The organism is Caulobacter sp. BE264 (genome assembly GCF_031457805.1).
Classification (GTDB): Bacteria; Pseudomonadota; Alphaproteobacteria; order Caulobacterales; family Caulobacteraceae; genus Caulobacter.
In genome coordinates this window covers 388,239-443,243 of record NZ_JAVDXI010000004.1, presented here as the reverse complement: position 1 = coordinate 443,243, position 55,005 = coordinate 388,239, and the positions used below count along the sequence as shown (strand labels likewise).

Below are 55,005 nucleotides of genomic sequence, written 5' to 3'. Positions count from 1 at the left end.
CGCCGGCGCTCACCGGCCCGGCCCACGGGCCGCGCCCGGCCTCGTCCACGCCGCAGACCGGCCCCGGTCCGCAGGCCAGTTCCAGCATCATGTCGGGTCCGGGCGGCATGGCCGCTGTTTAGGCTGGTTCGGCGCGGATGGGAATGTGTCGGAGGGCGGGTGGAGCGGCTCGCCCGATGCCGTTAGGGTCGACCCATGTCACGTCCTCTCGCCGCCTTCGCCCTCTGCGCCGCCGTGCTGGCCGCCGCGCCCGCTCAGGCCCAGAATGACTGGACGCTGGTCTGGTCCGACGAGTTCAACGGAACCGCGCTGGACGCCGCCAAGTGGACGCCGGCGGCCGATTGCGGCGGCGGCGGCAATGACGAGCGGCAATGCTATGTCGTGAGTCCCGAGACCCTGTCGGTGAAGGACGGCGCGCTGCGGCTGACGGCCATCAAGCGCAAGACGCGGGGTCTAGCCAACCCGTGGGCCGGACCGACGGGGCCTATGAAGACCGGCGACTACGCCTCCGGCAAGATCGTCACCCAGGGCAAGTTCAGCTGGCGCTATGGCCGCATCGAGGCCCGGGCGCGGGTTCCGGGCGGGCAGGGCGTCTGGCCGGCGATCTGGATGATGCCCGAGCTTTCGATCTACGGCGGTTGGCCCAGGTCCGGCGAGATCGACATCCTCGAGACCGTGAATCTCGGCGCGCCGTGCCCGCCGGTGGGCGAGGCCTGCGCGGATAGCCGCGAGGACCGGGTGTTCGGCACGATCCACTTCGCCGGCGATGCCGCCGGCGCGCACAAGCAGGTCAGCGCCAGCACGCCCCTGCCGGCTGCGCCCGACGGCTTCCATGTCTATGGGGTGGAATGGTCGCCCGAGGCGATCGTCTGGTTCCTGGACGGCCGGGAGTACGCCCGCGCCACCCCGGGCGACTGGAAGCGCGACGACCAGCCGGCCGGCGCCGCGCCGTTCGACCAGCCGTTCCACCTGATCATCAACCTGGCGTTCGGCGGCCGCTGGCCCGAGAGCGTCAACGCCAAGGGCATCGACGAATCCGCCCTCCCGGCGACGCTGGAGGTGGACTGGGTGCGCGTCAGTCAACGGATCGGGGGCTAGCGGCAGGGCCTCAGCGGGTCCGCGCCGCCTTGACGACGTCCAGCACCGCCTCGATCACCGCCTGCGGCTTCTGCAGTTGGACGAGATGCCCCGCGCCCTCCGCCACCCGGCGCTCGCCCCGGCGAGACAGCTTGGCGAGGCCTTCATGGCTGTCGCTCCAGTCGGCGAACAAAGCCGCGTGCTCGTCCTTGGCGTCGGCGCTCCAGAGTCCCCCTTCCGCCGCAGCACCGGCGCTGACGACGATCAGCGGCAGGTCGCCCCAGTCGCGTTTCTCCCGCACAACACGCTCGCCGTTCGGCTCATACTCTTCGTAGAGCGAGGCTTGGGCGCGCAGTCGGGCAGGGTCGGCGTCGCGTTGCGCCAGCACCGCCTGAGCGGCGGCGGGGATCTCCGGATAGTACTGGAAACAGGGGGCGGCAGGCGCGCCGGTCTTGACTGTTCCAGCCTCGATCCCCGCCGCGCAATCGCGCAGGCGCCTGGCTTCGGAAGCGAAATAGGCGCGATCCATGGCGGCGGCCTTGGGGCCGGCCTTGGCCTCGCGCGCCATGTCATGCGGCCGGGTTGGATCGACGAGCACCACGCCGGCGGTCTGATCCCGGTGACGGTCGACGAAGGTCAGGGTTTCGAACGCGCCCGCCGAATGGCCGACCAGCACAAAGGGTCCGCGCTCGCCCGCCGCCGCCAGGGCCTTGGCCAGGTCCTGCGTCGTCTGGTCCGAGGTCTGGGCGTTGTGAGCGTCGCCGTCGCTGAGGCCAAAGCCCGCGCGGTCCCAGGCGCAGGCGCGGGTGGTCTTGGCGACCTCGGGCTGAACCAGCGCCCAACTGCCCGACCAGCCGCCAAGACCGGCAGTGAAGACGACGGTCGGTGAGCCCGATCCCAGGCAGTGAATGTGAACCCGGCGACCGGCCTCGACCTCGACCAGACCAGTTGGTTCGACGTAGGCGTTCATCGCTTCCACGACCGGAACGCCCTGGATGACCTGCGCCTGCGCGCCGCCGATCCCGCACGCGATCGCCGCCACCACGCCCAGGATGATCTTGCTCGCCATTTGACGCCCCGTAGCCCTTGTGCGGCGCAGCCTAGTTTCCCCGCGAGGGGGCGCCAACGCTGTTGTTCGGTGCGCTTTGACAGAGCGCGCGTTGCCTCCGGCGCAGCCCGCTGGCAGGGTCCCCGCCTGGCCCTGGAGACGCGCCTTGTGACCCCGTTCCATCACCTGCTGGTCAATAACCTGGTCGCGAACATCACCAACTTCACGATCTGGTTCGCCCTGACCTTCTACGTCTATCTGGAAACCAGGTCGGTCTTTGCGACGGGCATGATCGCTGGCGTCTATCTGGTGCTGACAGCGGCGTGCGGCATCTGGTTCGGCAGTCTCGTCGACCATCATCGCAAGACGGTGGCGATGGCCGGGTCGAGCGTGGCGTCGCTGCTGCTCTACGCCTTGGCGCTGGCCGTGCTGCTGCTGGCGCCCAAGGGCGCCATCGCCGATGTCGGGCGACCCTGGCTATGGGCCCTGATCGGGCTTTCGATGCTGGGCGTGATCGCCGGCAATATCCGCACCATCGCCCTGCCCACCCTGGTGACGCTGCTGATCCCGGAGGACCGCCGCGACAAGGCCAATGGCCTTGTGGGGATGGTGACCGGCGTCGGCTTCCTGACCACCTCAGTGATCAGCGGGTTCCTGGTGGCGTGGGGCGGCATGCTCGCCGCCTTGGTCTTCGCCCTGGGCTTCACGCTCGCCGCGCTGGTCCACCTGCTGAGCGTTCCCGTCCATGAGCCGCGCGTCGAGCCCGAGCACGGGGCGCCGGTTGAACCCAAGACGATCGACCTGGGCGGCACGATCAAGGTCGTGGCCGCTGTCCCGGGTCTCTTCGCCCTGATCCTGTTTGCGACCTTCAACAACTTCCTCGGCGGGATCTTCATGGCTCTGCTGGACGCCTATGGCCTGTCGATGGTGTCGGTGCAGGCCTGGGGCCTGCTGTTCGGCTTCCTGTCAGTGGCCTTCATCGTCAGCGGTCTGGCGATCCACAGGACGGGCCTGGGGTCCAATCCGCTGCGCACCCTGCTGCTGGTCAATCTGATCTCGTGGGCGGTCTGCTGCGTCTTCCCGCTGAAGTCGTCCATCGTGATGCTGGCGATGGGGTGCTTTGTCTGGATGCTGCTGGGGCCCTACGCCGAGGCCGCGGAGCAAACGACCCTGCAGAAGGTCGTGCCTTTCGAGCGCCAGGGCCGGGTCTTCGGCTTCGCCCAGTCGATGGAGCAGGCCGCTTCGCCGCTCACCGCGTTCCTGATCGGACCACTGACCCAGTTCATCGTCATTCCGTTCATGACCAGCGGCGCCGGCGCATCCGCCATCGGCGACTGGTTCGGCCGGGGCCCAGACCGGGGCATGGCGCTGGTGTTCACGGTGGCGGGCGTCGTCGGGGTGATCGTCACCCTGCTGGCCTTCGGCTCCAAGGCCTACCGGCGCCTGTCGGTGGTCTATGCCGAGGGCGAGCCCGCCGTCGCCGCTTAGAGCCTCACGCCGAAACCGGTTCCCACTTCCGGCGTCACGCTCAGTGACGGCGCCCCAGCGCCTTGCAGTCCTCGTGACGGAAGCAGGTGACCAGGTGGTCGTTGACCAGTCCCGTGGCCTGCATGAAGGCGTAGACGATCACGGGGCCGCAGAACTTGAAGCCCTTGGCTTTCAGCGCCTTGGACATCTCGACGGCCAGCGGCGTCTGCGCCGGGACCTGGCCTGCCTCCCACTGGTTCTGGATCGGCGCGCCGCCGACCATGTCCCACAGGAATTGGCCGAAGTCCTCGCCTCGTTCGCGCATGTCGAGATAGAGGCGCGCGCCCTGGATCGTCGCGTCGATCTTGCCGTTCGAGCGGATGATGCCGGCGTCGGCCATCAGTCGTGCCCGGTCGGCCTCGTCGAAGCGGGCGACGACTTCAGGATCGAAATTGGCGAAGGCGGCGCGGAAGGCCTCGCGCTTGCGCAGGATGGTGATCCAGGACAGGCCCGCCTGGAAACCGTCCAGCACGAGCTTCTCCCACAGCGCGCGGCTGTCCCACTCGGGCACGCCCCACTCGTGGTCGTGATAGGCTTCATAGAACGGGTCTCCGTTCATGCCTTTCCAGGTGCAGCGGGCGATGTCGTTCATGCGGCGAAGCTGGCAGAAACTTTGCTGGCTGCCTAGAACTTTTCGGGAACATGACGCGTCGGGCGACGGATTTCCGGATCTTGCGCGTTGGGCTTCGCGAGGGACCTAGACACACGAAAGGTGCGCCGATGAAGCGCCTGAAGACCTTCGCCATCCTGGCCTTGGCCACGACCGCCCTGGCCTCAACGCCAGCCCTGGCCCAGCACCGGGACCGCGATCACAATCCGCCAGGGCCGCGCGGCGGGCCGGGGACCAACTGGGAGAATCCGCCGGGCTGGCGGGGCGGCCCCGGGGCCTCGCCCGACCGCCGCTACTATCGCTGGAAGGGTCAGCGGGTCGAGTTCCGCTACCGCGACGGCTACTACTACAACCGCGCCTACGGCTACTATCACCCGCGCTTTGGCTGGTGGAACCAGACCGCCAAGTGCTGGTTCGACAACGACCGCAATCCGCCCGGTCCGCGCGGTGGTCCCGGCACGAACTGGGAGAACCCGCCGGGCTGGCGCGGCGGCCCGGGGGCGTCCCCGGACCGCTACGGTCGCTGCCGATAAGGCCGACGCCAGATCAGCCGGCCAGGAAGCTCTCGACCTCGGCCATGAACTTGGCCGGCTGATCGATCATGATGAAGTGGGCGGCGTCGTCGATGCGCACCACCTTGGCGCCCTTCAGCGGCCCATAGGCGGCCTGATACCAGCCGCCGAACGTCGCGGCCGGGACCGGCATATTGCTGTTCCAGGCGAAGACCACAGTTGTGGGGGCGGTGATCTTGGCCAGCTCGGGCGTCAGGTCGGTGGTCAGCAGCTCTTCCATGGCGCGACCGGAAACCTGCCGGTCGCTGTCCAGCGAGTGCTTGACGATGGCCGGCCGGGCGGATTCGGTCCGAACCATGCCGCCGATCACCTGCTCCTGCATCGCCTTGAAGGCGTCGGCGGGCGCATCGGCGATCTGGGCGCGGAAGCCCGCAGCGCGCTGGGCGACCGACTCCGGCGACTGGCCGGGCCCGAAATAGGCGACCGCCAGGTTCGGGAACATGTCGACGACCATCAGCTTGCCCACCAGGGTTGGGCTGCGCGCCGCCAGCATCATACCGATCGTGCCGCCCATCGAGTGGCCCATCACCGCCGGCGATTTCAGGCCCTGGGCCTGGATGTAGCCTGCGAGACCTTCGGCCACGCCCGCGGCGACCTTGCCCTCGGCGTTGCCGGCGGTCGGCGCGCCCGCGAAGCCGGCGACGTGAACGAGGTGAACGCGATAGCGGCTTTCCAGCGCCCGGGCGGTGGACTCCCAGATCTCCGGCGAGGAGGACAGGCCCGGGATCAGGATCACATCAGGACCCTTGCCGCGCACCTTGACCGAGAAACGATCGGCGCCGGCGGCCAGGACCGGGCCCGCCATGGCGGTCATGGCCAGCAGCGCGCCCGCGCCGAGAACTTTGCGACGATTCATGTTGTCAGCACCCCATTGGCCTTTGAGGTCGCCGGTTTGGGCGACCGTTGGTTCGCGTTCTGTGCCTTGAAACGGGAGCGCTCGCAATCTGAAGCTTCAGGCCAGCCACTCCGGTCGCTCGACCTGAACCGGGCGCCCCTCGACGCTGAGTGCGGCGCCCTCGATCCGGTCCAGGCGCAGCAGCGCCATCGCCCGGCCGTCCCGGCCGCTCAAGACCTCGCCGGCGCGCAGCTCGCCCGCCAGAACCTCGGCGCCGAAGGGGGGCGGCGGCCCCTCGAAGGTGATCGGCAGCATGCGGTTCTTGATCGTGCCGCGCCGCTTCATGCGGCTGGTGGTCTCCTGGCCGACAAAGCAGCCTTTCTTGAAGTCGATCCCCGCCAGCAGGTCGAAATTGGCCTCGATCGGATAGGTCGTCTCGCTGCCCCAGTCGGCGGGACCGGGCGCGCCCAGCGCCAAGCGATACGCCTCATAGGCGTCCTCGTCCGCATCGGTCGTCCGGTCGTCATAGGCGCGCGCGCCTAGGGCGGGCAGGCGGGGATCGGCGTAAAGCCCCCCGCCGGGCGCTTCGCCGCCGAACACGGCTATCACCGGGCGGTCGATGGCGGTCAGGTCCACCTTGGCCCGTAGGCGGTACATGGTCAGGCGTGTCAGGATCGCGTCGCGATGCGCCGCCGCCACGTCCAGCAGGGCGCCGTCTTCCGTTCCCGCCACGAACAGGTCGTAGAGCAGCTTGCCCTGCGGGGTCAGCAGGCCGGCGAAGCGCAGCTCGCCGGCGGCCAGGGTCTCGACGTCCTGGGTCAGCAGGCCCTGCAGAAAGCTTCGCCAGTCCGGGCCGGACACGGCGATGACGGCGCGGGAGGCGAGGCGGGCGAGGCGAGGTGCTGTCATGACGGCACATGTGGCGCCGTGTCGCGGGCGACGCCAGTCCTTGAGGTAACTCAAGTGTTAACGTGGGGTGCGCCGACTCACCGACCGGCCTATAGGTGGACCGATGACACAGAGGGCCTTCCCGATCCTTTTCATCACGGCGACGCGTATCGGTGACGCGGTGCTGTCGTCCGGCCTGATCAAGATGCTGGCCGACCAGATCCCCAACGCGCGCTTCACCATCGTCGCCGGCCCGCTCGCCGCGCCGCTTTTCGCCCATGTCCCCGGCCTCGACCGGGTGATCGTCATGGAGAAGGCCAAGGGCAAGGGCCATTGGTTCAAGCTCTGGAGCCAGGTTCGCCACAAGAAGTGGAGCCTGATCGTCGATCTACGCGGCTCGGCCACGGCCCTGTTCCTGCGGCGGGACAAGCGCGCGATCTGGAAGAAGATCCCCGGCGAGGTCATCCACAAGGTGGTCGACGCGGCCCGCACGCTGAAGCTCGAGGGCGATCCGCCGCCGCCCTACCTCTACATCACGCCCGAAGTGCAGGCGCTGGCGGACGAGCTGCTGGGTCTGCACGAGGGCGGCGAGACCGGTCCGATCCTGGCCGTGGGCCCGGCCGCCAACTGGATCGGCAAGGTCTGGCCGATCGAGCGCTTCACCCAGACCGCCGCCCAGCTGCTCGACAAGGACGGCCCGATGGCCGGCGGGCGGCTGCTGATCCTGGGCGGTCCGGAAGACACCCGCATGGTCGAGGAGCTGCGCATGGCCTCGGCGCGGGGGCGCACCATCGACCTGACCGGCAAGGTTGATTTGCTGACCGCCTATGCCTGCCTCAAGCGCGCCAGCCTGTTCATCGGCAACGATTCGGGCCTGATGCACATCGCCGCCGCCGCCGGCACGCCGACCATCGGACTGTTCGGTCCCTCGGACGAGCGCCGCTACGCGCCGTGGGGCGAGCACGCCGTGGCGGTGCGCGGTCCGCGCTCGTTTGACCAGTTCCTGGCCATCGATCCCGAGCTGTCCCAGGCCATCCGTCACATGAGCGACCTGCCGGTCGCCACCGTGTTCAGGGCGGCCAAGGATCTGCTGGCGAAGGTCGGCGGGCTCACCCCGCTGCCGGTCGCGACCCAGGAGGCCGAGGTCGTAGCCCCTGCGCCTGAACCTGGCGTGGACGCCGATATGGCGGCGGACGTGGTTGAAAACGCGCCCGCCGACTCGCCCGAAGAGCTTGTTCAGCCGGTCACGACGAAACAACGCGCGGCGCGACCGAGGAAAGCCTGATGAAGTCCCTTCTCGCGCTGAGCGCTCTGATCATGCTGGCGCCGGCTGTGGCCTTCGCCGGAGCGCCGGGCGAGCAGTTCTTCGAGCGCCTGAGCGCGCTGTGCGGCAAGACCTTCACCGGTCAGGTCGTGGAAGGCGACGCGGCCGACGAGGCGTTCCGCAAGGCCGAGCTGGTCATGACCGTGGCGCACTGCGACGCCCGGCAGATCCGCATTCCGTTCCGGGTCGGCGAAGACCGCTCGCGGACCTGGGTCATCACCCGGCTCGACGATGGCCGCCTGCGCCTCAAGCACGATCACCGCCACGCCGACGGCGTCGAGGATGAACTGTCGCGCTATGGCGGCGACACCCAGGACCCCGGAACCGCGCAAGCGCAGCGCTTCCCGGTCGACGAGGAGTCCAAGGCTCTGTTCACACGACTGAACCGGACGGTCTCGAACACGAATGTCTGGGCGCTGGGACTGACCGACAGCCAGTTCAGCTATGAGCTTTCGCGGCCAAACCGGCTGTTCCGGGTGGCCTTCGACCTAAGCAAGCCGGCGCCGTCAAAGCCCTGAGGTCGGGACCAAATGGTTGCCTGTTCCGGTCGATCGTCCTAGATCGCCGGAAACCCTCAGGAGCCGTCCCATGACCCAGACCTTCGACCTGATCGTGCGTGGCGGCGAGGTGGTGAACCATGCCGGCCGCGGCTTCATCGACATCGGCGTGCGCGGCGGCAAGATCGTCGCGATCGGCGACCTCTCGCAAGCCAGCGCCGGCGAGGTGTTCGACGCCACGGGCCTGACGGTCCTGCCGGGCGTCATCGACAGCCAGGTGCACTTCCGCGAGCCGGGCCTGGAGTGGAAGGAAGATCTCGAAAGCGGCTCGCGCGGCGCGGCCCTGGGCGGCGTCACGGCCGTCTTCGAGATGCCCAACACCGAGCCGACCACCACCGACCCGGACGCCTTGGCCGACAAGCTGGCGCGGGCCAAGAACCGGATGCACACCGACCACGCCTTCTACGTCGGCGGCACCCACGAGAACGCCACCTTCCTGGGCGAGCTGGAACGGCTTCCGGGCTGCTGCGGCATCAAGGTGTTCATGGGCGCATCGACCGGCTCGCTGCTGGTGCAGGACGACGAGGGCGTCGAGAACGTGCTGCGCCACGTCAACCGCCGCGCGGCCTTCCACTCCGAGGACGAGTACCGCTTGGCCGAGCGCCGCAGCCTGGTCCGCCCCGGCGACTGGACGAGCCACCCGGAGGTGCGCGACGCCCAGGCGGCCCTGCAGTCGACCCATCGACTCGTGCGCATCGCCAAGAGCCTGGGCAAGCGCATCCACGTGCTGCACGTGACGACCAAGGAAGAGATCGACTTCCTGGCCGAGAACAAGGACGTGGCCAGCGTCGAGGTCACGCCCCAGCACCTGACCCTGGTCGCGCCGGAGGCCTATGAGCGGCTGAAGGGCTTCGCCCAGATGAACCCGCCGATCCGTGACGCCTACCATGTGGCGGGCGTCTGGCGCGGGATCGACGCCGGCATCGCCGACGTGCTGGGTTCCGACCATGCGCCGCACACCCGCGAGGAAAAGGCGCGCCCCTATCCGGCCTCGCCGTCGGGCATGCCGGGCGTCCAGACCCTGGTGCCGATCATGCTGACCCACGTGGTCGACGGGCGGCTGACCCTCGAGCGCTTCGTCGACCTGACCAGCCATGGCGTGAACCGCATCTTCGGCCTGGCGGACAAGGGGCGCATCGCCGAGGGCTTCGACGCCGACTTCACCATCGTCGACATGAAGGCCCGCCGGGTCATCACCCACGACTGGATGGCCACCCGCTCGGGCTGGACGCCGTTCGACGGCTTCGAGGCCAAGGCCTGGCCGGTGGCGACCATCGTGCGCGGCATCGTGGTGATGCGCGACGACGAGATCATCGCCGAGGGCAAGGGCGAGCCGGTGCGGTTCCTGGAAACGCTGGCGCAATAACCTCCGACCTCCCCGGCGAATGCCGGGGCCCAGATCGTATGGCTTTGGGGCTGACGGGACGGAGCGCGCCGCCAGCTTGCGCAGGCTCAGGGTTCTCCATCTGGACCCCGGCATTCGCCGGGGAGGTCGGGTGTTTTGTGCGGATGGAGCATGTCCGCCCGCCGACGCATCAACCACACCCGCTCCGCGTCGCCCGGCGCCATGTCCAGCGCCCGGTTATAGGCTCCCAACGCCTCCTCAACGCGTCCCAGCCGCGCCAACAGGTCCGCCTTGACGGCATGATAGGGCTGGAAACCCTCCAGCCGCTCAGCGTCCAACGCCTCGATCTCGGCAAGGGCCGCCGCCGGTCCTGCGACCTCCGCCAGCACGACGGCGCGGTTGAGGCGCACGAACGGGTCTTCGCCCGTTTGCAGGAGCAGGTCGTACAGCGCCAACAGAGTCGCCCATGGCGGCGGCTCCGCCAGAGATCGGCGCAGCGCCCATGCGCCGTGCAACGCCGCGCGCAGTTGTCGGAGGCCTGGACGGTTGAGCCGCGCGGCGCGGCGTAGCAGAGCGTCTCCTTCTGCGATCAGCGCGCGGTTCCACCGCTTGGGATCCTGCTCCGCCAGGGGAACCATCGCGCCATCGGCGTCCACTCGCGCCGGCCGCCGCGCCTCGGCGAAACGCACCAGGGCGGCGAAGGCCAGCGCCTCGGGCTCGTCCGGCGTCAGGTCGGCCAGCACGGCGGTCAGGTCCAGCATCTCGCGGGCGTAGCCGGCGTGCGGACCCGAGCCTGCGGCGTCCTCGTGGGCGCGGGCGTAGGCGACTTCCAGGGTCGACAGCACCGCCGCCATCCGTTCGGGCCAGGCCTCGGGTCCGGGGACCTCGAACGACACGCCCGCCTGCGCGATCTTCTTCTTGGCGCGGGTCAGGCGCTGGAACATGGCCGGTTCGGCGACCAGGAAAGCGCGGGCGATCTCGGCGACCGAGAGGCCGCAGACGAGGCGCAGGGTCAGGGCGGCGCGCGACTCAGGAGCGACCGCCGGATGGCAGCAGACGAAGATCAGGCGCAGCCGCTCGTCCGGGATGAGGCGATCGTCGGCGGTGAGGACATCCTCAGCCGAGGGCGGCGGTTCGGGTAGTTCGGGCGCGCCTCGCCGGCGAACATTCCGCCTGCGGATCATATCGAGGGCGTAGCGTCGGGCGGTGGCGTAGAGCCAGGCCGCAGGATCCAGCGGCGGCGCGGCGGGCCACACCGCCGCCGCCCGCGCACAGGCCTCGGCGTAGGCCTCCTCGGCCAGATCGAGGTCGCGGAAAGCAGCGGCCAAGGCGGCGACGATCTTGCCGCCGTCCCGCCGCGCCGTCTGGTCGAGAAGGCTCAATCTTCGTCGATGATCGGGCGCACCTCGACCGCGCCGTCGCCGGCGAAGGGGATGCGCTTGGCGATGGCCAGGGCGGCGTCCAGGTCCGGAACCTCGATCACGTAGAAGCCGCCCAACTGCTCGCGGGCCTCGGCGTAGGGGCCGTCATGCAGGGTGTCGACGCCGCGCGCCTTGCGCAGGGTGGTGGCGGTGTCCGCCGACTTCAGCCCCTGGCCGCCGCGCAGCACGCCCTGTTCGGCGAGCTCGGCCGCCAGCGCCCCGTGTGCTGCGATGATCGCCTCCAGGCTCATGGCGCCCTCTTCGGCGTAGACCGCTTCGTTCTCGTACAGCAGCAGGGCGTATTGCATGGTCTTCTCCCGTCGGCGCGCGACCATCGCAGCGCCTCGACCCCAGAGACGCGCCGGGTCACAGGGATTCGACAGCGGACGCAAAAAAATGTCGAGAGGGGCGCGATTACGCCGGGCCGATTGAACAGCGGTATGTCCCGCGACATAACAGGTCATGGACGGATCGACCCTGAACACAGCCCCCTTCCGCGACGCTCGCTACGCGCCCCGCGCGCTGGAGGTCGAGCGACTCCAGGGCGAGGGGGGCGAGACGCTGATCCTGCGCAACCCCATGCCCTATTCGGATGCGGTGCAAACCACGACCGCGCCGCTGGCCCGCTGGGCCGCCGAGGCGCCCGACCGGGTCTGGCTGGCCGAACGCGACGGCGAGGGCTGGCGAGCGCTCACCTATGGGCAGGCCAAGGCGCAGGTCGAGGCGCTCGCGGGCGGGCTTGCGGCGCTGGGGCTCAGCCGGGGCCAGCCGCTGCTGATCCTGGCGCGCAACGGGATCGACCACGCCCTGATCGCCTACGCCGCCATGAGCCTGGGCGCTCCGGCCGCGCCGGTGTCGCCGCAATACGGCCTGAAGGGCGCGGACCTCACCCGGCTGCAGCATGCGGTCGAACGGCTGAAGCCCGCCGCCGTCTACGCCGACGACGCCGAAGCGTTCGGCGACGCCTTGGCTGCGCCGTTCCTGGCCGGGCTGCCGGTCGTGGTCAGCCGCCATGCGCGGCCGGGCGACATCGCCTTCGAAGCCTTGTTGAAGAGCTCGCCGGTGGCGCCCGTGGCCCAGCCGGACGACCTGGCCAAGCTGCTCTTGACCTCAGGCTCGACCGGCAAACCCAAGGCGGTGGTCTGCACGCACGCCAACATCGCGCTGAACGCGGCGCAGATCGAGGCCTGCTACGCCGACCCCGACCCGCCGGTGCTGGTCAATTCCGCGCCCTGGAGCCACAGCCTGGGCGCTAACGCCATCCTGCACATGGTGCTGCACCGGGGCGGGACGCTTTACATCGACGCCGGCCAGCCCGTGCCCGGGCGCTTTGGCGAGACCGTGCGCAACCTGTCGGAGGTGGCCACGACCTACCACAACATGGTCCCGGCCGGCTGGGCGATGTTCGTCGGCGAGCTGGAACGCGACGAGGCCCTGGCGGCCAGGTTCTTCGAGAAGGTGCGGGTGCTGCAGTACGGCGGGGCGTCCATGGCGCAGTCGATCCTCGACCGCGTTCAGGCCGTGGCGGTGCGCACGGTGGGCGAGCGGATCACCTTCGCCGCCGGCTATGGCGCGACCGAGACGGGGCCGACCGCCTGCAACATCCATTGGCTGAACGCGCGCTCAGGGATGGTCGGTCTGCCGACGCCCGGCACCGCCGTAAAGCTGGTTCCAGCCGGCGACGGCGGCAAGTTCGAGATCCGCGTGAAGGGGCCGCAGGTCTCGCCGGGCTATCTGGATCAGCCCGAAGCCACGGCCCAGGCCTTTGACGAGGACGGCTTCTACCGTCTGGGCGACGCGGCGAGGCTGGCCGATCCGGAGGATCCGGCGGCGGGGCTCGTGTTCGACGGGCGCCTGGTCGAGAACTTCAAGCTGGCCAGCGGCACCTTCGTCGCGGCTGGCGCCCTGCGGGTGGCGGCGGTGTCGGCGATCGGCGGCGTGGTCTCCGACGCGGTGGTCTGCGGTGAGGGACAGGAGGGCGTCGGCCTGATGCTGTTCGTCGACGCGAAGGCGGCCGAACGACTCGGCGACGCCGAGGCGGTGCGCGCGGCCATCGCCGAGGGACTGTCGCGGATGAACGCGGCGGCCAAGGGCGGCGGCGGCCGCATCGCCCGGGCCCTTATACTGGACGGCGCCCCCGATGCGGCGAGCGGCGAGCTGACCGACAAGGGCTACATCAACCAGGCCCTGGCGCGGGATCGGCGGCCCAAAGAGCTGGCGCGGCTGTTCGCTGAGGCGCCCGATGCCGGGGTGATGGTGTTCTAGGGGGCGTACTCAATACGCCGAGATCCTTTTTCCTCGTCATCCCGGCCGGAAGCCCGCTAGCGGGCTGTAGCGCCGGGACCCAGGGGCGACCGCACTGCGCTTGGCCCCTAGGTCCCGGATAGCCTCTGCGAGGCTTCCGGGATGACGATAGATTTGTCTTTGCGGTGTCGAGAGTTCTCATCTGCGCGAGAGACGTTAGGGGCTAGGCCGCCTCGGCGCGGTCCGCGTCCAAAGCCCCTGCGACCCCCACGCAGATCAGCAGCTGCCCAAAATAGTAGAGACCCCAGACACCAAGGCCCGTGGCCAGGTTGTCGGGCAGCGGCCCCAGGCGACCGAAGATCAGCAGGTCCGACACCACGAACATCAGCGCGCCCAGGCCCACGGTCTTCAACGGGAAGCGGCTTATCAGGGCCGTGGCGGCCATCACCGCCAGGAACAGGCTGTAGAGGGCGATTCCCGGCGCGCCGGCGCGGTCGCTGGGCAGCAGGAACGACACGGCGACGACGACTGGGATCAAAGCCAGCGGCGCCAGCGACCCAGGCTTGCGGTGGCGAAGATAGAGGCCGCTGGCCACCACATGTCCCAGCAGGAACGAGATCGCGCCGACCGTGAGACCGTGCGTTTCCAGCAGCACGTCACCGCCCGTCCCCAGCGCCATGACGGCCGCCAGCAGCCAACCGTCCAGCGACCGGGCCCGCAGCGCGGCGTGGATCGCCAGAAGCGCGACGCCCGCGCCCTTCCAGGCGGTCTCGACGCCGGGCGGAAGCGTCAGTCCCCAGCTGGCGACATAGCTGACCCCGGCGATCACGGACGCGATCAGCGTCCAGCGCGCGGCCGCGCTCATTCCTGGCATGGTCTCTTCCCCCCGATTTTCGCCCAAACTGCGCCGCGCCGCCCCCTGAGCGCAATCACCTTGAAGCGTCTGCGGGTTGGCGCGGCCGGCGAAATGTCGGAAGGAGGGGGCACAGGTACGGAGAAGACCATGAACGGCGCGGACGCCCTGATCACCACCCTGGCCGACAACGGCGTGACCGCCTGTTTCGCCAATCCCGGCACCAGCGAGATGCAGTTCGTCTCGGCCCTGGACCGCGAGCCGCGCATGCGCAGCGTGCTTTGCCTGTTCGAGGGCGTGGCCACCGGCGCAGCCGACGGCTATGGCCGCATGGCTGGCAAGCCCGCCTGCACCCTGCTGCACCTGGGACCCGGCTACGCCAACGGCGCGGCCAATCTGCACAACGCCCGCCGGGCGTTCACGCCGGTGGTCAATGTCATCGGCGACCACGCCACCTATCACCGCGACTTCGATGCGCCGCTCAACAGCGACATCGCCGCCCTGGCCGCGCCCAACTCCGTGTGGGTCAAGTCGGCCGAGACCGCCGACAGCGTCGGGCCGCTGGCCGCCGAAGCCATCGTCGCCAGCTATGGGACGCCGGGGGGTAACGCCTGTCTCGTCCTGCCGGCCGACGCGGCGTGGAACGAAGCGACCGTGAAGGGGCCGGTGGTGACGCCCCCCGCCTTCGCCGCGCCGGATGCGACAGCGGTCGCAGCTGTCGCCAAGGCGCTGAAGAGCGCGGCCAAGCCCGTCCTGCTCCTGGGGGCCGGCGCCTGCGGTGAGGCGGCGCTGACGGCGGCCGGGCGGTTGGCCGCCCACGGCGTACGCGTTCTCACCGACACCTTCACCGCCCGCCAGGCGCGGGGCGAGGGCCGTTTCCGACCCGACAAGCTGCCCTATTTCGGCGAGCAGGCCCTGAAGGACCTCGACGGCGTCGACCTGATGGTGCTGGTCGCCACCCAGACGCCCGTGGCCTTCTTCGCCTATCCCGACCGTCCCAGCGTCCTGGTTCCCGAGGGTTGCTCGGTCGAAACGCTGTGCGGCCGCGAGGTCGACGCCGCGGCGGCGCTCAACGCCCTGGCCGACGCGCTCGGCGCGCCCGCTGCGGGCCCGGTCGAGACCTACGCCGCGCCCGATGCGCCGGCCGGACGCCTGGACGCCTGGGCCATCGGCGCGGCGATCGCGCGGCACATGCCCACGAACACGATCATCTCCGACGACGCTGTGACGGCGGGCCTGCCGATCTTCACCCAGACCAAGGCCGCCCGGGCGCACGACTGGCTGTCTCTGACCGGCGGCGCCATCGGCCAGGGGATCCCGCTGGCGATCGGCGCAGCGGTGGCCTGTCCCGACCGCAAGGTCCTGGCCCTGACCGGCGACGGGGCGGGCATGTACACCGTCCAGGGCCTCTGGACGGTGGTGCGCGAGAAGCTGGACGTCACCGTCGTGGTGTTCGCCAACCACGCCTATCGCATCCTGGGCATCGAGCTGGGCCGGACGGGCGCGGGCAACCCTGGCCCCGCCGCCTCGAAGCTGCTGGACCTGGGCGATCCGCGCATCGACTGGGTGAAGCTCGCCGAGGGTATGGGCATGGCCGCCGAGCGCGTCGCGACGGCCGAGGCCTTCGATGAAGCGTTCTCGCGCGCGATGGCGACGCCGGGACCGCGCCTGATCGAAGCCGCGATGTAGGCCGGTCCAGCCTCTTTCAGCCCAAAGAAAAAGCCCGCCCGGATCGCTCCGGGCGGGCTCTTCTTTGTCAGGTCGTGACCTGGATCAGGCCTTCGGCTTGTTGGTCGGCAGCTTGCAGCCGCCGCCGATGCCCTTGGCCTGGGCGCAGGAGAGGAACTCCTTGGCCGCCGGCTTGGCGACGCCGATCGGATAGCCCAGCACCCAGCCCGGCAGACCGTCCGAGCAGGCGACTTCGACGAAGCCTTCGCTGTCGGTCGAACCGATGATGCGGGCGTCCGACACCTGGCACGAGGCCTTGTTGAAGCCGACGAGGTCCTTGGTCAGACGGGCGTACTGCGTGTCCTTCTTGGTGAACGAGCAGCGGAAGCCGTTCATCTCGGCGGTCAGGCAGTCATAGACCTTGCCGTCGGTGGCGGTGAACACGGCGATGCCGCCGACGTCGCTGCCCTTGCACTTCAGCTCGACGATTTCCTTCTTCGGATCGTTCGTCGGCAGCAGGCCGTACTTCTCGACGTCGCAGGTGAAACCAGCCTTGCCGGCCAGCTTGCTGTAGAAGCCGGCTTGTTCGGTCTGGGCGGCCACCGCGTCGGTCATGGTGCAGCCGCCGCCGACGAAGCCGGCCTGGGCGCACGGGATCGCGCGGTTGAAGGCGCCGGTGGCCGAGGTCTGCTGGTAGATGTAGCCCTTGCCGTCGTCGCAGGCGACTTCGAAGTAGTTGTCGGCCTTGGTGCTGAGGACGTAGCGCTTGTCCTTGATCGCGCACTTGGTGCCCGCGGCCGCGGCGGCCGTGTTCAGCGTGTCGACGACCTGGAGCTGGGTCTGGCGGTTGGTCAGCTTGCAGCTGACATTGCCGCCTTCTTCGTACAGCAGGCAGCTGTTGACCGCGACTTCGCCGGCGATGTTCATCGGCGCGGTGGTCTGGACGATATAGCCCGAGCCGCCCTTACAGGCGACTTCGAAGTACGAGTTCTTGGCGCCCGAACCGATGGCGCGGGTGTTCTCGATCTCGCAGTTGGCGCCGCCCTTCTTGACGTAGGCGTCGAGGCCCGCGCCGGGGTTGGCGTTGCCCGGCAGGATACAGGCCAGACCGCCGACCTTGCCGTCCGGACCCGGCTGGCTCGATTCGAGGCAGCTGTAGACCTGCGGCGCGGTGTCCTTCTTGGCGACGAGCGCGAAGCCCATCCCTTCGTTACACGCGACCTCGAAGTACTTGGCCCCCGCCTTCTTGTCCTCGCCGATATAGCGGGCGTCCGAAACGGTGCAGCTGGCGCCGCTGGCCTGCATGATCGCCGGCGCCTCCTTCATGCCTGCTTCACGCGCCTTGGCGTCGATGGCGGGCTTGCCCTTCTGTTCCTTCGGCGCCGAGATGACGGCGGCCGGAACGAGTACGGCGACCGCGAGGGCGGCCGTCAGGCCGATCGCGAAAGGCCTCATGGGATACATCTCCTGGGTGGATTCCTCGCGCGGACATAAGCGCGTGCTTGCATCAGGGGTCAAGATACCGTCCGACCTAGGCGTGATCGTGACAGCCCTCAGGGGCAAAAAATGGGTAAGATCCGGAACAAGCGTCGGTCCACTGGCGCGCGGGGAGAGTGAAATGCGCGACGGGTTCGAGGACGAGACGACGGAAGCGGCGTCGGAGCCGAAGAAGGCGGGGCGACTCGTCTATCCTTTCGAGACGGCGCCCGAACAGGGCTCGGGCCAGGCGGTCGAGGTCGCGCCAGGCGTCCTGTGGCTGCGCATGCCGCTGGGCGGTTCGCTGCAGTTCATCAATGTCTGGGCGATTCAGGACGGCGAGGGCTGGGCGGTGGTCGACACCGGGATCCAGACCCGCGAGACCAGTCAGGCCTGGCGCGCGGCCTTCGCCGAGGCGCTGGGCGGCAAGCCGATCACCCGCGTGATCGTCACCCACCTGCATCCGGACCACATCGGCCTGGCCGGCTGGATGACGCGCAAGTTCGACTGTCGGCTCTGGATGACCCGCCTGGAATACTTCCAGTGCCGCATGCTGGTGGCCGACACGGGGCGGGAGGCGCCGGAGGACGGGGTGCGATTCTTCCGCGCCGCCGGTTGGGACGAGGACGCGATCGAGAACTACAAGGCCCGCTTCGGCGGCTTCGGCAAGGCGATCTACGCCCTGCCCGACAGCTATCGCCGCCTGAGCGACGGCGAGGACTTCGACATCGGCGGCCGCACCTGGCGCGTCGTGACGGGCCAGGGCCATTCGCCGGACCACGCCTGCCTGTGGTGTCCGGAGCTCAAGCTCTTGATCTCGGGCGATCAGGTGTTGCCGCGCATCTCGTCCAACGTCTCGGTGTTTCCCACCGAGCCGGACGCCGACCCGTTGTCGGACTGGCTGCGCTCGCTGGCCAAGGTCAAGGCGACCGTACCCGACGACGTCATCGTGCTGCCGGCGCACAATGATCCCTTCGAGGGTCTGCACACCCGGATCGACGCCCTGATCTCGGGTCACGAGCGGGGCCTGGCGCGGCTGGAGAAGAAGCTCGTTGAGCGCAAGCGCGTGGTCGACACCTTCGGCGCCCTGTTCGCCCGCCCGATCGGCCCCGACCTCCTGGGCATGGCCACCGGCGAGGCCCTGGCGCATCTCAACTGCCTGATCGGCCGGGGCCGCGTTAGTCGCGAGGTGGATGGCGAGGGCGTCGCCTGGTACGCGGCGAATTCTAGCGAAGCTTAAAAACGACCGTTTGACATTTCGCATGTGAAATATACGGTTGGCGCATGTCCACGCCGCCCAACCATCGACTGGTCTTTCTGCTGAACGCCGGCCATCGGCGCGTGCAGCGCTGGATCGAAGGCAAGATGGCGGCCGAAGGCGGCCTGACGGCCGCCCAGTCGGGCGTGCTGTTCTTCCTCGGGGAGCGCGACGGCGCCTTGATCGGGGAAGCAGCCGACGCCCTCGATCTGGCTCCTTCGGCCATGACCGGCCTGATCGACCGCATGGCGCGGGCCGAGCTGGTCGAACGCCGCGCCGATCCAAAGGACGGGCGCGCCATGCGCCTGCACCTGACCGACAAGGGCCGCATCGCCCGCGACACGGCCAAGGCCGGCCTGCGCGGCGTCAATGCTCAACTCACCGAAGGCTTCACCGACGAGGAAATCAGCGTGGTCTCGCGCTGGCTGACCAGTCTGCAGACCAAGTTCCCGAAGGGAGAACCCCAATGACCGACCATGTGAAGGTGCAGATCGACGCCGGCGTGATGACAATCACCCTGGCGCGACCCGAGAAGAAGAACGCGCTGTCCAACGCCATGTACGGCGTGCTGGCCGACAGCCTGGAGGCGGCCGAGAAGGACCCGGCGATCCGCGTGGTGGTCTTCCAGGGCGACGGCGACAGCTTCACGGCCGGCAACGACCTGCAGGACTTCGCCGCCCAGGCCACCGGCGCTTTCAGCGGCGAGCGGCACGTGACCCGGTTCCTCAAGGCCCTGGCCAACGCCACGCGTCCGCTGGTCGCGGCTGTGCAGGGCCAAGCCGTCGGCGTGGGAACCACCATGCTGCTGCACTGCGACCTGGTGTTCGTCAGCCCCGACGCGCGCCTGACGACGCCGTTCGTCAATCTGGCCCTGGTGCCGGAGGCCGCGTCCAGCTGGCTGCTGCCGGCCCGGATCGGTCACGCCCGCGCCTACGCCATGTTCGCCCTCGGCGAGGCGGTCGACGGCGCCACGGCCGTGGCCTGGGGCCTGGCCAACGGTCTGGCCGACGGCGATGCGCTGCGGGCCCGCGCCCGAGCCGCCGCCGACCAGCTGGCCAAGCGTCCCCTGGGCGCCCTGACGGTGACCAAGCGCCTGATGCGCGACGCCGAGAAGATCGCCAACCTGATGGACACAGAGGGCGCGGAGTTCGCCGCGCGCCTGCAGACCGCCGAAGCCCGCGAAGCCTTCATGGCCTTCGCCGAGCGCCGTGCGCCTGACTTCAGCAAGGTCGGCTAGAGCGTGACGCCGAAAGTGGGACCCGGTTTCGGCGCAAGTCACGCTCTAAGTGTTTGATTTAGAGCCTCGTTATCGCGTCAAAACGATTCCGTTTTGACGCGCGAGGCTCTAGATCGCTCCAAGCTTAGCCCGCACGATGTCTTTGCGGATTGGCGCGGACCGGATGTAGCCTGACCGACATAACAATAGAGCGGGAGGAAACGGGCATGAGCGGACGGATCACATCGCCTTTTGGGGCCAAGTCGACGGCGCGCGAGGTTGTCGCCGGGCATGACCTTTCCGGTCGCGTGGCGATCGTCACCGGCGCGGCCACGGGGATCGGGGTGGAGACGGTGCGCGCGCTCGCCCTGGCTGGCGCGGAAGTGATCATCGCCGCCCGCAAGCCGGAGCTCGGCGAAGAGGTCGCCAACGCGATCAACGAAGAGGCCGGCTCCAAGCGGGTCAGCTTCGGCATGCTGGATCTGTCCAGCCTGGAGGCGATCCGCCACTTCGCGAACGTCTGGGGCGACCGGCGGATCGACATCCTGATCAACAACGCCGCCGTCATGGCCAGCCCGCTGATGCGCACCGCCGACGGCTTCGAGATGCAGTTCGGCACCAATCACCTGGGCCATTTCCTGCTGTCGGTGCTGCTGGCCCCGAACCTGATCGCCGGCGCCAAGGCCAGCGGCAAACCCTCGCGGCTGGTGTCGCTGTCGTCGATCGGCCACCGCCGGTCGGGAATCCATTTCGACGACCCGAACTACAACACCCGCCCCTACGAAAAGTGGGAGGCCTACGGCCAGGCCAAGACCGCCAACAGCCTGTTCGCGGTGGGTTTCGACAAGCGCTTCAAGGATCAGGGCGTCCACGCCAACGCCGTCATGCCGGGCGGCATCTTGACGCCGCTGCAGCGCCACCTGCCGATCGAAGAGCAGCGCGCCCTGGGCTGGCTGGACGAGAACGACCAGCCGCGCGAAGGCTTCAAGACGACCGAGCAGGGCGCGGCCACCAGCGTCTGGGCCGCTGTCGGCGCCGAGCTGGAGGGCGTCGGCGGGCTGTATCTGGAGGACTGCAACCAGGCTCTGCCCTGGAGCAAGGAGAAGCCCTGGACCGGCGTCATGCCGCACGCCCTGGACCCTGAGGCCGCCGATCGGCTCTGGGATCTGTCGGTTAAAACGGTCGGGGCCGGCGCCTGATGGAGCGCGCCTCGACGCTGCGCCTCGCGGGCGTGGCGGTGCTGTTGGGCGTGGCGATCGACATCGTCGCGCCCTTCCTGATCTATCCGCGCCTGGTCGGGCCCCAGCCGCATCTCGTCTACACGCTGATCGACCTGCTCTTGCTGATCGGCATGCTGGGCGCGCGGGTCCTGAGCGCCCGCGCGACGGGATTTGTGGGCCTTGCGGGCTTTGTCCTGGCGATCCTGGGCGTCCTCCTGGTGCGGACCTCGTCAGCCGAGGTGTTCGGAGAGGCGTCCTACGTGATTGCTTCGGCCGTCTGGTCGATCGGCATGGTCGTCTGGGCCGTGGACCTCTTGCGAGCCCGTGTGCTGCGACTGGCGGCGAGCTTCTGGATCGCGGCCCTGGTCGTCGGGCTGGCCGGCCTGGCGCTGAAGGATCACGGGCCCGTCGCGCACATGGCCAAGATGACCTTCCTGCTCGGCTTCGCCGCCGTCGGCGTCCAACTGTTCAAAACCCGTGGAGACCCCGCATGAGCCTCAAGAACAAGACCCTGTTCGTCACCGGCGCCTCGCGCGGCATCGGCCTGGCCATCGCGCTCCGCGCGGCCCGCGACGGGGCCAATGTGGTGATCGCGGCCAAGACCGCCGAGGCGCATCCCAAGCTGCCGGGCACCATCTACACCGCCGCCAAGGCCATCGAGGAGGCCGGCGGCAAGGCCCTGCCGCTGGTCGTCGACGTGCGCGAGGAGGCCAGCGTCCAGGACGCGGTCGACAAGGCCGTGGCCCAGTTCGGCGGCATCGACATCTGCGTCAACAACGCCTCGGCCATCTCGCTGACGCCGACCCTGATGACCGACATGAAGCGCTATGACCTGATGCACCAGATCAACACGCGCGGCACGTTCGTCACCTCCAAGGCCTGCATCCCGCACCTGAAAAAGGCCGAGAACCCGCACGTCCTGATGCTGTCGCCGCCGCTCGACATGTCGCCGCGCTGGTTCGGCTCGCACGTAGCCTACACCATGGCCAAGTTCGGCATGTCGATGTGCGTTCTGGGCATGGCCGAGGAGTTCAAGCCCGACGGGATCGCCTTCAACGCGCTCTGGCCGCGCACCGGCATCGCCACGGCCGCCATCCAGTTCGCCCTGACCGGCGAGGAGGGCCTGCGCCATTGCCGCACGCCCGAGATCATGGCCGACGCGGCCTATGCGATCTTCAACAAGCCCTCGCGGGCGTTCAGCGGCAACTTCCTGATCGACGACACCTTCCTGTACGGCGAAGGCGTGCGCGATTTCGATCATTACAAAGTCGACCCGACCGCCAGCCTGATGCCGGACTTCTTCGTGCCCGAGAGCAGCCAGCCGCCGCCGGGGGTGAAGATCGGGTGATCGAGACCCTCTCCCAGAGGGAGAGGAGGGACCCGCCGCGTAGCGGTGGGAGGTGAGGGGTTTCGTCGGCCGACGTCTTACTCCCTCTCCCACCCACGCTTTCAGCGCGGGCCCCGCCCTCTCCCCTTGGGAGAGGGTTTCTGTTTGCGCGCCGCCACGGCCAGGGACTTCCGCGCCCAGTCCAGCAGGAGGTCCTGGTCGTCCAGCGCTTCGGCGGGCGCGGTCCAGTAGGCCATGGTCTTGCCGTCCTCGAACGGCGCGAAGGCGTGGGAGCCGACCGCTTCGAACTCGGCTTTGAGGGTCTCGTCGCCCTTCAGATAGAGCACGTCATCGGCGATCAGGGCGAAGAACAAACCGTTCGCATAGACGCCGACTCCCCCGAACATGGGCCGCGCGCTGACCTGTCCCAGCGGGGCCAGCAGCTCCAGAACGAAGTCCCTGTAGTCGTCGGATACCGCCATGCCCGTCACCGTCCGTCCCGCCACCCCCGCCGACGCGGGCCTGATCCACCAGTTCATCCTCGATCTGGCCGAGTATGAGAAGCTGCTCGACACCGTACAGGCGACAGAGGCCGATACGGCGGCGGCCCTGTTCGGCGACACGGCCCGGGCCTTCGCCGACATCGCCGAGATCGACGGGCAGCCGGTCGGCTTTGCGCTATGGTTCTACAACTACTCCACCTTTGTCGGGCGACACGGGATCTACCTTGAGGACCTGTTTGTGCGGCCCTCGGCGCGGGGTTCGGGCGCGGGCAAGGCCCTGCTGGCCAACCTCGCCAGGCGCTGCATCGACGAGGGACTGGGGCGCCTGGAGTGGACGGTCCTCGACTGGAACGCGCCGTCGATCGCCTTCTATGACAGCCTGGGCGCGGCCGCGATGGACGAGTGGATCATCCGCCGCCTGACCGGCGAGCCGCTGCGCAAGCTGGCGGGCCTCTAGTTATTCCAACCGATCGGCCTTGCGCAGTTCGGGGAACAGGAAGGCCCAGATTCCCGTGACCGCCATGGCCCCGACGCCGCCGAACACCGCTGCGCCGATGGGGCCCAGCAGCCAGGCGGCCGCGCCGCTCTCGACCTCGCCCAGCTCGTTGGAGGCGCTGATGAACACGCCCGAGACGGCGGCGACGCGGCCGCGCATGGCGTCGGGGGTCACGATCTGCACCAGGGTCTGGCGGACATAGACGCTGAGCATGTCGGCCCCGCCAAGCACCGCCAGGGCCGCCACCGACAGCCACACGAGCTTGGAGAGGCCAAAGACCACGGTCGCAAGGCCGAACACGGCCACGCCCGCGAACATGATCTTGCCGGCGTGTCGGCGAATGGGATTGGCCGCCAGGTAGACGCCGACGAGACAGGCGCCGATCGCCGGCGCCGCGCGCAACAGGCCAAAGCCGCCCGGGCCGATGTGCAGCACGTCCTTGGCGAACACGGGCAGCAGCGCCGTCGCGCCGCCCAGGATCACGGCGAACAGGTCCAGCGAGATCGAGCCGAACACGATCTTGTTGTTCCAGACATAGGACAGCCCCTCCTTGATCAGCTCCATGCGCGAACCGGGCTGCTGCTCGGGCTTGGTGGGCTTGCGGATGGCCAGGGCCAGCAGGGCTGCGGTCAGGTAGAGGCCGAATGAGGCCCCGAACGCCAAGGCGGGAGAGTGGATCAGGAGCAAGCCGCCCAACGCCGGACCGCCGATGGATCCGGCCTGCCAGGACAGCGAGTTCCAGGCGATGGCCCTCGGCAGCAGAGGACGCGGCACCAGCATTGGCCCCATGGCGCTGCTGGCCGGCGAGAGGAAGGCGCGGCTGGCGCCGAACAGCACCGAGATTGCGAAGATCGGCCACAGCTGGTGCGAGCCCATCAGGGCCAGAACCAGCAGCACCCCGGCGCTGATGGCGTCCAGAGCCAGGGTGGCGGCCACGATCAGCTTGCGCGTCCGGCGGTCGGCGGTCTCGCCCGCCACCAGGGTCAGCAGGAACAGCGGCAGGAATTGCGCCAGGCCGATCATGCTGACCAGGAACGCCGACTCGCCGACCGAGCGCGTCAGGCGGGCGATAGCGTAGACCTGCCAGCCCAGCGCCACCGACTGGATCTGCACGCCCAGGGTCGAGACGAACCGCGCCGCCCAGAACAGCAGGAAGTCACGCTCCCGCAACAAGGCGCGGGTAGGGTTCTCGAGCGCGGGCTCGGGCGACGGGGCGGCGGTGTCGGACATCGCGCCGACCATACGGCCAAGTCGTCGCACTGCAACGGTGTTGACCTAGGAAAGGCTTGGCCCTACAGCGCGCGCATCTTCTGGAGGTTTCCGGGCATGCGACGCCTGCGACGAATGAAGCGCGAACGCGCCACGATCTGAAGCCCTCCCGCGCGCCTTCGTGTCGGGAGCCCCCGACGCCCTTTCGCATTTCCCGAAGGCCGATGACCTCCGTTCAAAAGTTTGCTTCTCCCGAGCCCTATCCGCCGCTGGTCCATGAGACCCCTGCGATGGAAGCGGCCGTCACCGCCCTGATCGACCGGGTCTTTGGCCCCGGCCGGTTCGCCAAATCGTCCGAGCGCCTGCGTGAGGGCAACACCCTGCTGGCCGACTGCTCGTTCGCGTCGCTGCGTGACGGCGCGCCCGTGGGCTGCGTGCGGATGTGGCCGGTGACGATCGGCGGCGAGCCTGTCGCGTTCCTGGGCCCTCTGGCCGTCGACCCCGACGAGCGCAGCGCGGGCCTGGGCCAGGCCCTGGTCGGGGCCGCCTGCGAGGCCGCCCGCGCCGCCGGCTGGCGCGCGGTGCTGCTGGTGGGCGATGGTCCCTATTTCGGGCGGGTGGGGTTCAGCAACGCGCACACGGCGGGCGTCGTGATGCCCGGTCCCGTGGATCAGCGCCGCGTGCTGCTGCTGCCGCTGCGCGAGGGCGGCGACCAAGGCCTTTCGGGCCTCGTCGCCGTTGACCCTCGCGCTTGAGCCGGAGCGTCGGACGGCCTAACTGAACGGGCATGACCGACACGCCCTTCAAGTCTGGCCTGGATGGCGTCGCTCAATCCGTGAAAGCGGCGGGCGAGCGCGGCCTGCCGCCCGTCCATCTCTGGAACCCGCCGCACTGCGGCGAGATCGACATCCGGATCCGCAAGGACGGCGTCTGGTTCCACGAGGGCACGCCGATCGGCCGCGAGGCGCTGGTGCGCCTTTTCTCGACCGTGCTGCGCCTCGACCCCGACGGCTACCACCTGGTGACGCCGGTCGAGAAGATGAAGATCACCGTCGAGGACGCGCCGTTCATCGCCGTGCGCGTGGACCGCGAGGGCGAGGATCTCGTCTTCCAGACCAATGTCGGCGACACGGTGAAAGCCAGCGCCGACAATCCGATCCGCGTCACGATCGACGAAGCGAGCGGCGAGCCTCGGCCCTATGTCCATGTCCGCCGGGGGCTGGAGGCGCTGATCGCGCGGGCGGTGTTCTATGAGCTGGCCGAGCTGGCGGTGGAGCAGGACGGCGTCTGGGGCGTGCGCTCGGGCGGGGCCTTCTTCCCGATCGCCGCGCCCGGCAAGGGCTTGGCATGACCCGCGAAGAGCGCCGCGCCTGGATCACCAGCCGCCTGCATCCGATTGCGGGTTATGATCCCAGCCTCGCCAATCCCCTGCGCTCGGACTTCGATCTCAATCCGGGCCTGAAGGCCGACAATCCGCACGCCCTGCGTCCGGCCGCCGTCCTGGTGGGTCTGGTCGAGCATGACGACGGCCCGACCGTGCTGCTGACCCGGCGCGCCGACACCCTGCGCAGCCACACCGGCCAGATCGCCTTTCCGGGCGGGCGCTGTGATCCCGGCGAAACGCCTTGGGGCACGGCGCTGCGCGAGGCGCAGGAAGAGGTCGGGCTGGATCCCGCCCTCGTGACGGTCGCCGGCCTGCTGCACGGCTACCAGACCGTGACCGGCTTTCACGTGACGCCCGTGGTGGGCTTCATCGATCCCAAGGCGACCTTCACGCCCAGTCCCGAAGAGGTCGCGGACGTCTTCGAGACGCCGTTCGACTTCCTGATGGACCCGGCCAATCACCAGCGCCAGCATCGCGAAGTTCCGGGTGGCCCTCGGCGTCACTTCTACGCCATGCCGTGGAACGATCGGTTCATCTGGGGCGCGACGGCGGGCATGCTGCGCTCGCTGTACGAGGCCCTCAACGACGAAACCGGACGGACCTCCTCCGAATAGGGTGTTTCTTGTCTGGCGAAGCCGGGGCTTCCTGGCCTAACAATGTCGCCCCTTCCTCGGAGGGGATCGCACGCGTGAGTGGGAGTCAGGCGTTGAGCAGTGAGACGATCGGCGACGCGCCCTGGATCGCGCTTCCGGAGACCAAGGCGGTCATCGCCGCGTTGGAGACGCGCGGCTACGCCGGCTGCGCGCGGTTCGTGGGCGGCTGCGTCCGCAACACGGTGATGGGCAAGCCGGTCGATGACATCGACATCGCCACGACCCTGACGCCCGATCTTGTCATCGACGCCCTGGAGCAGGCGGGGCTGCGCGCCATCCCGACCGGCGTCGACCACGGCACCATCACGGCGGTGTCCGGCGGTCGCCCCTACGAGATCACCACCCTGCGCAAGGACGTCTCGACCGACGGCCGCCGGGCGGTGGTGGCCTTCACCCAGGACTGGAACCAGGACGCCGAGCGGCGCGACTTCCGCTTCAACGCGCTCTACGCCGATCCGGAAGGGCGGATCTATGATCCGACCGGCGAGGGGATCCGCGACGCCCATGAGGGCCGGGTGGTGTTCGTCGGCGATCCGATGACCCGCATCCGCGAGGACTATCTGCGTATCCTGCGCTTCTTCCGCTTCCAGGCCTGGTACGGCCGGGGCGAGCCGGACCAGAAGGGCCTGGCGGCGTGCAAGGCGCTGAAGGGCATGGTTTCGGGACGCGCCGCCGAGCGCACCCAGAAGGAGCTGATGAAGATGCTGGCGGCGGACGATCCGCGTCCGGCCTTCCGCCTGATGGCGGCCACCAGCGTGCTCTCCTCGATCCTGCCGTCGGTGAAGTCGCTGGCCCGCTTCGAGGCCCTGGTCGGCATCGAGACCGAGCAACTGTTCGAGAACGATCCGGACCTGCGCCTGGCGGCGCTCATCCCCGACGATCCCAAGATCGCCGAGCAGCTGGCCGAGCGCCTGCGCCTGCCCAACAATGTGCGGGACCGTCTGGTCGAGGCCGTGGGCAAGAACCCGCGCGTGGTCTCGTGGATGAGCCCGCGCGAGGCGCGTCGGGCCGTCTATGGCCTGGGAACCCGCACCTTCTGTGATCGCGTCAAGCTCGCCTGGGCCGGCTCGGGGCGCGACTCGACCGCGCCGCAATGGCGGGCCCTGCTGGCCCTGGCCGAGACCTGGACCCCGCCGGCCTTCCCGCTGTCGGGCGAGGAGGTGATGAAGGCCGGCGTGCCCAAGGGGCCGATGGTCGGCGAGGTGATGCGCGAGATCGAGCTCTGGTGGATCGACCAGGACTTCATCGAGGACAAGTTCAGCGCCATCGAACGCCTCAAGGCCGTCGCCCAGGGCATGGTCTACTGACGGCCGTGACGACGCGCGTCTTGAAGATCGGCCTGCTGGAAACGGGCGAGCCTCCGGGCCCGTTAAAGGCGACCTATGGCGGCTATGGCGCGATGTTCGAGGCCTTGTTGGGCGATGGGCACGCCTACCGCGCCTACGACGTTCAGGGCGGGGAACTGCCGACGCATCCGGGCGAGAACGACGCCTATGTAATCACCGGCTCCTCGGCGGGGGTCTATGACCCGCTGCCCTGGATCGAGCCGCTCAAGGTGTTCCTGCGTGCGGCGCGGGGCGAGACGCCTCTGGTGGGGGTCTGTTTTGGCCATCAGGTCATGGCCGAGGCGTTTGGCGGCAAGGTCGAAAAATCGTCCAAGGGCTGGGGCGTCGGCCTTCAGGCCTATGCGGTCGCCGAGCGCGCCGCCTGGATGGATGACGCCGCGCAGGTGGCTGTGCCCGGGTCGCACCAGGACCAGGTCGTGGACCTGCCGCCGACGGCCCGAGTCCTCGCAGGCAGCGCGTTCACGCCTTACGGCATCCTCGCCTACGAGAACGAACGGGCGATCTCGATGCAGTTCCACCCGGAATTCACGCCCGACTACGCCAAGGCCTTGATCGAGGCGCGGCGTGGAACGCGCTACACCGATCCGCAGGCGGACGCGGCGATCGCCAGTCTGGATGGCTCCAACGATCGCGCGCGGATGGCCGACTGGATCCGCCGTTTCCTCGCGCAGGAAACCGCACGCTAAGCTGAGGCGTTCGCTCTCCGGCACTGCTGGAGGGAAACGCCATGCGTATCGCTATGATCGCCATTGTCGTCGGAGGTCTGACGGCCGCAGGCGCGGTCGTCGCCGCAGGTGTCGCTGCGCCGCAGGCCGCCCCCGAGAACGCGTCGGGCCTTCGCAGCGTCTCCAGCTTCCAATCGATCAAGGACCCCGCCGCGCGGTCGCTCGCCCTGTTCGAAGAGGCGGGCAAGGTGATCCAGAGCCCGCGCTGCCTGAACTGTCACCCGGTCGAGCGCGCCCCCACCCAGGGCGACGACCTGCGTCCGCACAATCCGCCGATGGTGGCGGGCGACAGCGGTCATGGCCCCGCGAGCCTGCCCTGCTTCTCTTGTCACACCGCCGCGAACGTCCCGGCCTGGGGTGATCGCATCAGGAGCATTCCAGGTGATCCGAAGTGGGCGTTGGCGCCGGCCGAAATGGCCTGGCAGGGCAAGTCGCTGGGAGCGATCTGCGCCCAGATCAAAAACCCGGCCGCCAACGGGGGGAAAACCCTGGCGCAGATCCATCACCATATGGCTGAGGATCATCTCGTGGGCTGGGGTTGGAACCCAGGCGCGGGCCGGACGCCGGCCCCGGGGACCCAGGCCCAGTTCGGAGCCTTGATCAAGGCGTGGATCGATACCGGCGCCAAGTGTCCGAAGGCCTGAGGTCGAGAGGCCGGCCCGCGCGCGGCGGAAAATCAGGTCGAGATGCGCGCTTCCAGCTCGTTGAGGCGGGCGCGGGTGGCCGCGAGGTCCGGGCCGAAGCGCGCCGGATCGGCGGCCGCCAAGCGCCCGGCGATGTCGTAGCTTTCGCGGTAGAGATCCAGCGCCCGCATGCGATGGCCGCGATCCTCGCGCAGGTCGGCGAGACGCTCCAGATTGACCGACAGGGCGCGCTGGGCGTTGGCGTCGCCGGCCTCGCGGCCACCGCGTGAGCGGCGCAGGGCGAGGGCTTCTTCGAAGGCCGACAGAGCGGCGTCGAGGCGTCCTTCGGCCTCGGCGACATCGCCAACGCCCGATAGCGCCCCGGCCAAAAGCTCGGTGCTGGCGTCGGTCGGCCGCGTCTGGCGCACCTGGCGCGCGTAGGCCACGGCCGTCTCATAGGCTTCGCTGGCCTCGTCCAGCTGGCCCTGGGCGCGGGCGAAGTCGCCGAGGTCGCGATGGACGATGGCCAGTTCCTCGTCGGTGTGGGCCGCGCGCTTCATCGCCGCCAGCAGGCGGGCGCACTCGCCCCAGGAGTCCTCCCGGCTCAGCGTCACCAGGCGCATGCGCATTTCGGCGAAGGTCTTGGGTTGAGGCGCGGGGGCCGGCGCGGCAGCGGCCGGCGGCGCGGCGTGGGCGAGCGGGGCTGCAATGGCTTGGGCGCCGAGCGCGGGCGCGACAGCCGGGCTGGCGATCGGCGGCGCCTCGTCTGCAAGCTCCAGACCCAGAGTCGCCGGCGCGGTCTTGCGCGGCTTGCGCTTGGGGCGGGGAAGCAGGGCGGCGACGATGAGCACCCCGCCCACGATCGCCGCCGCCACGCCGACAGAGGGTCGATGCGGTTCGAACGGACCAAGGTCGAGATTCGTGGCCCATGTCCCCAGCGAGCCCCAGCCCGCCACCACGTATCCCGCCGACGCCAGGATCAGCCCCAAGATGATCCCAACCAGTCGCGCCAACATCGCGTCCCCCAGACGTTCGCCCACCATGGGCGTCCCTCCGCCAGGCCGCACTAGTCATCCGGCGGCCCCGACCCCGTCGAGCCGTCTCAACCGGCAGGGGAATGGAGCCGCGCGAATGATCCGTGGACGGGCGCCGGGCGGAGAAGGCGCCTCTAAATCAACCAGCTACGCGGGCGCGGGTACGCCTCGCCGCGGGTGAGATAGTAGATTCCCATCACGCAGCGAACCACGAACCAGACGCCCACGGCGCCCATGATCGCGATACCGGCCATCAGCACCGGAATGCCCACCAGCAGCAGGCTCAGCGGCGCGCCGAAGATGGTCATCATCAGGCCGATCAGGAACCAGGCGATGGCCAGCCAGAAGGTCCGGATCGCGAAGGTGTAGTGGCTGGCGTTGATCGGGCCTGCGGCGTCGCGGTTCACATAGGCCAGGATCAGCCCGACAAAGAAGGTCAGGCCGTTGGTGAAGCCCAGCAGGTAGAGGCCGTAGACGACGGCGGGCAGGACCTTGTCTTCTTCAACGCGAGGCGTAATGGCGGCGTCGGTCATGGCTTAGAGCATCCAGTTCTTGGGTGTGGGATAGGGTTGGCCCTTCAGCAGATGCGAAAGGCCGACAACGGCGCGGACGATGACCCAGAGGCCGACCGCGACCAGCATCACGACGCCGATCCCGACGACGGTGAGCAGGCCGGAAATCAGGCTGAACAGCAGCGCCAGCCAGAAGGTGCGGATCTGGAACTCATAGTGGCTGGCCAGCCAGTCGGGCGCGCCCTTGCGGCTGATATAGGCCAGGATGGCGGCGATCAGGCAGGTGAAGCCGCCGGTCACCGCGCCCGCGATATGCAACGCATAGATCGCGATGGGCAGGGCCTTGTCGTCCGGCAGCGTGGGCGGAACGGCGGTGTCTGGAGTGGGGTCTGTCACGGTTGAGCCTGGAATAACTTCGTCATCCGGATCGTCGCGCTGATCGGACCGCGATGCAAATGAAGGTGGCGTCATGAAGGCGATGTCACGTTCAGCGGGTTTTTCGAACCTTACAAAAAAGTCATTCGCGGGGATTGATCCGGCGCCGCCCCGGGGCCGTAATCATGATCAGACCGCGCGCCGTCGACTTCTTCAGTTCCCCCAACCCGAAGACTTGATGGAAGGTTTCATAAGATGATGCGTTCGATGCAACGCCGGGCCGCCGTGCTGGCCCTGGCCGCCGCCGCCGTGGCCGGTCCCGCGCTCGCCGATCACCACGGCGCCAAGCCGAACATCGTCGGCGTGGCCGCCGGCAACGCCGACTTCTCGACTCTGGTCACCGCCGTGAAGGCCGCCGACCTGGTCGGCACGCTCTCGGGCGCTGGTCCGTTCACGGTCTTCGCCCCGACCAACGCCGCCTTCGGCAAGCTGCCGGCCGGTACGGTCCAGACCCTGGTGAAGCCGGAGAACAAGGCCACCCTGACCAAGATCCTGACCTGCCACGTCGTGGCCGGCAAGGTTGAGGCCAAGACCCTGCTGGGCGCCATCCAGGCGAACGGCGGCAGCTACACGATCAACACCGTGGGCGGCTGCGCCTTCAAGGCCGCCGTCGAAGGCGGCAAGGTCGTCATCACCGACGAGAAGGGCGGCAAGAGCACCGTCACCGCCACCGACGTCGGCGCCAGCAACGGCGTCATCCACGTCATCGACAGCGTGCTGATGCCGCGCTGATAGACCCGTTCAGGTCTCCCAGAAGGGGCGCTCCGGCCGAAAGGTCGGGGCGCTCTTTTCGTATGGCTGAACTTGCGTTGGATGTCGGCGCTGGCTCGGACGGAAATCCTCGTTCGCAGTTTATCCTCGGGCCGACCTCCGGTCGGTCCCGGGGGACACGCTCAGGATGAGGATTTTGTGCGGGCCGGGACGAGCACTAGCCCTCACCCTGAGCTTGTCGAAGGGCGAGGGCGGCGTCCACAACGCTGACAACGCGCGACCTCAAACGCGCCTGTCCTCTCAGGGCAAAAGGTCGGCGGGCGGATCGCGCGGGTCGAAGGCCGCCGGCCGCGCCAGCCAGGGCAGGGCGGCGAACAGCAGGATCAGGACGAACGCCATCCGCGAAGCCATGTCCACGCCGACGGCCGCCATGCCGGCGGTCAGCGAGAACAGCAGGGTCGCCGCCGCGCCGAAGGCCAAGAGGCCCATGACGAAGGTCAGGGCCGTGCGCGCCTCCAGCCGCGCGAGGCCAAAGCGGGCGCGCGGCGACAGGTCCGCGCCGACAGCGGCGATGGCGCGCGCCAGCACCGAGAAGGCCGCCAGCCGATCCTCGAACCGTCCAGGTCCGGCATAGCTCTGCGAGGGGATCAGCAGCCGGCGGCGGCCGAACACCAGCAACAGCACGCGGCGACGTCCGTCCGGCGCCAGCGATAGGCTGTAACGGGTCAGGCCGGACAGCGGAAAGCGGCGTTCGAGCTTGCCGCGTGTCTCGATCAGCGTCCCGGCCTCCAGGGTCCAGACCGTCTCGGGCTGGAACGGGGCGAGCCGGGCGCTGAAGGCGATCATGGTCACGCGCGGACGGCGGTGATCTCGACGCCGGCGGCGGCGGCGTGCGGGGCGAGCGCCAGGGGCTTTTCCACCCGCACCCGGGCGCGGGTGACGCGGGGATCGGCGAAACAGGCCTGGGCCAGGCGCTCGGCGAAGGTCTCGACGAGGTCGATATGGCCCTCGCCCACGATGGCGCGGGCGGCCTCGCCGATGGTCTCGTAGTTCACCGTGTCGCCCAGGCGCTCGCAGTGACTGGCGGCCACGTCCAGCTCGACATCGACCACCAGCGGCTGCAGGCGGCCATGCTCGTGGTCATAGACGCCGATCTGGGCGTCGACCTTGAGGCCGCGCACGAAGACCTTGGTCACGATGATGCGGGCGATGTCGGCGGCGGGCGCGGGGTCGGCGAGGGGCGAAGCGGCCAAGGCGCGGCCTTTCTTTCAACGGGTCGAGCCTGTTGTTCCAGGCAGGCTCTAGGGAGCAACGATATCGGGCGTCTTCCAGCCCAGGTGCTGGCCGCCGTCCACGGCGATCATCTGTCCCGTGACCGAGGACGCGTCAATCAGATAGCGCAGGGCGGCGGCGACCTCTTCGGGGCTGGCGCGCCGCTGCAACAGCACGCCCGCCGCTTCGGCCTCGAACTCGCCCGGCGCCTGGTGCACCGACGGCAGGGTCGGTCCGGGGCCGATGGCGTTGACGCGGATACGCGGCGCCAGGGCCTGGGCCAGGGTCTGGGTCGCCCACCACAGGCCCGCCTTGCTGAGCGTGTAGCTGAAGAACTGTGGATTGGGCCGCCAGACGCGCTGGTCGATCAGGTTGACCACCAGGCCCTGGCGATCCGCCGGCAGGGCCCCCGCCATCGCCTCGGCCAGCACGATCGGCGCGCGCAGATTGGTCTCGAGGTGGCGGTCCCAGGTGGCCCGCGACAGGCCGCCGACGCGGTCGTCCTCGAAGGCCGAGGCGTTGTTGATCAGGAGGGTGAGCGGACCCAGCGGGGCGGCCTGGGCCACAAGGCTGCGGGTCTCATTCTCGTCCGCCAGGTCGGCGCGGACCAGCAGGGCGCGGCGGCCCAGGTCCTGGACGGCGCGCGCGGTCTCTTCGGCCTCATCAGCCGAGGCGCGGTAGTGGATGGCGACGTCGTAGCCGGCGCGCGCGGCCTCCAGGGCCAGGACCTGGCCGATCCGGCGTCCCGCGCCGGTGACCAGGGCCGCGCCGCGTGAGGTCATCTTAGTCGATGCGACCGAACTCGGTCAGGTTCAGGCCCATGACGACGAGCAGGAAGAGAGCGATGACACCGATCGCGATCATGGCGCGGCTCCGAAAAGAGAAAATGGTCGTCTGGGCTTTAGCGGCGCGCGGGCCTGACCGCAAGCGGTGGAGCCGCCCGCGTTCTTCGACAAGCTCAGGATGAGGGTGAGTGTCGCCTGCGGTTGCTGGAAAACCTCATCCTGAGCCTGTCGAAGGACGAGGTTTTCGGCTCACCGACTGCTATCAAGCCCCCATGCTCTGGCGCCGACGCATCGAACCGTTCACCCGCCCGCTGGTCTATGCCTGGTTCCGCCTGGCGCGGGGGCTGACGCTGGGCGTGCGGGCCGTGGTCACCGACGACGACGGCAAGGTCCTTCTCATCCAGCACACCTACGTCAAGGGCTGGTACCTGCCCGGCGGCGGGGTCGAGCGCGGCGAGACGGCCGAGACCGCCGTGATCCGAGAACTGGCCGAGGAGGCCGGGGTCCGCGCCCTCTCGCGTCCGCGCCTGGTTTCCGCCCACAGCAACGAGGCCCTGCACCCCGGCGACCACGTGCTGCTCTACCGGGTCGAAGCCTGGGAGCCCTGCCCGTCGGACGCGGCGGGCGAGATCCACGCCGTCGGCTGGTTCGACCTCCACGACCTGCCGCACGAAACCACCCGCGCGACCCGCAAGCGCATCGCCGAGGCGCTGCACGGGGACGAGACCGATCCGATGTGGTGAGGCGCTTGTTCCCCCTTTCCACCTGAACGCCGATCACATTAAATGGCTGTTTGAAACCGTCCGCCGCGTCTCCCAACTAAGAGCGGACCCAGAGGGCAGGAGCGAAGGCATGCGCGAGTATACGAAGTTCTATATCGACGGCGCCTGGGTCGACCCGGCCCAGCCCAAGACGCTGGACGTCATCAACCCGGCCACCGAAGAGGTTTGCGGCGTCATCTCGATGGGCTCGGAAGCCGACGTCGACAAGGCCGTCCGCGCCGCCCGCAAGGCCTTCGCCAGCTTCAGCCAGACCAGCCGCGAAGAGCGCATCGACATCCTCGAGCGCATCGTCGCCGAGTACCAGAAGCGCTTCGAGGACATGGCCAAGGCCATCACCGAAGAGATGGGCGCCCCCGCGTGGCTGGCCCAGCGCGCCCAGGCCGCCATGGGCATCGGCCACGTTCAGACCGCCGCCGCCGTGCTCAAGAATTACAAGTTCGAGGAAGATCGCGGCACGACCCGGATCGTCAAGGAGCCGATCGGCGTCTGCGCGTTCATCACGCCGTGGAACTGGCCGGTGAACCAGATCGCCTGCAAGGTCGCCCCGGCCATCGCCACCGGCTGCACCATGGTGCTCAAGCCCTCGGAAATCGCGCCGTTCAGCGGCTATATCTGGACCGAGATCCTGCACGCCGCCGGCGTTCCGGCAGGCGTCTTCAACCTCGTCAACGGTGACGGCCCCACGGTCGGCGCGGCGATGTCCAGCCATCCGGAAGTCGACATGGTCTCGTTCACCGGCTCGACCCGCGCCGGCATCGAGGTGGCCAAGAACGCCGCCCCGACCGTCAAGCGCGTCCACCAGGAGCTGGGCGGCAAGAGCCCCAACATCATCCTCGACGACGCCGACTTCCAGCGCGCCGTCGCCGGCGGCGTCGCCTCGGTGATGATGAACTCGGGCCAGTCGTGCAACGCCCCGACGCGGATGCTGGTGCCCGGCCAGCGCATGGACGAGGTCATCGCCATCGCCAAGGCCGCGGCCGAGGCCCACACGGTCGGCGACCCGAACGGCAACCACAAGATGGGCCCGGTGGTCTCCGAGACCCAGTGGAACAAGATCCAGGGCCTGATCCAGAAGGGCATCGACGAGGGCGCCACCCTGGTCACCGGCGGCGTGGGCCGTCCCGAAGGCCTGGACAAGGGCTACTATGTGAAGCCCACCGTCTTCGCCAACGTCACCAACGAGATGACCATCGCCAAGGAAGAGATCTTCGGCCCCGTCGTCTCGATCCTGGGCTACGACACGGTCGAGGAAGCCGTCACCGTCGGCAACGACACCGAGTATGGCCTGGCGGCCTATGTCTCGGGCGGCGATCCTGAGGCGGTCCGCAAGGTGGCGTCGAAGCTGCGCGCCGGCCAGGTGAACCTGAATGGCGCAAGTCCTGACATGATGGCCCCGTTCGGCGGCTACAAGATGAGCGGCAACGGCCGCGAATGGGGCGACCACGCCTTCGGCGAGTTCCTGGAGACCAAGGCGATCCTCGGCTACTCGGCGAAGGTGGCGGCGGAGTAGGCTTGCTCTGTTGCTGATTTAGACGGAGAGGGCGGGGCCGGGAGGCTCCGCCTTTTTTGTTCAAGGCGTGTAGCTGTCGCTTTTGTCACGGTTGCAGTCGAAGCAGGTTAGGCGAATATTATGTTCTTCAGAGCTTCCGCCTTTTGATACTGGAATTATGTGATCGAATTCCACCTCGGTATCCTGAAGCTTCTTTTGGCAATGTTGGCATCGGTAATCGTCGCGGCGAACAATTCGCATCATTTTGGCGAAGCCCAGATGGCCGCGCCCGATCCTTCTTTGCTCTTCCGTTTCAGTCATTGCTTCTGCTGCAAAGAATACAGGGCATATATGGCCGAAAATATTACAGCTTCCGTCTGAAAATGCTTGCGGTATAGTCTCGGGGTATTCTGCTGATGAAAATTTATCTACCTGCTTTTGAAACCAAGCTCGACGTGCAGGCTCCAAAGGAGAGCGATCGTCCATATGCCCAGTTCTTAGGGCTTCTTCCATGTTGTTTCGTTGTTCTTCGGCAATTTTTAGAATTTCGCTCCATATTTCGGGAGGAAAGTCCGCCTCGTCCAATGCGCGATCTAGATCAAGGCTAAATGGTGCGCGGTAAATATGGACGGGAGTAATATCCGCGCCCAACCAAGCATGCATCTGCTCCTCTTCATCTTCTAAAGACCCTGCATGCTCAATTCGCTTCTTATTGCGAAGCGTGTTGAGAGCTTGGTGAAGAAGTAGCTCCTCGTCCTCCAGCCATTCTTGATACATCTCACGCCACTCGTCCGTGAGCGGCTTGCTCTCGCCAACGGTGTCGGTTTCGAGGCACTTCCTAAAGTATATTTGCTGCTCTTCCATTTCCGAGCGCAATGGTGGGAGGATCGGCAGTTGCTCTACAAGAGGGCCATATGGGCAATATTTAAGTTCCCAGCAGGGCTTGCAGACGCGGCTAGTCCTTTCCTTCCAGTCCTCATAAATCTCATCGTCAGTATCCGAGGTGCCATATCCCAGGCGCGATTTGATGCTGGGGTGGATAGGAGGGCCCCGTCGCCTTTTTCGTGTATTCATAACTCCTCCCTGCTGAATCATCTCGACCCTCCCAGGGTCGGACCCAACCTTACGTCTCTTGGAGGCAGCAGCGTGCCGGACTGACCAGGTCAGTCAAGGACCGCTCTCCGAGCGGCCGCTCCGCGGCGGCGAAGCCGTCCTTGAGTGACCTGGTCAGTCCGGCGATCGTCTCGCCGTGAGATGTAAGGATGGCTCCCTTCCCGGGGCGGGAAGGGGCCTCGCGCACACCCTCTCCCATGGGGAGAGGGCCGGGGAGAGGGGGTAAGCCGCTCGCCGGAGCGCCGGCAGGGTGTCGTAATCCCTCTCCCTCCCATCCCGACTTTCGTCGGGACGGGCCCCGCCCTCTCCCGCCGGGAGAGGGATCCGGGCCTTTTGGTCCCCCCGGCCAGGCCGTGGGGCGATCGGCTCAAAAATCCTCCCCCCAGCGGGGGAGGTGTCGGCTCGAAGAGACGACGGAGGGGGAAGAGGCGGGGTCAGCAGAACTTCCCCCTCCGTCCGCTGCGCGGACACCTCCCCCGCTGGGGGGAGGATTTTACGGGGATTGGCGGGCTTGAGCGCTCGGAATTGGCGGAACCGAAGCCAGCAAAATCAACCACTTCTAACTTTTACGCGCCAACTTATCCCCGGCGTCAAAACCCGCCCCATACTGAACTCATCCCTGTCGCGGGGGAGGGCGTATGGATCCGGCCCAATACGGCGGCGGGGCTAGGTTGAGCGGGGCCGCGTTCGGCGCCCGGGAGGTTTGGTCTGGTCGTGCGGCTTACTCTTTAGGAGCGCGCACGAGAGGCCGGGCCGCTTGGGATCACGTCGGAGGCGGAGCGACAGGGCGGTGATCGTACAAGCCGCCTATCGTGGATCGTCGGGCTGGACACGGAAGTCGCCGCTCCAGTTGATCCGCGCCCGTCCGGGGGCTCCTGGGGTCCCGAGCTGAAAGACGCTCACGCCCCCCATCCTCACGGGCAAGAACAACCTGGCGGAGCGGACTGTCGAGCCGAAACGCAAAACACACTCACGGTCTCCGGGTTCGCCCGGCCGCTCCGTCGCCTCCCCATGAGCCTTCAGCGGTCACGCCGCGTGAAGCGGCGGACGCACGCCCCAAATCCTCCCCCGCGAGGGGGAGGATTGTTCGTCCCGCCCCTTGCCGCCGCCGCCCGCCCGGCCCACCGTTCCGCAACGACTCGGGGGAGCACGCATGAACGAGGACTGGAGCGCCGGCTATGTAGTCGAGACCGGCTACACCTTTGGCTGCTATCCCGAGCTGAACCCGGTGCGGGCGGCGCTGCCGCTGCTGACCAAGGGGTTGCGGGCGCCCAAGATCGAGACGGCCTGCGAGCTGGGCTTCGGCCAGGGCTGTTCGGCGGCGGTGCATGCGGCCACCCAGCCCGACATCGAATGGTGGGGCTGCGACTTCGCCCCGGCCCAGGCGGTGTTCGCCCGCGACCTCGTTTCCGCCAGCGGCGCGCGGGCCAACTTCTTCGATGACGCCTTCGACGAGTTCGCCGAGCGGCCGGGCCTGCCGGAGTTCGACTTCGTGGCGCTGCACGGGGTGTGGAGCTGGGTCAACGACGCCGCCCGCGAGAAGATCGTCGCCTTCCTGCGCCGACGTCTGAAGCCCGGGGGTCTCGTCTACATCTCCTACAACACCCAGCCGGGCTGGGCCCTGGCCGGGCCACTGCGCCATCTGATGAAGCGCCACGCCGAGACCCTGGGCGCGCCGGGCCTTGGCCCTGCGGCCAATCTCGACGCGGCGCTGTCGACGATGAAGCGGTTCTTCGATCTCGACCCCGTCTATTCGCGGATCAATTCGGGGGTCACCGACCGGCTGGCGGCGGTGATGCGCCAGGACCGCGCCTATCTGGTCCACGAATACATGAACCGCGACTGGGTCCCGATGTGGTTCGCCGAGGTCGAGGCGCGGCTGTCCACGGCCAAGCTATCGTTCGCGGCCTCGGCCTATGCGTCCGACCATGTGGACGAGCTGAACCTGTCGCCCGACATGATCGGCTTCCTGCGCGAGCTGCCCGATCCGTCGCTGCGCGAGACCTTCCGCGACTTTGCGGTGCAGGCGCAGTTTCGCCGCGACTACTGGCTGCGCGGGGCCTCGACCCTGGCCGCCGCCGACCAACGGCGGGCGATCCGCGACCAGCGCGTAGCCCTGGCCCGTCCGGCGGCGGAATGGCCGGACAAGGCGCGCGGGACCTATGCCGAGATGGTCATGGGCGGGCCGGCCCACGAGGCGATCCGCGACCTGCTGGCCGACGGTCAGCCCCGGAGCATCGGCGATCTCGAGGCGGCGCTGCCCGAGGGCTCGACCCTGCCGCAGCTGACCACGGCCCTGATCCTGTTGATGAGCCAGGGCGCGGTGCAGCCGGCCCAGTCGGCCGACGCCACCGCTCGGGCGACAGGGACGGCCCGGGCCCTGAACCGCGAGCTGGCCCGCCGCGCGGCCGAGGCGACGGACCTGGGCTTCCTCGCCGCGCCGGCCACCGGCGGTTCCGTCGGCGCCTCGCGCTTCCACCAGATGTTCTGGCTGGCGATGCAGGATGGCGGCGGGGGGCCGCGCGCGTGGGCGAGCTTCGCCGCCGACCGCCTGGCTCAGCAGGGCCAGGCGCTGGTCGTCGACGGCGCGCCGCTGGGCGGCGAGGCGGCGATCGCGGCGCTGGAGGCCCAGGCGATCGCCTTCGCCGACGCCGTGCTGCCGTGCTGGCGGGGCCTGGGGATCGCGTGATCGGCGGGCCGCCCCTCGGACAAAGCGCCGCATGGCGCAGCCGGGGTGGCGACTGTCATCGTCCTCGTGGTCTCCTCTGAGTCGGGACCGAAAACGCGAGCGACCGACATGGCTGGTCTGGACGTGGGTGGCGTTGAACTGGGCTTCACCTGCCCGCACTGCGGCGGTCAGGCGCCGGCCCGGATCGCGGCCGTGCGGATGCTGCCCGTCATCGACTGCGACTGCGGCGAACGCTTCGGAGTCGACCTCGCGAGTTTCGCCGCCCAGGTCACCGCGGCTGAGACCGCCGCCCGCGCGGCGCGGCGACGACCGCGCGCCTGAAGGGCGGTTTTGCAACATCAACCTTGCCGCGCGGCGGGGTTCAGTTAACGTCACTCCCAACAGAACAATGATAATATAGGGAGTGAGACCATGACGCCGCCCGATGGCGCGTCGCCTCCGCGCGACGTCTCCGCCGCTCCGTTCAAGCCGCTGGCCATGAAAGGCCCCGAGGTGTCGGTCGACCGCCGACCGGACGGCTCGATCGTCATCACCTCCAACCATGCGCCCGGCGAGGGGCCGCGTTCGATCGCCCACCTGATCGCCGCCAAGGCCGCCGAACATCCCGAGCGGCCCTACCTGAAACAGCGCGAGCCAGGCCACGGCCCGTGGCGCGGCGTGACCTACGGCGAGGCGCTGCGGGCGGTCGAAGGGATCGCCCAATGGCTGATCGACCAGAAGCTTGGTCCCCATGACAGCGTCATGATCCTGTCGGGCAATTCGATCGAGCACGCCCTGATGACCCTGGGTGCCTACACCGCCGGCGTGCCGGCCGCGCCGATCAGTCCGGCCTACAGCCTGATCTCGACCGACCACGCCAAGCTCAAGCACTGCTTCGAAAAGGTCGCGCCCCGCGTCGTCTTCGCCCAGAGCGGCGCGATGTTCGCCGGGGCGCTGGCGACCTTGAAAGCGCTGGATCCGAGCCTTGCGGTGATCACCGCCGACGGCGCAGGAGAGGGGGCGATCGCCTTTTCCGAGGTCGCCGGGACTGTCCCGACGGCGGCGGTGGCCACGGCCCGCGAGACCGTCGGTCCCGAGACGGTGGCCAAGTATCTCTTCACCTCCGGGTCGACGGGCCTGCCCAAGGCCGTGCCCCAGACCCACGGCATGATGGCGGGCGTCATCGCCGGCCAGGAGGGTCTGCGCACCGACACGCCGACCGAAGACGTCCCCCAGAGCCTGGAATGGATGCCCTGGAGCCACATCTCGGCGGGCAATATCGGCTTCAACGCCGTGATCTGGGGCGGCGGCACGCTGCATATCGACGAGGGCAAGCCGCTGCCGGGCATGTTCGAGACGACGATCAAGAACCTCTACGAGGTCTCGCCGATCGTGTTCGGCTCGGCTCCGATCGCGTTCTCGATGCTGGCCGAGGCGATGGAGAACGACCCTGTGCTACGGCGCTCGTTCTTCAAGAACCTGCGCTATATGGGCTATGGCGGCGCGACCCTCAGCAACGACGTCTATGAACGCATCCAGGCGCTGGCGGTGGCCGAGACCGGGCATCGCATCCCGCTGACCACGATGTACGGCGCGACCGAGACCCAAGGCATCACCGTCACCCACTGGATCACCGAGCGGGTCGGGCTGGTCGGCCTGCCGCTGCCGGGCGTCCAGCTGAAACTGGCGCCCAGCGGCTCCAAGTACGAGGTCCGCGTGAAGGGCCCGACGGTGGCGGCCGGCTATCACAAGGACCCCGAACGCACCGCGGCGGCCTTCGACGAGGAGGGCTTCTACAAGCTGGGCGACGCGGCGCGGTTCGTCGACCCGGACGATCCGGCCAAGGGGCTGGTCTTTGACGGGCGGGTGACCGAGGACTTCAAGCTCGACAGCGGCACCTGGGTCAGCGTCGGGGTGCTGCGCCCCGACCTGGTGGCCGCCTGCAGTCCCTACATCCACGACGCGGTGATCACCGGCCAGGACAAGGCGTTCATCGGCGCGATGCTCTGGCCTTCGCCGGCGGGGCTCGCGACCCTGGTGGCCGATCCGGGTCCTGGGACGCCGCTGGAAAAGCTGGTGGCGATCCTCAAGGATCGGCTGGCGGCGTTCAACGCCGGCGCCGGCGGCTCCTCGCGCCGCGTGGCCCGCTTCACGATCCTGACCGAACCGCCGTCGATCGACGCCGGCGAGATCACCGACAAGGGCTACGTCAACCAGCGCTGCGTGCTTGAGCGCCGCGCCGATCGCGTGGAAGCGCTCTACGCCAAGGAACCGGTCGAGGGGGTCTTCACCGTCTAGAGGCTCACCAGGACAGGCCGGCGCGCACCAGAACGGCGGTCTTGTCCGACAGGCCAAAAGCCATCAGGTCGGCCGGCTTGGGCGGCGGGGCCTTGGCCAGGGCGGGCCAGCCGTCGTGATGCTCCAGCGCGGCGACCTCGACCTTGCCCGGGCCGGCGGTGGTGAAGCTCAGCGTGATCCCATTGGGATCCGGCGCGTGATAGGTCAGGCTCGACCACTCGCCGGCCTTGGTCGCCAGGGTGATCGGGCGGCCGTTGAGGCGCGGCTGGCTCAGGGCGGCGCTGGGCCGAACGCGCAGGCTCACCATCTCGGCGCCAGGCGCGGGGATCAGGCGGACGAGCAGGCGGTCCTCGGCCCGGTCGACCGTCAGTTGCGGACTGGCCACGGGTACGACCCGGGTCTCCGACATCCAGGCGGGGTTTTTCCAGAACGGGGCCAGGGCCTGCTGGCGCGGCTCGGATCCGCCGTCGTCGGGCAGCGTAGCGCGGGTCCAGGCGTCCAGCTTCGTCAGACCGGCCACGCGCCAGGCCTTGCCGGTGGAGAGGTCGGCGACATGCAGGGCCTGGGTGATCGCCGGACGGGAGGGCTCTCCGCCGAGGCGCGCGGCGTTGGCCGTGAGCGCCAGACCGACCAGCGCCATGATCCCGGCGGCGCGCCAGGCCCAACGGGTCGCGGCGAAATCGTGGGCCAGCGGCGACAGGGCCGGAGCCGCCAGCATGGCGAACAGCGCCAGGACGGCCGGCTCCATGAGGCCGACGCCGGCGAAGGTCCAGGCGCCCCAGGCGGCGAGCTGGGCGGTCGACAGGATCGCCAGAAGGCCGATGACGGCGGTCAGGGCCATGGCGACCCGCTTGTCTCGCGTGCCGCCGATGCCGATGACCAGCGCCGCGCCAATCGCGGCGACCAGCAGCGGCCAGGTCAGCATCACCGTCGCGCCGGGCGCCAGGACCTGGGCGGCGACCGCCAGCAGCAGCACGACGACCATGCCGCCGATCCACGCGCCCAGCACTTCGGTTCGAAAGCCCAGGGCGAGCGCCGCCAGAATGCAGGCCGACAGCCCAAGACCCAGGCCCACGGGATCGAAGCCCCCGACCAGACTGCATGCGCCGCCCAGGGCCAATGCGATCGCGCACGGGATGATCCGCCGGGCGCCCCGCGCCTGTGCCGTGGCGACCCCCAGTCCTGTCGCCGCGGCCAGCAGGCCTGCGCCCCACAGCAGAAAGTCAAAGCGCGTCAGCAGCCCGTAGTAGCGCTGCACGCCATCGATCATCAGCAGCCGTCCCAGCAGATGCAGCACAAGGCCGGCGCTGGCGGCGGTGAGCAGCAGGCCCGCCGCGCCCCTTGCGATCTCCCAGCCGGTAGCGCCGCGTCCGGCCAGGGCGCGCCAAGCCGAAAAGCCAACCAGGGCGGCGGCGAGCGCCAGCAGCGCCCAGCCCACCATCGGCGGATAGCGGACCATGAACAGGCCCAGCACGTCCGAATAGATCGCGTTCTCGGTCTTGGCCGGCAGCTCAGCCGCGTTCGCCAGCGCCCGCACAGTGGGCAGGACCTGGTCGCCCATGTGCTGCAGACTGCCGCGTTGCAGATGGTCAGGGCGGGACAGAGGCGTGTGATAGGCCAGCTGATTGTCGATGAAGGCTAGATTCAGCCCCGGCAGGCCCTTGTTCACCGCGTGGGTGAAATCGGTGTCGTTGGGCATTTTCTCGTAGACGGTCGAGGCCATCGAGTTGCCTGACGCGCCCTTGGCCTCGCGACCGAACACGCCGATCAGCGCGCCGTTGCCGGGGCCGGTCTGGAACATCGCCGCGCGACCGGCGTCGCCGCGCGCCTCCATGTTCACCACGAGGCCGACGCGCGAAAGGCTGGGGTCTCGGGAAAAGAAGGCGTCCGCGCCCAGGAGGCCGGCCTCCTCCGCGTCGGTGAACAGGAAGATCACATCCCGCAGGTGCGGCCCGCTGGCTTTCAGAGCGCGCGCGATCTCAAGGGCGGCGGCGGTTCCCGAGGCGTCGTCGGCCGCACCGGGCGAGTTATGCACCGAGTCATAGTGGCTCATGATCAGGATCGCCGGCAGCGTCCGATCTTGTCCTGGCAGCACGCCGACCAGGTTCTGGACCGCAGCGGCGCTCAGGGCGCGCCCTTCCTGACCATGCTGGGAGAATCCCTCGCCGGGGCGGACCGAGACCTCCAGGCGCAACGCGTTGATCCGAGACAGCAGGTGGTCGCGGACCTTGGCGATCTCCGCGGAGCCAGTGGGGTGAGGTCTCTGGGCGATGGCCGCCACGTCCGCCATGGCGCGATCCGCCGAGAACTGGGTCTCTGGCGCGTTGATAGGCACAGGCGCTGGAGGTCGCTGACTCACGGCGCCGAGGACGAGCCCGAGCGCGAGACAGATCCAGAATCCGAAGAAGCGAATGGTCTTCATCGGCGTGCCTCCGGGCTGGAAAGCGAATCCCCTGAGGCATGCTGCGGCGAGACGCGACGATCCGAAACCCCTCCGGGCAATGAAAAAGGGCGACCCGCCAAGCGGATCGCCCTTCCTTCTTCCGAAAGCCGGCGGCGCGGCTGGCGCCGCCGGTCCCCCTCCCGGCAGAACTAGAACTTCGAGCGCAGGGTCACGCCGTAGGTGCGCGGGGCGCCCAGGAACGCGTTGTACGTGATGGTGTCCAGCGCGGCGTTGTAGGTGTTCTGGGTGGCGCTCAGGCCCGAGGAGCCTTGCAGCGGGCCGTTGAAGGCCACCTGCATGTACTTCTCGTTCAGGAGGTTCTGGCCCCACAGTTCGACGGTCCAACGATCGTCGTCGCGACCCAGAGCCACGCGGCCGTTGACCACCGTATAGGCCTTCTGGACCTTCGGCGGGAACAGGTCGGAGCCCGTATTGTACTCCGACGAGTACTTCGCGCCGATGTTGAAGCGAGCCTTCAGGTTGTCGCCGACCGGGGTTTCGTAGGTCACCGAAGCCGAGCCGGAGTACTTGGGCGCGAGCGACAGGTTGCTGCCCGGCAGAAGCGCCAGGGCGTTGCCCGGGTCGTTGGGGATCGGCTGCTTGCCGTACTTGGTGTCGGCGTAGGTGAAGCCGCTCTGGACGACCAGGCCGCGCACCGGGGTGAACCACATGAAGTCGGCGTCGACGCCCTTCGAGGTCACCTCGGGGATCGAGCGCACCACGAACGACGTGCCCAGGAAGGTGTTCAGCTGGAAGTCCGTGAACTTCTGCTGGAACAGGCTGACGTTGAACAGAACGGTACGGTTGAAGAGCGTGTTCTTCATGCCCAGTTCGTAGCTGTCGACGAACTCGGCCGGGAACGAGGTGTCATAGATCGGCGTCACGCCCGAGCCGCCCGAGGGCAGGCCGTTCGAGGACTGGGTGCGATCCAGGTTGAAGCCGCCGCCCTTGTAGCCGCGCGCGAACGAGGCGTAGGTGAACACTTCCGGTGAGAAGCGGTACGACGCCTTGAGGGTGCCGCTCCATTCCTTGTCGGTGCGCTCCTGGTCGGTCCCGCGGCCATTGAACAGCGGGTTCGCCCAGGGCAGGCAGAGGTTGCCGATGATGGTCGGGGTCAGGGCCGCGCCGACGATGCCGGCGATGCGGGCTTGACCGGCGGGCGACAGGGCGGTGCCGCAACCGACGCCGCCGTCGCTGTTGGTCTGGAAGGTGGAGAGCTCTTTCTTTTCGGCCGTGTAGCGCAGGCCCGCCGTGATCTCGAACGCGTCGGTCACGTGCCAGGTGTCGTTGGTGAACAGGGCCACGGTCGTGGCGCGCTGGTTGTAACGGTCATAAAGGCCCTGACCCGGCGTGAACGAGGTGTTCGGCGCGCGGTTCAGTAGAAGAGCGATGAAGTTGGCGACGCCGGCCGGATTGGCGGCCGAGCGGGACAGCAGGCGGCCCAGATACTGTTCGTACTGGTTGCCGAACAGGAAGTTGGACCGGTTCTCAAGGCGCTCGTCGGCCAGGAACGCGCCAAACATCCAGTCGAACTTGTCCGACTTGCCAGCCAGACGCAGCTCTTGGCTGTAGGTTGTGAACTGCGAGTAGTTGCTGCCGTCCTTGTTGCGATAGGTGATGTCGGCGGTCGTGAAGTCGCCGTCCTGACCATTGTCGGTGCGCCATTGGCGAATGGCCGAGATGCTGGTCAGGGTGCCGATCGGCAGGTCGATGTCGCCTTGCAGCGAGACGCCCTTGTCTTCGATCTTGGCCGGCGCGCCGCGGTTCGAATAGGCGACGCGATCGAACGGATTGGCGGTCGGAGCCAGCGCGGTCCCGCCAGAGACGAGGCCCAGGATGCCTGCGGTCGGGCCGGTGCGGATCTGCACGGCGCCGCAGCAGTTTTCGTCGCGGCGGCTGTAGTCGGCGATGACGCGGAAGGTCGCCTGATCATCCGGAACGAAGAGCAGCTGGCCGCGCACGGTGTAGAAGTTCTGGTCCGCGTCCTGCTTGCGACTGGACGGGCCGTTACCGACGATCACATCGTTGTAGCCATCACGCTCGCGAGCGGCGACGTACAGGCGACCGGCCAGCTTGTCGCCCATCAGGGGGCCGGTGACCGAAGCGGCCACGCCCTTGGCGTCGTAGTTGCCCATCGTCACTTCGGCGTTGGCCCCGAAGCCGAACTCGGGCTCCTTGGTGACGACGTTGATCACGCCGGCCGAGGTGTTCTTGCCGAACAGAGTGCCTTGCGGCCCCTTCAGCACTTCGATGCGCTCCATTTCGCCCAGGTCGCCGAAGCCGACGCCGTTGCGGGGGCGATAGACGCCGTCGATCACCACGCCGACCGAGCTTTCCAGGCCGGGGTTATCACCCACGGTGCCGACGCCGCGCACGCGCGCGGTGGTCGAGGCTTCCGACGAGGTGGAGGTGACGGTCAGGCCGGGGGTCAGGATTGTCAGATCCTTGATGTCCTTGACGCCCGTGTCTTGCAGCAGCTTGGCGCCGACGGCGGTGACCACAACCGGCACGTCCTGCAGGTTCTGCTCCCGCTTCTGGGCGGTGACGATAATGCTGTCTACGGTCTGGACATCGGCTTCTTGCGCCTGCGCGACGCTCGTGGCGCCAAGACCGGCGAGGACAACAGCGGACGCAGTGCCGCAAAGCACCTGGGAAAAGCGCATTTCCTACCTCGGTTCATTGGCCGAAAGCGCTTGCCCGCCCCCGGCTTGTTTTTCGTTGTTCCGTCGAACGACTGTTCGAATGGATAGCCAAGGGTTAGGCGCCATCCCTGGCGTCGGCAAGTGAAATCCCTTGTAATGAAGGGTTCCTGGGCGCTCTGTTGCTGGGAAGCGACAGCGTTGAAGCGCCGTCATCGATATTCGAAAGGGACTTGCGCCGCATGAGCGTCGGACTCATGTGGCGTGCATGAGCCCTTCGCCCGCCTACCGTCCCGATCCGCGTTTCCAGGCCTTGGGTGAGGCGTTCGCCGATCGGGTGGAGCCGGCCAACTTCCCCCAGACGCTCCTGCGGTTCCGAAATGACCGGGCTGCGGCCACAGTTGGGCTGGAGACCTTGAGCGAAGACGAGTGGCTTCGATGTTTCGGCCGCTTCGAGCCCTTGCCGGAGAACCAGTCCTTTCCCCTGGCGATGCGCTATCACGGGCATCAGTTTCGCGTTTACAATCCGGACCTTGGCGACGGGCGTGGCTTCCTGTTCGCACAGGTGCGCGAGGCTGGCTCCAACCGGCTTCTGGATCTGGCGACCAAGGGCTCTGGCCAGACCCCCTGGTCGCGCGCGGGCGATGGACGCCTGACCCTGAAGGGCGGGGTTCGCGAAATCCTCGCCGCAAGCTTTCTCGAGGCCTTGGGGACCCCGACGTCTCGGGCTTTCTCCCTCGTGGAAACTGGCGAGGCCCTGGTCCGGGGCGACGAACCAAGCCCCACACGATCGGCTGTCCTGACGCGGCTTTCGCACAGCCATATCCGGTTTGGGACCTTCCAGCGTCTCGCATACTTTGATCGCAGAGACCTGATGCTCCAGCTCGTCGATCATGTCGTCGAGACGTACTTTCCCGGCCTCGCCGACCAGGCCGATCGTCCCGCCGCTCTGATGCAGGCGGTGGTCGAAGCCAGCGCGCGCATGCTTTCGCGCTGGATGACGTCCGGCTTCGTGCACGGCGTGCTCAACACCGACAACATGGTGGTCACGGGCGAAAGCTTCGACTACGGCCCGTGGCGCTTCCTGCCACGAAACGATCCGAACTTCGTGGCGGCCTATTTCGACCACTCTGGCCTCTACAGCTTCGGGCGGCAGCCCGAGGCGGTCTTCTGGAATCTCCAGCAACTGGCGGGGTGTCTCACCCTCGTCACGGACCAGGCCGCGTTGTTGAACGCCCTGAACAGCTTCTCGGATCTTTATCGCGCGGCGTTGCGCGATGCGATGTTGGATCGCCTCGGGGTGAAGCGCCGCGACGTCGAAGCCGAGGTCGACCTCGTCAACGCCGCCTTCCGCGCCTTGGCGGACGGTGGCGAGGCGCTGCGCTGGGAGCCGTTCTTCTTCGATTGGTTCGGCGGCGCGGCGTCGGAGGCGCGGGCCCTTCGAGGCCCTCGGGCGGCGCTCTATGGGCGTGAAGCCTTCGTCGATCTGCGGAGAAGGCTGGCGGCTTTCGAGCCCGATCGACCAGAGCGCCTGGCGCACGTGGTCTTCGAACGCGACGATCCCGAAGAGCTGATCATCGACGAGGTCGAGGCGCTCTGGTCGCCTATCGCGGAGGCGGACGATTGGGGCCCCCTCTACGCAAAGCTCGCCCGGATTGATGCGGCGAGGCAGGCCTACGATCTTGGGCTGAGTTAAGAGCACAGACGTATTCGGAACTTTTTTCGTTCGAGCGCGGAACAACCGTCAAGGTTCCGTCTTACAACTGCGGCACACTGCCTCCAGACGAACGCCGCGTGGAGACCAACCCGATGCGCATCTTCCAACCGATCATGCTGGTTTGCGCCGTAGCCATGTCGTTCGTCGGCGCTCTGGGCATCCCAGGGTGCGCGCGGGCGATCGGCGAATGCCTCCGCGACCGGGCGGAGCCGGCTTAGAGCAAGCCCGCTTCGGCTAGGTGATGGGGGGCTCCAGGCGGACTTGCGGTCTGGCGCTCTGGAGTTCGCCCCCACGGCTTTCGCAATCACTGTCAGAATTCAGCCGTCAGGCTAAGGCTCCAGGTGCGGGGGCGCTGAGGCGTGACCTGGCGAACTTGGCCGAAACTGAAGGGGTTGCCGTAGGCGAAGGTGTCGCTGGAGCTGTTCCAGGGGTTGCTGACGAACAAGGCGGCTCTCCAACCCTGGGCCAGGATCTGCGCCGATAGCCGGCCGGTGTAGTAGCCGCCCATCGAGGGCGAGTACCTGGGATCGAAGGTCAGCTGTGACTTGCCGACATAGCCCGTCTCGGCCGTAAGCATCAGCGAGGCCCATGGCGACAGCGGTCTCTGGTAGATGGCGAGGCCGCCGAACGACACGTCCGGTACGCCGGGGAGCCGAGCGGTGTCGGTGATTCCGTAGCCCGGTTCGATTCGGGTCAGCTTCGGCTTGTTGAACAACGCGTTCCCGTTGATCGTGAGGCGCGGCGTGACCCGCCAGGCGGCTTCCACCTCGACGCCGCGATTGCGTCCGTCGCCGATGTTGGCGGTGTAGGAGAGGCCGGACCCGAAATACTGGTCCGTCTGGATGTCGCGCCAGTCCACGACGAAGACCGCTGTGCGCACGTTGACGCGACCACGCCAAGGATCCAGCGACAGCCCGACCTCGTAGTTTCGCAAATGGTCCGGCCGGAACATCCGGCGCGACTCGCTCGGTTTCAGCAAGCCGCCCGAGTTGAACCCGCCCGCCCTGTATCCTTCCGACGTCAAGACGTAGATCAGCCCGCCCCCGGCGAGATCTCGCTGCAGGGAGAGTTTCGGCGAGAAGCCGCTGAAGGTGGCGCGTTGGTCCAGATCCCGCGATTGCCCAGGGGGAGGCACCATCACGCCTGAGCGGGTGTGAGCCGTTGTCTTGAACGCGCGACCGCCCAACGCGGCCTTCCATCCGTCGCCCAGATCCAAAGTGGTTTCACCGTAGAGCGCGTATTCGTTCAAGCGGTCCTTGCGGTCTTCGTCGTAGAGCCCGACGGACACGCCGCCGGCGCGCGCGCGCAACTCCGATGCGCTCTCTTCGATGGTCGTCGCCATGAACGCGCCCAGCATCCAGCGGAGCCGGCCCATCGCCGGGCCGGTGTAGAACAGGTCTTCAACCGCCATGCGAAGCCGTGCGCTCTCATCATAGAGCCCGAGCTCCAGGGCTCCCTCCGAGAATTGGCTCAGCGAGAGCGTGGCGTCGTAGCGGCTGGCGTAGTTGTGGCTGACATAGCCTGTCACCGACTCGAAATAGCCCCAGTCACCCGAGCCGCTAATCTTCAGCGAAGCCTGTCCCAGACGGTTGCGGTGGGTTTCGCGGACCTGATTGGCCCGGCGCGGTCCGCCAGCCGCAAGCGTCACGTACTGAGTGTCCTTTGAGGCGACGCTCTGCCGTGCGGCCCCCAGCTTGAAGCGCCAGTCGCCCTGATCCAGTCGCCAGGCCACCCGAGCGCCCCGTCGCGCGGTCTTGTCGACATTGGACAGGCGCAGGTTGACGTCGTCGAGGTAGCCCCCGTCCCTGTCGCTATAGATCACCAGCCGGCCGGCGGAGGCCTTGCTGGTCGGCACATTGACCACCCCCTCAAGACGATAGCTGGGCGAGCCGGATTCCGTGCTCGCGGTGGTGGCGGCCGCTGACGCTGAAAACACCCCAAGTTCAGGGCCGCGGGTCACTATCCGATAGATCCCGCTCAGCGAGCCGCCCCCGTAGAGCGCCCCCTGAGGGCCTCGTAGAATCTCGACCCGGTCCACGTCGATCAGCCGCAGGTCCGGGTCGGGGGCATTGTAGTTGACGGGTACGTCGTCGAGATAGGTGCCGACGGTCGATTGGGTGCGTCCTGTGAACGTCCCGTCGGAAAGCCCTCGAAGCAGGATCTTGTTTCGGGCCGCGCCGAGGTTGGTGGTGATGAAGCCTGCGGCCTGGCGGGCCACCGCGTTAGTGTCGGTTGCGCCCGCATCCTGCAGCCGGGTTGCTTCAATGACGGAAACGCCGCCAGGCAGGCTGCCCAGACGCGGCGGTCGCTTGCCGGCGCTGACGGTCAGGGGAGCCAGCAAGGCGATCGACTCGCTCAATCGCGCGGGGTTTGGTGATCGCGGTCGCAGGACCGTCGTCGATGGGCGCGGCGAGAATCTTACGGTTCGGGCGTCGACGAACGCATAGGCGCAGCCTCTACCCGCGATCGCCCGGTCCAACGCCTCGTGCAGACCGAAAGTCCCGACGAGGGGAGCGCCTGGCCCCGCGCAGGCTTCCACGCCCCCGACGCTGACGCCCATGCTAAGGCCCAGCTCGATCAAGGTTTCAGCGGCGGTTGGCTTGCGGATGTCGAGGCGCGTGCGCGGCTCCGCGGCGGTCGCGGATGTGATTACGCCCAGACCCAGAACGCTGGCGGCGAAGAGGAAGCCGACGCGTCGCAGGATCAAACCGGGCGCTGGGCGCTAGTTTGTCGGAGACGGCCTTCCGCGCAGAACAATCGAGTCATCAGTCGGCGTCGCCGAAACCGGCAGGAGGCTAGAGAGGCGACGGACCATGGCATCCTGATCGTCGACGATCAATACGCCGGAAAATCTCAAACTGGACGCGCTTTCGCCTTCCAGGCGCAGGGGACGGTCGAAATACTGGTTGAGGTCGCTGACAATCCGCCCGAGAGGTTGGTCGCGATAGACCAGCCGCCCCGAGCGCCAAGCCAACTGATCCTCGGCCGAAACGGCGCGGACGCTGACGCCTTTTCCGCCCTCGATATGTTCGAGCATCTGGCCAGGCCGCACCTGCACGGGTTCTTCCGCGCCTTCGGTGGAGACCTCCACGAGGCCACGCAGAACCGTGACCGACAACTGGCCGTCGCGCCGCCGGACATCGAACTTCGTGCCGATGACCGTCACAGTGCCGTCCCCGGCCGAGATCATGAAGGGGCGGTTGGGATCGTGCGCCACCTCGAACAGCGCCTGGCCGTCGTGCACCGTCACCCGACGGGCGTGCTCTTCCAAACGCACGGAAAGATGAGAGTTCGTATTGAGGTCGATCCGGCTGCCGTCGGCAAGCTGGATGGTCCGACTCTCGCCTTTGGCTGTCGAATAGAGTGTGTCTGGCTGGGGTAGCAGTTCCCCCCAAGGCGCCAGAACCAACGCGACGGCGGCCGCAGCCGCAACCGCTCCGAGACCGCCCAGCCAGCGCCAGTCGATCCGAAACGGCCGCTTGGCTGCGGCGCGCCTAGGCCCGGACAGCGCCCCCCGCACCGCCGCGCCTCGCTGGAAGATTTCCTCGTCGACAGCCTGCACAGCGTCATACGCCGCCTGAGCGCCTGGCTCGCTGAGCCAAGTGTCGAACGCAAGCCAGTCGGCCTCCCCTGCCTCCGGGCGCTGCAATCGGATCAGCCAGTCGGCCGCCTCCTGCAGATGTTGCGCTGACCGGCTCATCCGGTGTGGCTCCGACGAGGATCCATCATCCCCAAAAGGCTCGACGTCGCCAAAGAGCCCCGTCCCCCATGTGACTGTGCATAAATCAACGAAGTCGCCTCGTCAGCGTCGTCAGGGCTGAACTGATATGCTTTTCGACTGTGCTCACGCTGATGTTCATTCGACGGGCGGTTTCGGCGTGCCCCAGCCCTTCCAGCTTGTGCAAGGTGAACGCCCACCTGGTCTTTTCCGGAAGCTCCGCGACCGCTTCGACCAGCTCGCGCAGCCGCTGACGGCTATCGACAACCTCGTCCGCAGCGGGCTGGTCGGCGACGTCCTGTCCCGCCAGGACCGTGATGTTGACGTCGCGCCAGTCGGTGTCGCGGGCGCCGGCGCGCTTCTGACTGCGCAGGCGGTCCAGCATGAGGTTCGAGCCAATGCGATGGAGCAGGGCGGCCGGACTTTCGATCGGGCCGGCGATCTCCATCCCGCTGATGCGAAGGTACAGGTCCTGGACCAGATCCTCGGCCTCCGCGCGCGAGTTGAGGCGCGCAGCGAAGAAGCGAACCAGATTGGCTCGCTTTTCCGCATACAGACCTAGCAACACGGCCTTGGGCGCGTCCGTGTCGCTCAAGAGATCACTCACGTTCGGCAACCATCGCCATCCCCTCGAAGCGCAGCAATACCCATCTTTTTGGCGGAAAGAAGATACAAACTTGCGGGCGAGCGCATGCCGCTCTCAGCGCCTCGCGACGTCCGGCGCTCAGGGCGGCCGGCGCCAGGGCAATGTAATGTATTGTAAAATGGGCGTCATGATCGCTGGTCGGGCGACCGTTCCTGTCCTTTAACCATCGCTCGGGGTTTGGGAGAACGCGATGACGCGGAGCAGGACAAGCGCCTGGCCGCGCTTACGGGCGCAGATGGCGCGGCACGAAATGGGCTCGACGAGCAGCAAGATCGCCCGGCGAGAACCCCAGAGGTCCCACCACGTCGATGGCGAGCCAAGGCACGGCCTCTCGCGCTGCGGCCTGGCGCTTGTCAGCGTGCTTGCGTCTCTAGCGCTTTGGGGTGGGATCGCTTGGGCCTGGTCGGTGTTGAGACTGCTGCTGAGGTGATCTCGCAACTGTGCTACCATCCAGCCCGCATGATGGGGCGACAGACAATGCATGAACCGATCGTCCTTTTGCTTCTATGCGCAGGTTTGGTAGGCGGCTGCGCTTCGCCGCGCGCGATCGGGCGGGGGGATTTGACGGCCTTAACGGGAGCGTCTGCGATGGCCCATAGCGGTCTCGCCACGAGCCCGGAGGACGCCTATGCGGGCGCAGTCCAGAGGAGCGTTCTGGATCGGCTGGGCGCGGCCCAAAACGCTAGTGCGCCTCTTTTTCTGGTGCAGGTCGGGGTCGCCCGCTCGCTGCCCGGGGTCGGCGTATCCAGCGCCGCCGACCCATCGGACGCCCAAGCTTGGCGTAGCGCGGGCGCCGCCGAGCCTTGGTGGCGGTTTTGGGCGAGATCGGGAAGCAGGCGTGCTGTCACCATGGCCGTGATTGATACGCGAAACGGCAAGACCATTGCGTGGGCTTCTACGGAGGTCCGCGACGAGTCGCCCGAGATCATCGCCGAGCGGCTTCTCAACGCCTTGGACAGCGCCCCTAAACCCTAGATCGTTGGGTTGGCCGTTGCGCGATCCAGTGCTGGCGGGGCTGTAGATCTGTTCAGCGGGTTTGGGCTGCTGACGCGCTGTGCCGTGGCAACCGCACCGTGAACTCCGCGCCAACGCCCTGTTCGCTGCGGCACGAGACCTTGCCCCCATGCCGAGCGACAGCGGCCTGTACGAACGCCAGGCCGAGGCCGACGCCGTTGCCGGCCAGCGCGTGGCCGGGGCGCTCGAAGCGCTGGAAGGGGCGGAAGGCGGTCGCGGCCTCCTCGCGTGAGAACCCTGGTCCCTGATCGGCGATGGCGACGCTGACGAGCGGGCCGCTGGCGGAAGGCTGCTCGGACAGGGTGACCGTGATCGTCGATCCCG

56 protein-coding genes and 1 pseudogene (2 of these 57 running past the window's edge) are annotated in these 55,005 nt (G+C 68.2%); 32 read left to right on the top strand and 25 right to left on the bottom strand.

Going from position 1 to position 55,005, the window contains the following annotated elements; genetic code table 11:
• Positions 1-109, bottom strand: partial view of a ribonuclease HII gene (locus tag J2X45_RS12785; protein ID WP_310215249.1) — the 5' portion only. 527 nt of this gene lie to the left of the window's left edge; the window shows 109 of its 636 coding nt (coding positions 1-109); its start codon is at positions 107-109; its stop codon lies off the left edge, out of view.
• Between the two features lie 86 nt (positions 110-195).
• Here J2X45_RS12785 and J2X45_RS12780 point away from each other — a divergent pair, with 86 nt between their 5' ends.
• The gene (locus J2X45_RS12780) at positions 196-1,098 is read left to right on the top strand and encodes a glycoside hydrolase family 16 protein (RefSeq protein WP_310215246.1); all 903 of its coding nucleotides are present in this window, start codon (positions 196-198) and stop codon (positions 1,096-1,098) included.
• A gap of 10 nt (positions 1,099-1,108) precedes the next feature.
• On the opposite strand, the gene J2X45_RS12775 is transcribed toward J2X45_RS12780, so the two are convergent.
• Positions 1,109-2,146 (bottom strand): alpha/beta hydrolase, encoded by a 1,038-nt coding sequence (locus J2X45_RS12775; protein WP_310215244.1) that lies wholly within the window; start codon positions 2,144-2,146, stop codon positions 1,109-1,111.
• 132 nt (positions 2,147-2,278) lie between these two features.
• Between J2X45_RS12775 and J2X45_RS12770 the strand changes: the two genes are divergently transcribed.
• The gene (locus J2X45_RS12770; protein WP_310215318.1) at positions 2,279-3,613 is read left to right on the top strand and encodes an MFS transporter; all 1,335 of its coding nucleotides are present in this window, start codon (positions 2,279-2,281) and stop codon (positions 3,611-3,613) included.
• A gap of 40 nt (positions 3,614-3,653) precedes the next feature.
• Here the strand turns inward: J2X45_RS12770 and J2X45_RS12765 are convergent, their stop codons facing one another.
• Positions 3,654-4,244 carry a DNA-3-methyladenine glycosylase I gene (locus J2X45_RS12765; RefSeq protein ID WP_310215242.1) on the bottom strand — a complete coding sequence of 197 codons (591 nt, stop codon included), beginning with the start codon at positions 4,242-4,244 and terminating at the stop codon, positions 3,654-3,656.
• 128 nt (positions 4,245-4,372) lie between these two features.
• Here J2X45_RS12765 and J2X45_RS12760 point away from each other — a divergent pair, with 128 nt between their 5' ends.
• The gene (locus tag J2X45_RS12760) at positions 4,373-4,795 is read left to right on the top strand and encodes a hypothetical protein (protein WP_310215240.1); all 423 of its coding nucleotides are present in this window, start codon (positions 4,373-4,375) and stop codon (positions 4,793-4,795) included.
• A 13-nt stretch (positions 4,796-4,808) separates the two neighbouring features.
• On the opposite strand, the gene J2X45_RS12755 is transcribed toward J2X45_RS12760, so the two are convergent.
• Both J2X45_RS12755 and J2X45_RS12750 read right to left on the bottom strand, forming a co-directional pair.
• A complete protein-coding gene (locus J2X45_RS12755) occupies positions 4,809-5,690 on the bottom strand; it encodes an alpha/beta hydrolase (protein WP_310215238.1) in 882 nt (293 codons plus the stop codon).
• Positions 5,691-5,786: 96 nt separating this feature from the next.
• On the bottom strand, positions 5,787-6,578 hold the full coding sequence (locus J2X45_RS12750) for a folate-binding protein YgfZ (protein ID WP_310215235.1): 792 nt from the start codon (positions 6,576-6,578) through the stop codon (positions 5,787-5,789).
• A gap of 103 nt (positions 6,579-6,681) precedes the next feature.
• Between J2X45_RS12750 and J2X45_RS12745 the strand changes: the two genes are divergently transcribed.
• From J2X45_RS12745 to J2X45_RS12735, 3 genes are all read left to right on the top strand, one after another.
• Entirely contained in the window at positions 6,682-7,842 is a 1,161-nt protein-coding gene (locus tag J2X45_RS12745; RefSeq protein ID WP_310215234.1) for a glycosyltransferase family 9 protein, read from the top strand.
• The gene (locus J2X45_RS12740) at positions 7,842-8,399 is read left to right on the top strand and encodes a hypothetical protein (protein ID WP_310215233.1); all 558 of its coding nucleotides are present in this window, start codon (positions 7,842-7,844) and stop codon (positions 8,397-8,399) included. Before J2X45_RS12745 ends, J2X45_RS12740 begins: the two co-directional genes overlap by 1 nt.
• Positions 8,400-8,469: 70 nt before the next feature.
• Positions 8,470-9,804 (top strand): dihydroorotase, encoded by a 1,335-nt coding sequence (locus J2X45_RS12735; protein ID WP_310215230.1) that lies wholly within the window; start codon positions 8,470-8,472, stop codon positions 9,802-9,804.
• Between the two features lie 86 nt (positions 9,805-9,890).
• Here J2X45_RS12735 and J2X45_RS12730 read toward each other — a convergent pair whose 3' ends face one another.
• Together J2X45_RS12730 and J2X45_RS12725 are read right to left on the bottom strand one after the other, a co-directional pair.
• The gene (locus J2X45_RS12730; protein ID WP_310215228.1) at positions 9,891-11,165 is read right to left on the bottom strand and encodes a DUF6596 domain-containing protein; all 1,275 of its coding nucleotides are present in this window, start codon (positions 11,163-11,165) and stop codon (positions 9,891-9,893) included.
• Positions 11,162-11,512 (bottom strand): YciI family protein, encoded by a 351-nt coding sequence (locus J2X45_RS12725; RefSeq protein WP_310215227.1) that lies wholly within the window; start codon positions 11,510-11,512, stop codon positions 11,162-11,164. Before J2X45_RS12725 ends, J2X45_RS12730 begins: the two co-directional genes overlap by 4 nt.
• A 154-nt stretch (positions 11,513-11,666) precedes the next feature.
• Between J2X45_RS12725 and J2X45_RS12720 the strand changes: the two genes are divergently transcribed.
• Positions 11,667-13,469, top strand: coding sequence for a feruloyl-CoA synthase (locus tag J2X45_RS12720; RefSeq protein ID WP_310215226.1), 1,803 nt, complete (start codon positions 11,667-11,669; stop codon positions 13,467-13,469).
• Between the two features lie 202 nt (positions 13,470-13,671).
• Here the strand turns inward: J2X45_RS12720 and J2X45_RS12710 are convergent, their stop codons facing one another.
• On the bottom strand, positions 13,672-14,322 hold the full coding sequence (locus J2X45_RS12710; protein ID WP_310215224.1) for a lysoplasmalogenase: 651 nt from the start codon (positions 14,320-14,322) through the stop codon (positions 13,672-13,674).
• 129 nt (positions 14,323-14,451) lie between these two features.
• On the opposite strand from J2X45_RS12710, the gene J2X45_RS12705 reads away from it, so the two are divergent.
• Positions 14,452-15,990: an acetolactate synthase large subunit gene (locus J2X45_RS12705; RefSeq protein WP_310215222.1), complete on the top strand. Its 1,539-nt coding sequence runs from the start codon at positions 14,452-14,454 to the stop codon at positions 15,988-15,990.
• A gap of 84 nt (positions 15,991-16,074) precedes the next feature.
• Here J2X45_RS12705 and J2X45_RS12700 read toward each other — a convergent pair whose 3' ends face one another.
• Positions 16,075-17,433 (bottom strand): hypothetical protein, encoded by a 1,359-nt coding sequence (locus tag J2X45_RS12700; RefSeq protein WP_310215220.1) that lies wholly within the window; start codon positions 17,431-17,433, stop codon positions 16,075-16,077.
• A 154-nt stretch (positions 17,434-17,587) separates the two neighbouring features.
• Between J2X45_RS12700 and J2X45_RS12695 the strand changes: the two genes are divergently transcribed.
• The 6 genes from J2X45_RS12695 (at position 17,588) to J2X45_RS12670 (ending at position 22,487) form a co-directional block, all read left to right on the top strand.
• Positions 17,588-18,685 (top strand): MBL fold metallo-hydrolase, encoded by a 1,098-nt coding sequence (locus tag J2X45_RS12695; RefSeq protein ID WP_310215218.1) that lies wholly within the window; start codon positions 17,588-17,590, stop codon positions 18,683-18,685.
• A 44-nt stretch (positions 18,686-18,729) separates the two neighbouring features.
• Positions 18,730-19,173 (top strand): MarR family winged helix-turn-helix transcriptional regulator, encoded by a 444-nt coding sequence (locus J2X45_RS12690; protein WP_310215216.1) that lies wholly within the window; start codon positions 18,730-18,732, stop codon positions 19,171-19,173.
• Positions 19,170-19,940, top strand: a complete 771-nt coding sequence (locus J2X45_RS12685) for an enoyl-CoA hydratase-related protein (protein WP_310215213.1) — start codon at positions 19,170-19,172, stop codon at positions 19,938-19,940. Before J2X45_RS12690 ends, J2X45_RS12685 begins: the two co-directional genes overlap by 4 nt.
• 206 nt (positions 19,941-20,146) lie before the next feature.
• Positions 20,147-21,118 carry an SDR family NAD(P)-dependent oxidoreductase gene (locus J2X45_RS12680; protein WP_310215211.1) on the top strand — a complete coding sequence of 324 codons (972 nt, stop codon included), beginning with the start codon at positions 20,147-20,149 and terminating at the stop codon, positions 21,116-21,118.
• Entirely contained in the window at positions 21,118-21,633 is a 516-nt protein-coding gene (locus tag J2X45_RS12675; RefSeq protein WP_310215210.1) for a hypothetical protein, read from the top strand. The genes J2X45_RS12680 and J2X45_RS12675 overlap by 1 nt, the downstream gene beginning before the upstream one ends.
• Positions 21,630-22,487 carry an NAD(P)-dependent oxidoreductase gene (locus J2X45_RS12670; RefSeq protein ID WP_310215209.1) on the top strand — a complete coding sequence of 286 codons (858 nt, stop codon included), beginning with the start codon at positions 21,630-21,632 and terminating at the stop codon, positions 22,485-22,487. Before J2X45_RS12675 ends, J2X45_RS12670 begins: the two co-directional genes overlap by 4 nt.
• Positions 22,488-22,588: 101 nt before the next feature.
• On the opposite strand, the gene J2X45_RS12665 is transcribed toward J2X45_RS12670, so the two are convergent.
• The gene (locus tag J2X45_RS12665) at positions 22,589-22,957 is read right to left on the bottom strand and encodes a TfoX/Sxy family protein (protein ID WP_310215206.1); all 369 of its coding nucleotides are present in this window, start codon (positions 22,955-22,957) and stop codon (positions 22,589-22,591) included.
• On the opposite strand from J2X45_RS12665, the gene J2X45_RS12660 reads away from it, so the two are divergent.
• Positions 22,947-23,426, top strand: a complete 480-nt coding sequence (locus J2X45_RS12660; protein ID WP_310215204.1) for a GNAT family N-acetyltransferase — start codon at positions 22,947-22,949, stop codon at positions 23,424-23,426. The genes J2X45_RS12665 and J2X45_RS12660 overlap by 11 nt on opposite strands.
• Here the strand turns inward: J2X45_RS12660 and J2X45_RS12655 are convergent, their stop codons facing one another.
• A complete protein-coding gene (locus J2X45_RS12655; RefSeq protein WP_310215202.1) occupies positions 23,427-24,695 on the bottom strand; it encodes an MFS transporter in 1,269 nt (422 codons plus the stop codon).
• Between the two features lie 96 nt (positions 24,696-24,791).
• On the opposite strand from J2X45_RS12655, the gene J2X45_RS12650 reads away from it, so the two are divergent.
• The 7 genes from J2X45_RS12650 (at position 24,792) to J2X45_RS12620 (ending at position 29,426) form a co-directional block, all read left to right on the top strand.
• Positions 24,792-24,836: a hypothetical protein gene (locus J2X45_RS12650; protein ID WP_024265543.1), complete on the top strand. Its 45-nt coding sequence runs from the start codon at positions 24,792-24,794 to the stop codon at positions 24,834-24,836.
• A 62-nt stretch (positions 24,837-24,898) separates the two neighbouring features.
• Entirely contained in the window at positions 24,899-25,429 is a 531-nt protein-coding gene (locus tag J2X45_RS12645; RefSeq protein WP_310215200.1) for an N-acetyltransferase, read from the top strand.
• Between the two features lie 32 nt (positions 25,430-25,461).
• Entirely contained in the window at positions 25,462-26,025 is a 564-nt protein-coding gene (locus J2X45_RS12640) for a DUF1285 domain-containing protein (protein WP_310215197.1), read from the top strand.
• Positions 26,022-26,672 carry a CoA pyrophosphatase gene (locus J2X45_RS12635; RefSeq protein WP_310215195.1) on the top strand — a complete coding sequence of 217 codons (651 nt, stop codon included), beginning with the start codon at positions 26,022-26,024 and terminating at the stop codon, positions 26,670-26,672. The genes J2X45_RS12640 and J2X45_RS12635 overlap by 4 nt, the downstream gene beginning before the upstream one ends.
• A 92-nt stretch (positions 26,673-26,764) precedes the next feature.
• Entirely contained in the window at positions 26,765-28,018 is a 1,254-nt protein-coding gene (locus tag J2X45_RS12630; RefSeq protein WP_310215194.1) for a CCA tRNA nucleotidyltransferase, read from the top strand.
• Positions 28,019-28,038: 20 nt separating this feature from the next.
• Entirely contained in the window at positions 28,039-28,743 is a 705-nt protein-coding gene (locus tag J2X45_RS12625) for a glutamine amidotransferase-related protein (RefSeq protein ID WP_310215191.1), read from the top strand.
• 41 nt (positions 28,744-28,784) lie between these two features.
• Positions 28,785-29,426: an Isoquinoline 1-oxidoreductase subunit gene (locus tag J2X45_RS12620; protein ID WP_310215188.1), complete on the top strand. Its 642-nt coding sequence runs from the start codon at positions 28,785-28,787 to the stop codon at positions 29,424-29,426.
• A gap of 32 nt (positions 29,427-29,458) precedes the next feature.
• Here J2X45_RS12620 and J2X45_RS12615 read toward each other — a convergent pair whose 3' ends face one another.
• From J2X45_RS12615 to J2X45_RS12605, 3 genes are all read right to left on the bottom strand, one after another.
• Positions 29,459-30,433, bottom strand: a complete 975-nt coding sequence (locus J2X45_RS12615) for a tetratricopeptide repeat protein (protein ID WP_310215316.1) — start codon at positions 30,431-30,433, stop codon at positions 29,459-29,461.
• Between the two features lie 140 nt (positions 30,434-30,573).
• Positions 30,574-30,972: a hypothetical protein gene (locus J2X45_RS12610; protein WP_310215185.1), complete on the bottom strand. Its 399-nt coding sequence runs from the start codon at positions 30,970-30,972 to the stop codon at positions 30,574-30,576.
• A 3-nt stretch (positions 30,973-30,975) separates the two neighbouring features.
• A complete protein-coding gene (locus tag J2X45_RS12605) occupies positions 30,976-31,347 on the bottom strand; it encodes a DUF4870 family protein (protein ID WP_310215183.1) in 372 nt (123 codons plus the stop codon).
• A gap of 234 nt (positions 31,348-31,581) precedes the next feature.
• Between J2X45_RS12605 and J2X45_RS12600 the strand changes: the two genes are divergently transcribed.
• Positions 31,582-32,118, top strand: coding sequence for a fasciclin domain-containing protein (locus J2X45_RS12600; protein WP_310215181.1), 537 nt, complete (start codon positions 31,582-31,584; stop codon positions 32,116-32,118).
• Between the two features lie 279 nt (positions 32,119-32,397).
• Here the strand turns inward: J2X45_RS12600 and J2X45_RS12595 are convergent, their stop codons facing one another.
• From J2X45_RS12595 to J2X45_RS12580, 4 genes are read right to left on the bottom strand one after another with little or no spacing between them, the layout of a single operon-like run.
• Positions 32,398-32,949: a hypothetical protein gene (locus J2X45_RS12595; protein WP_310215178.1), complete on the bottom strand. Its 552-nt coding sequence runs from the start codon at positions 32,947-32,949 to the stop codon at positions 32,398-32,400.
• On the bottom strand, positions 32,946-33,350 hold the full coding sequence (folB, locus tag J2X45_RS12590) for a dihydroneopterin aldolase (protein ID WP_310215175.1): 405 nt from the start codon (positions 33,348-33,350) through the stop codon (positions 32,946-32,948). Before folB ends, J2X45_RS12595 begins: the two co-directional genes overlap by 4 nt.
• A 48-nt stretch (positions 33,351-33,398) precedes the next feature.
• Positions 33,399-34,151, bottom strand: a complete 753-nt coding sequence (locus tag J2X45_RS12585) for an SDR family oxidoreductase (RefSeq protein ID WP_310215172.1) — start codon at positions 34,149-34,151, stop codon at positions 33,399-33,401.
• A 1-nt stretch (position 34,152) separates the two neighbouring features.
• Positions 34,153-34,233: a hypothetical protein gene (locus tag J2X45_RS12580; RefSeq protein WP_310215314.1), complete on the bottom strand. Its 81-nt coding sequence runs from the start codon at positions 34,231-34,233 to the stop codon at positions 34,153-34,155.
• Positions 34,234-34,426: 193 nt separating this feature from the next.
• Here J2X45_RS12580 and J2X45_RS12575 point away from each other — a divergent pair, with 193 nt between their 5' ends.
• Both J2X45_RS12575 and J2X45_RS12570 read left to right on the top strand, forming a co-directional pair.
• Entirely contained in the window at positions 34,427-34,897 is a 471-nt protein-coding gene (locus J2X45_RS12575; protein ID WP_310215171.1) for an NUDIX domain-containing protein, read from the top strand.
• A 109-nt stretch (positions 34,898-35,006) separates the two neighbouring features.
• Positions 35,007-36,446, top strand: coding sequence for an aldehyde dehydrogenase family protein (locus tag J2X45_RS12570; protein ID WP_310215170.1), 1,440 nt, complete (start codon positions 35,007-35,009; stop codon positions 36,444-36,446).
• Between the two features lie 60 nt (positions 36,447-36,506).
• Here the strand turns inward: J2X45_RS12570 and J2X45_RS12565 are convergent, their stop codons facing one another.
• The gene (locus J2X45_RS12565; protein WP_310215168.1) at positions 36,507-37,520 is read right to left on the bottom strand and encodes an HNH endonuclease signature motif containing protein; all 1,014 of its coding nucleotides are present in this window, start codon (positions 37,518-37,520) and stop codon (positions 36,507-36,509) included.
• A gap of 391 nt (positions 37,521-37,911) precedes the next feature.
• Between J2X45_RS12565 and J2X45_RS20340 the strand changes: the two are divergent.
• The 4 genes and pseudogenes from J2X45_RS20340 to J2X45_RS12545 form a co-directional block, all read left to right on the top strand.
• Positions 37,912-38,227: pseudogene (locus J2X45_RS20340) on the top strand (hypothetical protein); the annotation flags it as partial.
• 464 nt (positions 38,228-38,691) lie between these two features.
• Positions 38,692-40,227: a class I SAM-dependent methyltransferase gene (locus tag J2X45_RS12555; protein WP_310215166.1), complete on the top strand. Its 1,536-nt coding sequence runs from the start codon at positions 38,692-38,694 to the stop codon at positions 40,225-40,227.
• Between the two features lie 45 nt (positions 40,228-40,272).
• Positions 40,273-40,548, top strand: a complete 276-nt coding sequence (locus tag J2X45_RS12550) for a hypothetical protein (RefSeq protein ID WP_310215165.1) — start codon at positions 40,273-40,275, stop codon at positions 40,546-40,548.
• A gap of 90 nt (positions 40,549-40,638) precedes the next feature.
• Entirely contained in the window at positions 40,639-42,504 is a 1,866-nt protein-coding gene (locus J2X45_RS12545; protein ID WP_310215164.1) for an AMP-binding protein, read from the top strand.
• Positions 42,505-42,508: 4 nt separating this feature from the next.
• Here the strand turns inward: J2X45_RS12545 and J2X45_RS12540 are convergent, their stop codons facing one another.
• Together J2X45_RS12540 and J2X45_RS12535 are read right to left on the bottom strand one after the other, a co-directional pair.
• On the bottom strand, positions 42,509-44,926 hold the full coding sequence (locus J2X45_RS12540) for a M28 family metallopeptidase (RefSeq protein WP_310215162.1): 2,418 nt from the start codon (positions 44,924-44,926) through the stop codon (positions 42,509-42,511).
• Positions 44,927-45,096: 170 nt separating this feature from the next.
• Positions 45,097-47,610, bottom strand: coding sequence for a TonB-dependent receptor (locus J2X45_RS12535; RefSeq protein WP_310215160.1), 2,514 nt, complete (start codon positions 47,608-47,610; stop codon positions 45,097-45,099).
• Between the two features lie 235 nt (positions 47,611-47,845).
• Between J2X45_RS12535 and J2X45_RS12530 the strand changes: the two genes are divergently transcribed.
• Together J2X45_RS12530 and J2X45_RS12525 are read left to right on the top strand one after the other, a co-directional pair.
• Positions 47,846-49,282, top strand: coding sequence for a protein adenylyltransferase SelO family protein (locus tag J2X45_RS12530; RefSeq protein WP_310215157.1), 1,437 nt, complete (start codon positions 47,846-47,848; stop codon positions 49,280-49,282).
• 113 nt (positions 49,283-49,395) lie between these two features.
• Positions 49,396-49,521: a hypothetical protein gene (locus tag J2X45_RS12525; protein WP_024265941.1), complete on the top strand. Its 126-nt coding sequence runs from the start codon at positions 49,396-49,398 to the stop codon at positions 49,519-49,521.
• A gap of 92 nt (positions 49,522-49,613) precedes the next feature.
• Here J2X45_RS12525 and J2X45_RS12520 read toward each other — a convergent pair whose 3' ends face one another.
• The 3 genes from J2X45_RS12520 to J2X45_RS12510 all read right to left on the bottom strand — a co-directional run bounded on the left by J2X45_RS12520 (position 49,614) and on the right by J2X45_RS12510 (position 53,616).
• Complete coding sequence (locus J2X45_RS12520; protein ID WP_310215155.1) at positions 49,614-52,010, bottom strand: TonB-dependent receptor domain-containing protein; 2,397 nt, start codon at positions 52,008-52,010, stop codon at positions 49,614-49,616.
• A 15-nt stretch (positions 52,011-52,025) separates the two neighbouring features.
• Positions 52,026-53,003 (bottom strand): FecR domain-containing protein, encoded by a 978-nt coding sequence (locus J2X45_RS12515; RefSeq protein WP_310215152.1) that lies wholly within the window; start codon positions 53,001-53,003, stop codon positions 52,026-52,028.
• 85 nt (positions 53,004-53,088) lie between these two features.
• On the bottom strand, positions 53,089-53,616 hold the full coding sequence (locus tag J2X45_RS12510; protein ID WP_310215151.1) for a sigma-70 family RNA polymerase sigma factor: 528 nt from the start codon (positions 53,614-53,616) through the stop codon (positions 53,089-53,091).
• Between the two features lie 900 nt (positions 53,617-54,516).
• Here J2X45_RS12510 and J2X45_RS12505 point away from each other — a divergent pair.
• Positions 54,517-54,642, top strand: a complete 126-nt coding sequence (locus tag J2X45_RS12505; protein WP_310215149.1) for a hypothetical protein — start codon at positions 54,517-54,519, stop codon at positions 54,640-54,642.
• 52 nt (positions 54,643-54,694) lie between these two features.
• Here J2X45_RS12505 and J2X45_RS12500 read toward each other — a convergent pair whose 3' ends face one another.
• Positions 54,695-55,005 carry the final stretch of a CHASE2 domain-containing protein gene (locus J2X45_RS12500; RefSeq protein ID WP_310215147.1) on the bottom strand. 1,981 nt of this gene lie beyond the right edge of the window, so the window shows 311 of its 2,292 coding nt (coding positions 1,982-2,292); its start codon lies beyond the right edge, outside the window — the gene reads right to left on this strand; the stop codon is at positions 54,695-54,697.

What these genes read in the sequence shown, in the direction of transcription:
- J2X45_RS12780 (WP_310215246.1), top strand. Translation starts at nt 196, where the DNA reads ATGTCACGTCCTCTCGCCGCCTTCGCCCTCTGCGCCGCCGTGCTGGCC.
- J2X45_RS12775 (WP_310215244.1), bottom strand. Translation starts at nt 2,146, where the DNA reads ATGGCGAGCAAGATCATCCTGGGCGTGGTGGCGGCGATCGCGTGCGGG.
- J2X45_RS12765 (WP_310215242.1), bottom strand. Translation starts at nt 4,244, where the DNA reads ATGAACGACATCGCCCGCTGCACCTGGAAAGGCATGAACGGAGACCCG.
- J2X45_RS12760 (WP_310215240.1), top strand. Translation starts at nt 4,373, where the DNA reads ATGAAGCGCCTGAAGACCTTCGCCATCCTGGCCTTGGCCACGACCGCC.
- J2X45_RS12755 (WP_310215238.1), bottom strand. Translation starts at nt 5,690, where the DNA reads ATGAATCGTCGCAAAGTTCTCGGCGCGGGCGCGCTGCTGGCCATGACC.
- J2X45_RS12750 (WP_310215235.1), bottom strand. Translation starts at nt 6,578, where the DNA reads ATGACAGCACCTCGCCTCGCCCGCCTCGCCTCCCGCGCCGTCATCGCC.
- J2X45_RS12745 (WP_310215234.1), top strand. Translation starts at nt 6,682, where the DNA reads ATGACACAGAGGGCCTTCCCGATCCTTTTCATCACGGCGACGCGTATC.
- J2X45_RS12740 (WP_310215233.1), top strand. Translation starts at nt 7,842, where the DNA reads ATGAAGTCCCTTCTCGCGCTGAGCGCTCTGATCATGCTGGCGCCGGCT.
- J2X45_RS12735 (WP_310215230.1), top strand. Translation starts at nt 8,470, where the DNA reads ATGACCCAGACCTTCGACCTGATCGTGCGTGGCGGCGAGGTGGTGAAC.
- J2X45_RS12725 (WP_310215227.1), bottom strand. Translation starts at nt 11,512, where the DNA reads ATGCAATACGCCCTGCTGCTGTACGAGAACGAAGCGGTCTACGCCGAA.
- J2X45_RS12720 (WP_310215226.1), top strand. Translation starts at nt 11,667, where the DNA reads ATGGACGGATCGACCCTGAACACAGCCCCCTTCCGCGACGCTCGCTAC.
- J2X45_RS12710 (WP_310215224.1), bottom strand. Translation starts at nt 14,322, where the DNA reads ATGCCAGGAATGAGCGCGGCCGCGCGCTGGACGCTGATCGCGTCCGTG.
- J2X45_RS12705 (WP_310215222.1), top strand. Translation starts at nt 14,452, where the DNA reads ATGAACGGCGCGGACGCCCTGATCACCACCCTGGCCGACAACGGCGTG.
- J2X45_RS12700 (WP_310215220.1), bottom strand. Translation starts at nt 17,433, where the DNA reads ATGTATCCCATGAGGCCTTTCGCGATCGGCCTGACGGCCGCCCTCGCG.
- J2X45_RS12695 (WP_310215218.1), top strand. Translation starts at nt 17,588, where the DNA reads ATGCGCGACGGGTTCGAGGACGAGACGACGGAAGCGGCGTCGGAGCCG.
- J2X45_RS12690 (WP_310215216.1), top strand. Translation starts at nt 18,730, where the DNA reads ATGTCCACGCCGCCCAACCATCGACTGGTCTTTCTGCTGAACGCCGGC.
- J2X45_RS12685 (WP_310215213.1), top strand. Translation starts at nt 19,170, where the DNA reads ATGACCGACCATGTGAAGGTGCAGATCGACGCCGGCGTGATGACAATC.
- J2X45_RS12680 (WP_310215211.1), top strand. Translation starts at nt 20,147, where the DNA reads ATGAGCGGACGGATCACATCGCCTTTTGGGGCCAAGTCGACGGCGCGC.
- J2X45_RS12675 (WP_310215210.1), top strand. Translation starts at nt 21,118, where the DNA reads ATGGAGCGCGCCTCGACGCTGCGCCTCGCGGGCGTGGCGGTGCTGTTG.
- J2X45_RS12670 (WP_310215209.1), top strand. Translation starts at nt 21,630, where the DNA reads ATGAGCCTCAAGAACAAGACCCTGTTCGTCACCGGCGCCTCGCGCGGC.
- J2X45_RS12660 (WP_310215204.1), top strand. Translation starts at nt 22,947, where the DNA reads ATGCCCGTCACCGTCCGTCCCGCCACCCCCGCCGACGCGGGCCTGATC.
- J2X45_RS12655 (WP_310215202.1), bottom strand. Translation starts at nt 24,695, where the DNA reads ATGTCCGACACCGCCGCCCCGTCGCCCGAGCCCGCGCTCGAGAACCCT.
- J2X45_RS12645 (WP_310215200.1), top strand. Translation starts at nt 24,899, where the DNA reads ATGACCTCCGTTCAAAAGTTTGCTTCTCCCGAGCCCTATCCGCCGCTG.
- J2X45_RS12640 (WP_310215197.1), top strand. Translation starts at nt 25,462, where the DNA reads ATGACCGACACGCCCTTCAAGTCTGGCCTGGATGGCGTCGCTCAATCC.
- J2X45_RS12635 (WP_310215195.1), top strand. Translation starts at nt 26,022, where the DNA reads ATGACCCGCGAAGAGCGCCGCGCCTGGATCACCAGCCGCCTGCATCCG.
- J2X45_RS12620 (WP_310215188.1), top strand. Translation starts at nt 28,785, where the DNA reads ATGCGTATCGCTATGATCGCCATTGTCGTCGGAGGTCTGACGGCCGCA.
- J2X45_RS12610 (WP_310215185.1), bottom strand. Translation starts at nt 30,972, where the DNA reads ATGACCGACGCCGCCATTACGCCTCGCGTTGAAGAAGACAAGGTCCTG.
- J2X45_RS12600 (WP_310215181.1), top strand. Translation starts at nt 31,582, where the DNA reads ATGATGCGTTCGATGCAACGCCGGGCCGCCGTGCTGGCCCTGGCCGCC.
- J2X45_RS12585 (WP_310215172.1), bottom strand. Translation starts at nt 34,151, where the DNA reads ATGACCTCACGCGGCGCGGCCCTGGTCACCGGCGCGGGACGCCGGATC.
- J2X45_RS12580 (WP_310215314.1), bottom strand. Translation starts at nt 34,233, where the DNA reads ATGATCGCGATCGGTGTCATCGCTCTCTTCCTGCTCGTCGTCATGGGC.
- J2X45_RS12575 (WP_310215171.1), top strand. Translation starts at nt 34,427, where the DNA reads ATGCTCTGGCGCCGACGCATCGAACCGTTCACCCGCCCGCTGGTCTAT.
- J2X45_RS12570 (WP_310215170.1), top strand. Translation starts at nt 35,007, where the DNA reads ATGCGCGAGTATACGAAGTTCTATATCGACGGCGCCTGGGTCGACCCG.
- J2X45_RS12565 (WP_310215168.1), bottom strand. Translation starts at nt 37,520, where the DNA reads ATGATTCAGCAGGGAGGAGTTATGAATACACGAAAAAGGCGACGGGGC.
- J2X45_RS12555 (WP_310215166.1), top strand. Translation starts at nt 38,692, where the DNA reads ATGAACGAGGACTGGAGCGCCGGCTATGTAGTCGAGACCGGCTACACC.
- J2X45_RS12545 (WP_310215164.1), top strand. Translation starts at nt 40,639, where the DNA reads ATGACGCCGCCCGATGGCGCGTCGCCTCCGCGCGACGTCTCCGCCGCT.
- J2X45_RS12540 (WP_310215162.1), bottom strand. Translation starts at nt 44,926, where the DNA reads ATGAAGACCATTCGCTTCTTCGGATTCTGGATCTGTCTCGCGCTCGGG.
- J2X45_RS12535 (WP_310215160.1), bottom strand. Translation starts at nt 47,610, where the DNA reads ATGCGCTTTTCCCAGGTGCTTTGCGGCACTGCGTCCGCTGTTGTCCTC.
- J2X45_RS12525 (WP_024265941.1), top strand. Translation starts at nt 49,396, where the DNA reads ATGCGCATCTTCCAACCGATCATGCTGGTTTGCGCCGTAGCCATGTCG.
- J2X45_RS12515 (WP_310215152.1), bottom strand. Translation starts at nt 53,003, where the DNA reads ATGAGCCGGTCAGCGCAACATCTGCAGGAGGCGGCCGACTGGCTGATC.
- J2X45_RS12505 (WP_310215149.1), top strand. Translation starts at nt 54,517, where the DNA reads ATGGCCGTGATTGATACGCGAAACGGCAAGACCATTGCGTGGGCTTCT.